This window comes from Streptomyces phaeoluteigriseus, assembly GCF_001896135.2.
In the GTDB taxonomy this organism is placed as follows: Bacteria; Actinomycetota; Actinomycetes; order Streptomycetales; family Streptomycetaceae; genus Streptomyces; species Streptomyces phaeoluteigriseus.
On record NZ_MPOH02000019.1, the window covers coordinates 890,992 to 944,500 of the forward strand.

Annotated in this window: 46 protein-coding genes, 1 tRNA gene and 7 pseudogenes (1 of these 54 cut by a window edge); 21 read left to right on the top strand and 33 right to left on the bottom strand. The window is 71.9% G+C overall.

Going from position 1 to position 53,509, the window contains the following annotated elements; genetic code table 11:
- A pseudogene (bagB, locus tag BM536_RS33725) lies at window positions 1–130 on the top strand (ATPase BagB); its annotated part reaches 1,196 nt to the left of the window's first position; the annotation flags it as partial.
- Window positions 131–158: 28 nt separating this feature from the next.
- On the opposite strand, the gene wblA reads toward bagB, so the two are convergent.
- Window positions 159–497, bottom strand: a complete 339-nt coding sequence (wblA, locus tag BM536_RS33730; RefSeq protein WP_190046553.1) for a transcriptional regulator WblA — start codon at window positions 495–497, stop codon at window positions 159–161.
- A 407-nt stretch (window positions 498–904) separates the two neighbouring features.
- Here wblA and BM536_RS33740 point away from each other — a divergent pair, with 407 nt between their 5' ends.
- Complete coding sequence (locus BM536_RS33740; protein ID WP_073492661.1) at window positions 905–3,211, top strand: transglycosylase domain-containing protein; 2,307 nt, start codon at window positions 905–907, stop codon at window positions 3,209–3,211.
- A gap of 242 nt (window positions 3,212–3,453) precedes the next feature.
- Here BM536_RS33740 and BM536_RS33745 read toward each other — a convergent pair whose 3' ends face one another.
- Window positions 3,454–3,918: a GatB/YqeY domain-containing protein gene (locus tag BM536_RS33745; RefSeq protein WP_073492660.1), complete on the bottom strand. Its 465-nt coding sequence runs from the start codon at window positions 3,916–3,918 to the stop codon at window positions 3,454–3,456.
- A gap of 142 nt (window positions 3,919–4,060) precedes the next feature.
- Between BM536_RS33745 and BM536_RS33750 the strand changes: the two are divergent.
- The 3 genes and pseudogenes from BM536_RS33750 (at window position 4,061) to BM536_RS33760 (ending at window position 6,006) form a co-directional block, all read left to right on the top strand.
- Window positions 4,061–4,986, top strand: a pseudogene (locus tag BM536_RS33750) (metallophosphoesterase).
- Between the two features lie 119 nt (window positions 4,987–5,105).
- Window positions 5,106–5,876, top strand: coding sequence for a Pr6Pr family membrane protein (locus BM536_RS33755; protein ID WP_073492657.1), 771 nt, complete (start codon window positions 5,106–5,108; stop codon window positions 5,874–5,876).
- Between the two features lie 56 nt (window positions 5,877–5,932).
- Window positions 5,933–6,006, top strand: a tRNA-Pro gene (locus BM536_RS33760).
- A gap of 83 nt (window positions 6,007–6,089) precedes the next feature.
- On the opposite strand, the pseudogene BM536_RS33765 reads toward BM536_RS33760, so the two are convergent.
- A pseudogene (locus BM536_RS33765) lies at window positions 6,090–6,638 on the bottom strand (tyrosine-type recombinase/integrase); the annotation flags it as partial.
- A 98-nt stretch (window positions 6,639–6,736) separates the two neighbouring features.
- Between BM536_RS33765 and BM536_RS33770 the strand changes: the two are divergent.
- Window positions 6,737–7,024 carry a DUF4190 domain-containing protein gene (locus BM536_RS33770; RefSeq protein WP_073492655.1) on the top strand — a complete coding sequence of 96 codons (288 nt, stop codon included), beginning with the start codon at window positions 6,737–6,739 and terminating at the stop codon, window positions 7,022–7,024.
- Window positions 7,025–7,174: 150 nt separating this feature from the next.
- Here BM536_RS33770 and BM536_RS33775 read toward each other — a convergent pair whose 3' ends face one another.
- Window positions 7,175–7,321, bottom strand: coding sequence for a hypothetical protein (locus BM536_RS33775; RefSeq protein ID WP_211362995.1), 147 nt, complete (start codon window positions 7,319–7,321; stop codon window positions 7,175–7,177).
- Between the two features lie 360 nt (window positions 7,322–7,681).
- Here BM536_RS33775 and BM536_RS40945 point away from each other — a divergent pair, with 360 nt between their 5' ends.
- On the top strand, window positions 7,682–7,972 hold the full coding sequence (locus BM536_RS40945) for a hypothetical protein (protein ID WP_158086565.1): 291 nt from the start codon (window positions 7,682–7,684) through the stop codon (window positions 7,970–7,972).
- Between the two features lie 288 nt (window positions 7,973–8,260).
- A complete protein-coding gene (locus BM536_RS33780; protein WP_073492651.1) occupies window positions 8,261–8,551 on the top strand; it encodes a zinc-ribbon domain-containing protein in 291 nt (96 codons plus the stop codon).
- A gap of 18 nt (window positions 8,552–8,569) precedes the next feature.
- Here BM536_RS33780 and BM536_RS33785 read toward each other — a convergent pair whose 3' ends face one another.
- Both BM536_RS33785 and BM536_RS33790 read right to left on the bottom strand, forming a co-directional pair.
- The gene (locus tag BM536_RS33785) at window positions 8,570–9,301 is read right to left on the bottom strand and encodes a TIGR03943 family putative permease subunit (protein WP_073492649.1); all 732 of its coding nucleotides are present in this window, start codon (window positions 9,299–9,301) and stop codon (window positions 8,570–8,572) included.
- On the bottom strand, window positions 9,298–10,398 hold the full coding sequence (locus BM536_RS33790) for a permease (protein ID WP_073492647.1): 1,101 nt from the start codon (window positions 10,396–10,398) through the stop codon (window positions 9,298–9,300). The genes BM536_RS33785 and BM536_RS33790 overlap by 4 nt, the downstream gene beginning before the upstream one ends.
- Window positions 10,399–10,553: 155 nt before the next feature.
- Here BM536_RS33790 and BM536_RS43430 point away from each other — a divergent pair.
- Window positions 10,554–10,782 (top strand): annotated as a pseudogene (locus BM536_RS43430) (potassium transporter TrkA); the annotation flags it as partial.
- 306 nt (window positions 10,783–11,088) lie between these two features.
- Here the strand turns inward: BM536_RS43430 and BM536_RS33800 are convergent.
- A complete protein-coding gene (locus BM536_RS33800; RefSeq protein WP_073495807.1) occupies window positions 11,089–12,921 on the bottom strand; it encodes a S9 family peptidase in 1,833 nt (610 codons plus the stop codon).
- A gap of 135 nt (window positions 12,922–13,056) precedes the next feature.
- Between BM536_RS33800 and BM536_RS33805 the strand changes: the two genes are divergently transcribed.
- Entirely contained in the window at window positions 13,057–13,953 is an 897-nt protein-coding gene (locus BM536_RS33805) for an SURF1 family protein (RefSeq protein ID WP_094103856.1), read from the top strand.
- Here BM536_RS33805 and BM536_RS44485 read toward each other — a convergent pair.
- The 5 genes from BM536_RS44485 to BM536_RS33825 form a co-directional block, all read right to left on the bottom strand.
- Complete coding sequence (locus BM536_RS44485; protein WP_342748859.1) at window positions 13,914–14,225, bottom strand: hypothetical protein; 312 nt, start codon at window positions 14,223–14,225, stop codon at window positions 13,914–13,916. The two genes, BM536_RS33805 and BM536_RS44485, sit on opposite strands and share 40 nt — an antisense overlap.
- A complete protein-coding gene (locus BM536_RS44490) occupies window positions 14,222–14,797 on the bottom strand; it encodes a hypothetical protein (RefSeq protein ID WP_342748860.1) in 576 nt (191 codons plus the stop codon). The genes BM536_RS44485 and BM536_RS44490 overlap by 4 nt, the downstream gene beginning before the upstream one ends.
- A 319-nt stretch (window positions 14,798–15,116) precedes the next feature.
- The gene (locus BM536_RS33815; protein WP_425444707.1) at window positions 15,117–15,785 is read right to left on the bottom strand and encodes a SigE family RNA polymerase sigma factor; all 669 of its coding nucleotides are present in this window, start codon (window positions 15,783–15,785) and stop codon (window positions 15,117–15,119) included.
- A gap of 469 nt (window positions 15,786–16,254) precedes the next feature.
- Window positions 16,255–17,307, bottom strand: a complete 1,053-nt coding sequence (locus BM536_RS33820) for an aspartate-semialdehyde dehydrogenase (protein ID WP_073495811.1) — start codon at window positions 17,305–17,307, stop codon at window positions 16,255–16,257.
- Window positions 17,304–18,581: an aspartate kinase gene (locus BM536_RS33825; protein WP_073495812.1), complete on the bottom strand. Its 1,278-nt coding sequence runs from the start codon at window positions 18,579–18,581 to the stop codon at window positions 17,304–17,306. Before BM536_RS33825 ends, BM536_RS33820 begins: the two co-directional genes overlap by 4 nt.
- 206 nt (window positions 18,582–18,787) lie before the next feature.
- Here BM536_RS33825 and BM536_RS33830 point away from each other — a divergent pair, with 206 nt between their 5' ends.
- Window positions 18,788–19,468, top strand: a complete 681-nt coding sequence (locus tag BM536_RS33830; protein ID WP_073495814.1) for a response regulator transcription factor — start codon at window positions 18,788–18,790, stop codon at window positions 19,466–19,468.
- Between the two features lie 28 nt (window positions 19,469–19,496).
- Window positions 19,497–20,858: a HAMP domain-containing sensor histidine kinase gene (locus BM536_RS33835; protein WP_073495815.1), complete on the top strand. Its 1,362-nt coding sequence runs from the start codon at window positions 19,497–19,499 to the stop codon at window positions 20,856–20,858.
- A gap of 24 nt (window positions 20,859–20,882) precedes the next feature.
- On the opposite strand, the gene BM536_RS33840 is transcribed toward BM536_RS33835, so the two are convergent.
- The 4 genes from BM536_RS33840 to BM536_RS33855 form a co-directional block, all read right to left on the bottom strand.
- Window positions 20,883–21,380 (bottom strand): SgcJ/EcaC family oxidoreductase, encoded by a 498-nt coding sequence (locus BM536_RS33840; protein ID WP_073495817.1) that lies wholly within the window; start codon window positions 21,378–21,380, stop codon window positions 20,883–20,885.
- Window positions 21,381–21,724: 344 nt separating this feature from the next.
- Window positions 21,725–22,384: a DUF5063 domain-containing protein gene (locus tag BM536_RS33845; RefSeq protein WP_073495819.1), complete on the bottom strand. Its 660-nt coding sequence runs from the start codon at window positions 22,382–22,384 to the stop codon at window positions 21,725–21,727.
- Window positions 22,377–22,976: a recombination mediator RecR gene (recR, locus tag BM536_RS33850; RefSeq protein WP_073495838.1), complete on the bottom strand. Its 600-nt coding sequence runs from the start codon at window positions 22,974–22,976 to the stop codon at window positions 22,377–22,379. Before recR ends, BM536_RS33845 begins: the two co-directional genes overlap by 8 nt.
- Window positions 22,977–23,141: 165 nt before the next feature.
- Window positions 23,142–23,489 carry a YbaB/EbfC family nucleoid-associated protein gene (locus BM536_RS33855; RefSeq protein WP_073495821.1) on the bottom strand — a complete coding sequence of 116 codons (348 nt, stop codon included), beginning with the start codon at window positions 23,487–23,489 and terminating at the stop codon, window positions 23,142–23,144.
- 364 nt (window positions 23,490–23,853) lie between these two features.
- Between BM536_RS33855 and BM536_RS33860 the strand changes: the two genes are divergently transcribed.
- Window positions 23,854–24,612 carry an SLATT domain-containing protein gene (locus BM536_RS33860; protein ID WP_094103857.1) on the top strand — a complete coding sequence of 253 codons (759 nt, stop codon included), beginning with the start codon at window positions 23,854–23,856 and terminating at the stop codon, window positions 24,610–24,612.
- A gap of 159 nt (window positions 24,613–24,771) precedes the next feature.
- Here BM536_RS33860 and BM536_RS33865 read toward each other — a convergent pair whose 3' ends face one another.
- From BM536_RS33865 to BM536_RS33875, 3 genes are all read right to left on the bottom strand, one after another.
- On the bottom strand, window positions 24,772–26,502 hold the full coding sequence (locus tag BM536_RS33865) for a serine/threonine-protein kinase (protein ID WP_094103858.1): 1,731 nt from the start codon (window positions 26,500–26,502) through the stop codon (window positions 24,772–24,774).
- A gap of 78 nt (window positions 26,503–26,580) precedes the next feature.
- Complete coding sequence (locus BM536_RS33870) at window positions 26,581–27,069, bottom strand: MarR family winged helix-turn-helix transcriptional regulator (RefSeq protein ID WP_073495823.1); 489 nt, start codon at window positions 27,067–27,069, stop codon at window positions 26,581–26,583.
- Window positions 27,066–27,686, bottom strand: a complete 621-nt coding sequence (locus BM536_RS33875) for a type 1 glutamine amidotransferase family protein (RefSeq protein ID WP_073495825.1) — start codon at window positions 27,684–27,686, stop codon at window positions 27,066–27,068. Before BM536_RS33875 ends, BM536_RS33870 begins: the two co-directional genes overlap by 4 nt.
- A 275-nt stretch (window positions 27,687–27,961) precedes the next feature.
- Between BM536_RS33875 and BM536_RS33880 the strand changes: the two genes are divergently transcribed.
- From BM536_RS33880 to BM536_RS33895, 4 genes and pseudogenes are all read left to right on the top strand, one after another.
- Window positions 27,962–29,338, top strand: a complete 1,377-nt coding sequence (locus tag BM536_RS33880; RefSeq protein ID WP_073495827.1) for an aspartate aminotransferase family protein — start codon at window positions 27,962–27,964, stop codon at window positions 29,336–29,338.
- Window positions 29,339–29,646: 308 nt separating this feature from the next.
- Window positions 29,647–30,348: a GntR family transcriptional regulator gene (locus BM536_RS33885; protein WP_073495829.1), complete on the top strand. Its 702-nt coding sequence runs from the start codon at window positions 29,647–29,649 to the stop codon at window positions 30,346–30,348.
- Window positions 30,345–32,827: pseudogene (locus BM536_RS33890) on the top strand (glycosyltransferase). The gene BM536_RS33885 and the pseudogene BM536_RS33890 overlap by 4 nt, the downstream one beginning before the upstream one ends.
- A gap of 78 nt (window positions 32,828–32,905) precedes the next feature.
- Entirely contained in the window at window positions 32,906–33,556 is a 651-nt protein-coding gene (locus tag BM536_RS33895) for a phospholipase D-like domain-containing protein (protein ID WP_073495831.1), read from the top strand.
- Between the two features lie 18 nt (window positions 33,557–33,574).
- Here the strand turns inward: BM536_RS33895 and BM536_RS33900 are convergent, their stop codons facing one another.
- Together BM536_RS33900 and BM536_RS33905 are read right to left on the bottom strand one after the other, a co-directional pair.
- Entirely contained in the window at window positions 33,575–33,868 is a 294-nt protein-coding gene (locus tag BM536_RS33900; RefSeq protein WP_073495832.1) for a DUF3303 family protein, read from the bottom strand.
- A gap of 329 nt (window positions 33,869–34,197) precedes the next feature.
- Window positions 34,198–35,481, bottom strand: coding sequence for an adenylosuccinate synthase (locus BM536_RS33905; RefSeq protein WP_073495834.1), 1,284 nt, complete (start codon window positions 35,479–35,481; stop codon window positions 34,198–34,200).
- 242 nt (window positions 35,482–35,723) lie between these two features.
- On the opposite strand from BM536_RS33905, the gene BM536_RS33910 reads away from it, so the two are divergent.
- Window positions 35,724–36,560 carry a diacylglycerol kinase family protein gene (locus tag BM536_RS33910; RefSeq protein ID WP_073495836.1) on the top strand — a complete coding sequence of 279 codons (837 nt, stop codon included), beginning with the start codon at window positions 35,724–35,726 and terminating at the stop codon, window positions 36,558–36,560.
- 404 nt (window positions 36,561–36,964) lie between these two features.
- Here the strand turns inward: BM536_RS33910 and BM536_RS33915 are convergent, their stop codons facing one another.
- Window positions 36,965–37,537: a GbsR/MarR family transcriptional regulator gene (locus tag BM536_RS33915; protein ID WP_073498390.1), complete on the bottom strand. Its 573-nt coding sequence runs from the start codon at window positions 37,535–37,537 to the stop codon at window positions 36,965–36,967.
- A 73-nt stretch (window positions 37,538–37,610) separates the two neighbouring features.
- Between BM536_RS33915 and BM536_RS33920 the strand changes: the two are divergent.
- Both BM536_RS33920 and BM536_RS33925 read left to right on the top strand, forming a co-directional pair.
- Window positions 37,611–38,566, top strand: a pseudogene (locus tag BM536_RS33920) (ABC transporter ATP-binding protein).
- Window positions 38,563–40,143: an ABC transporter permease gene (locus BM536_RS33925; RefSeq protein ID WP_094103859.1), complete on the top strand. Its 1,581-nt coding sequence runs from the start codon at window positions 38,563–38,565 to the stop codon at window positions 40,141–40,143. The pseudogene BM536_RS33920 and the gene BM536_RS33925 overlap by 4 nt, the downstream one beginning before the upstream one ends.
- A gap of 24 nt (window positions 40,144–40,167) precedes the next feature.
- On the opposite strand, the gene BM536_RS33930 is transcribed toward BM536_RS33925, so the two are convergent.
- From BM536_RS33930 to BM536_RS33965, 8 genes and pseudogenes are all read right to left on the bottom strand, one after another.
- Entirely contained in the window at window positions 40,168–41,388 is a 1,221-nt protein-coding gene (locus BM536_RS33930; protein WP_073498392.1) for a cytochrome P450, read from the bottom strand.
- Window positions 41,389–41,530: 142 nt separating this feature from the next.
- Window positions 41,531–42,196, bottom strand: a complete 666-nt coding sequence (locus BM536_RS33935) for a response regulator (protein WP_073498393.1) — start codon at window positions 42,194–42,196, stop codon at window positions 41,531–41,533.
- Window positions 42,193–43,551: a sensor histidine kinase gene (locus BM536_RS33940; protein WP_073498397.1), complete on the bottom strand. Its 1,359-nt coding sequence runs from the start codon at window positions 43,549–43,551 to the stop codon at window positions 42,193–42,195. The genes BM536_RS33935 and BM536_RS33940 overlap by 4 nt, the downstream gene beginning before the upstream one ends.
- 343 nt (window positions 43,552–43,894) lie before the next feature.
- Complete coding sequence (locus BM536_RS33945; RefSeq protein WP_073498395.1) at window positions 43,895–44,569, bottom strand: response regulator; 675 nt, start codon at window positions 44,567–44,569, stop codon at window positions 43,895–43,897.
- Window positions 44,566–45,972 carry a sensor histidine kinase gene (locus tag BM536_RS33950; protein ID WP_079275221.1) on the bottom strand — a complete coding sequence of 469 codons (1,407 nt, stop codon included), beginning with the start codon at window positions 45,970–45,972 and terminating at the stop codon, window positions 44,566–44,568. Before BM536_RS33950 ends, BM536_RS33945 begins: the two co-directional genes overlap by 4 nt.
- A 10-nt stretch (window positions 45,973–45,982) precedes the next feature.
- Entirely contained in the window at window positions 45,983–47,230 is a 1,248-nt protein-coding gene (locus tag BM536_RS33955) for an acyltransferase family protein (RefSeq protein ID WP_094103860.1), read from the bottom strand.
- Window positions 47,223–48,272: an alpha/beta hydrolase gene (locus BM536_RS33960; protein WP_245873907.1), complete on the bottom strand. Its 1,050-nt coding sequence runs from the start codon at window positions 48,270–48,272 to the stop codon at window positions 47,223–47,225. The genes BM536_RS33955 and BM536_RS33960 overlap by 8 nt, the downstream gene beginning before the upstream one ends.
- Before the next feature lie 290 nt (window positions 48,273–48,562).
- Window positions 48,563–49,470 (bottom strand): annotated as a pseudogene (locus tag BM536_RS33965) (alpha/beta hydrolase).
- A gap of 208 nt (window positions 49,471–49,678) precedes the next feature.
- On the opposite strand from BM536_RS33965, the gene BM536_RS33970 reads away from it, so the two are divergent.
- Window positions 49,679–50,287 carry a TetR/AcrR family transcriptional regulator gene (locus BM536_RS33970; protein WP_073499971.1) on the top strand — a complete coding sequence of 203 codons (609 nt, stop codon included), beginning with the start codon at window positions 49,679–49,681 and terminating at the stop codon, window positions 50,285–50,287.
- Window positions 50,288–50,704: 417 nt separating this feature from the next.
- Here BM536_RS33970 and kynU read toward each other — a convergent pair whose 3' ends face one another.
- The 3 genes from kynU to BM536_RS33985 all read right to left on the bottom strand — a co-directional run bounded on the left by kynU (window position 50,705) and on the right by BM536_RS33985 (window position 53,357).
- On the bottom strand, window positions 50,705–51,892 hold the full coding sequence (gene kynU, locus BM536_RS33975; RefSeq protein ID WP_073499970.1) for a kynureninase: 1,188 nt from the start codon (window positions 51,890–51,892) through the stop codon (window positions 50,705–50,707).
- The gene (locus BM536_RS33980; RefSeq protein WP_073499968.1) at window positions 51,885–52,715 is read right to left on the bottom strand and encodes a tryptophan 2,3-dioxygenase family protein; all 831 of its coding nucleotides are present in this window, start codon (window positions 52,713–52,715) and stop codon (window positions 51,885–51,887) included. Before BM536_RS33980 ends, kynU begins: the two co-directional genes overlap by 8 nt.
- Window positions 52,716–52,943: 228 nt before the next feature.
- Window positions 52,944–53,357 (bottom strand): DUF3151 domain-containing protein, encoded by a 414-nt coding sequence (locus BM536_RS33985; RefSeq protein ID WP_094103862.1) that lies wholly within the window; start codon window positions 53,355–53,357, stop codon window positions 52,944–52,946.
- Window positions 53,358–53,509 lie beyond the last annotated feature (152 nt).

Sequence of the window (53,509 nt, forward strand, 5' to 3'; positions counted from 1 at the left end):
GGACCGCTTCACCTCGCTGCATCCCGAGGTGGCCGTGGCCGAAGTGGCCGCGTTGCCCGGCGACGTACACGACCTGGCGGGGTTGCGGGACATCGGCAACCGGCTCGCGGCCAACCGGCCGGAGCTGCCCGCGCGGAGGCCTGAGGGGACGGACCCCCTCAGCTCACCGCCGCGTAGTTCTCGTACACCTGATCGTCGTCGAGCGGCACGATGCCCGCTCCGCGCTCGTACTCCGAGCGCGCGGTCTCCAGCAGCCGGCGCCAGGAGGTCACGGTCGGCCGCCTGCGCAGCAGTGCGCGGCGCTCGCGCTCCGTCATGCCTCCCCACACGCCGAACTCGACGCGGTTGTCGAGCGCGTCGGCCAGGCACTCGGTCCGCACCGGGCATCCGGTGCACACCGCCTTGGCCCTGTTCTGCGCTGCTCCCTGAACAAACAGTTCATCCGGATCGGTAGTGCGGCAGGCGGCCTGCGCACTCCAGTCGGTTACCCAGCCCATACCGGCGCCGTCCTCTCCCGAATCGAGGCTCCCCCACGGCGGCAGCGGCATATTCACCGCCGCCAGTTGAGGACGTTACGGAAGGTGGGCACAGCGCAACACCCCCTTCGGGCCCAATCTTGAATGGCCCGAACGGACTATGCGTAAGCGGCAGATCACCCGGGGGAGTGAGCCTGCGACATGTGCGACCATCCCGGCAATTCGGGACGGTTTCCTTGAGTCGCAACGGACGCCGGGTGACACACAAGGCGGATTCGGACACGCTCTCACCAAGAAAGTGAGGAACCTCCGGAACGATTCGGGGTCGCCGGACGTATTGATACGTAGTCCTGCTGCTGTGACAGTTGAGAGCAGCTTAGGCCAAGGCATTGACGCGTGTCCGGCGAATGAGAACGTAGGCTGCCCTCATGCCAAAGAAGAGCTCCGGCGGTGGTCTGACGGCGACCCAGCAGGCCGCCAAGTTCCTCGGTGTCAGTGTGCTCGCGGGAGCCGTGCTGGCCGGCATCGCGCTGCCCGCGGTCGGTGCACTGGGCCTGGCGGCGAAGGGTTCCGTGGAGTCCTTCGACGAACTCCCGGCCAACCTGAAGACGCCGCCACTGAGCCAGCGCACCACGATCCTCGACGCCGAAGGCGACCAGATCGCCACGGTCTACTCCCGTGACCGCACGGTCGTCGACCTCAAGAACATCTCGCCGTACATGCAGAAGGCGATCGTCGCGATCGAGGACTCGCGCTTCTACCAGCACGGCGCGGTGGACCTCAAGGGCGTCCTGCGCGCCCTGAACAAGAACGCGCAGAGCGGCGGTGTCTCCGAGGGCGCCTCGACGCTCACGCAGCAGTACGTGAAGAACGTCTTCGTCGAGGAGGCCGGTGACGACCCGACGAAGGTCGCCCAGGCCACCCAGCAGACCATCGGCCGAAAGATCCGCGAACTGAAGTACGCGATCCAGGTCGAGGAGGAGCTGGGCAAGAAGAAGATCCTCGAGAACTACCTGAACATCACCTTCTTCGGCCAGCAGGCCTACGGCGTCGAGGCCGCCTCCCAGCGGTACTTCTCCAAGCACGCCAAGGACCTGACCCTCGCCGAGTCGGCCCTGCTGGCCGGCATCGTCCAGTCACCCAGCCGGTACGACCCCGTCAACGACGAGGCCGAGGCCGTCAAGCGCCGTAACGTCGTACTGGAGCGCATGGCCGAGGTCGGCGACGTCTCGCGGGCCGAGGCGGACAAGGCCAAGGAGGCCCCGCTGGGCCTCAAGGTCACCCAGCCGAAGAACGGCTGCATCACGGCCGTGCAGGGCGCCAGCTTCTTCTGCAAGTACGTCGAGCGGGTCTTCCTCAGCGACCCCGTCTTCGGCAAGACGAAGGAAGAGCGCGCCAAGCTCTGGAACCGGGGCGGCCTGACCATCCGGACGACGCTCGACCCACAGGCCCAGGCGTCCGTGCAGGACTCGCTCAAGGACCACGTCTACAAGTCGGACAAGGTGGCCGCGGCCGCCACGCTCGTCGAGCCCGGCACCGGCAAGATCCTCGGCATGGGCCAGTCGAAGCCCTACGGCTACGGCAAGAACGAGACCGAGTACAACTTCTCGGTCGACGCCTCGATGGGCGGGTCGAACTTCGGCTTCCCGACCGGTTCGACGTTCAAGCCGTTCGTGGCCGCGGCCGCGCTGGAGCAGGGCAAGCCGCCGACGCAGTCGTACCCCGCGCCGTACAAGATGCCGTACCCGCAGCAGGTGCAGACGTGCAGCGGGAAGCCCTGGGTCAACACCAACAACGAGACGCTCGAGAACGAGGCGGAGTCCGAGGTCGGGCCGTACGCGCTGCGGGAGGCCATGGAGCTGTCGGTCAACACCTACTTCGTGCAGATGCTCGGCGACATCGGCATGTGCCCCGTGGTGAAGATGACCGACGCCCTCGGCGTCGTCCAGGGCAACGGCGAGAAGGTGCCCGAGGTGCCGTCCTCGATGACCCTCGGTTCGACCGGCCTCTCGCCGCTGACGATGGCGAGCGCGTACGCCGCCTTCGCCAGCCGCGGCATGTACTGCACGCCGGTCGCCATCGAGTCGATCACCCAGACCGTCGGCGGCTCGAAGAAGTCGCTGGAGGTCCCGAAGTCGACCTGCTCGCGCGCGATGAGCGAGAAGACCGCGGACAGCATCAACACCCTGCTGAGCGGAGTGGTCGACTCCGGTACGGGCCAGCAGGCCGGCCTCTCGGGAGGCCGCGCGAACGCCGGTAAGACGGGTACGACGGACGAGCGCAAGAACGCCTGGTTCGTCGGCTACACGCCGAACCTGTCGGGCGCGGTCTGGGTCGGCAGCGCCTCCCAGAAGGTCAAGATGACCAACATCTCCATCGGCGGCACCTACCACGCCCAGGTCTACGGCGGTGACACCCCCGGCCCGATCTGGCGGGACGCCATGACCGGCGCGCTGGAGGGCAAGGAGGCTCCCTCCTTCAACCTCATCAGCATCCCGAGCGGTGAGAAGGACCCCAAGGAGGACGACCGCGACGACAGCGGCCGCGGCAACGACGGCGGCAGCAGTGACGGCGGGAGCAACGACGACGGGAGCAACGGCGACGAGGGCTTCATCGGCGGCCTCGTCGACGACGGCACGACGGGCGACACCAGCGGCGGCATCACCCTCCCGGACAACCTGTTCCAGGGGCAGGGCAACGGGGGCGGCGGCAATGGCGGTGGGGGGCGGGGCTGAGGCCCTGTCCCCGGACACCGGCTCGCGCCTACGCCTCCAGGCAACGGTCCCGTTCCTGCAGGCAACGGCCCCCGTCTCCCTTACGAGGGGGACGGGGGCCGTTTCCGTTGCTGCTGGACGCAGGGACCGTATGCCTCGGCTTTGCAGCCGGTCCGGTCGGCCCGGTCGGCGTGGATCCGGTCGGCCCGGTCGGTCCCGGCAACCCGGGTCCATTCCCGGCAGCCCGGGTCCGCTCGGGCCCGTCAGCCCGCGAGGGACTTCTTGACCACGGCGGCCACGCGGCCGCCCTCCGCCAGGCCCGCCACCTTCGGGTTCACGATCTTCATGACGGCGCCCATCGCCCGCGGCCCCTCGGCACCGGCCGCCCTCGCCTCCGCGACGGCCTGGGCGACGATGGCCTCCAGCTCGTCGTCGCCGAGCTGCTTGGGCAGGTAGGTGGCGAGGATCTCGCCCTCCGCCTTCTCCCGCTCGGCCGACTCGGCGCGACCCCCCTGCGCGAAGGCGTCCGCGGCCTCGCGGCGCTTCTTCGCCTCGCGGGTGATCACCTTCTGCACCTCGTCGTCGGAGAGCTCGCGCTTGGTCTTGCCCGCGACCTCTTCCTTCGTGATCGCGGTGAGGGTCAGCCGGAGCGTCGAGGAGCGGAGCTCGTCGCGCTCCTTGATCGCAGCGTTGAGGTCTTCCTTGAGCTTCGACTTGAGCGTGGTCATGGGTTTGATTGTCGCAGGTGCGGACGGAACGACGCCCCTTCATTTAAGGGGTGGCACGTCAGGGACAACTGAGGGGCGTTTCAGGGACGTTCCAGGGACGGTGGGGGTCCTGGCCGGCGGCGGGGTCTGACACGATGGTCGTATGCGCGCGCGATATGGAGTACCTCTGTCCATCGCGGCGGCTGGCGCCGCCGGTCTGGTGTACTCGGCGGGTTTCGAAGCCCGCTCCTTCCGCCTCCGAAGGGTGACGGTCCCCGTCCTCCCCGCCGGGATGCGGCCCCTGCGCGTGTTGCAGGTCTCCGACATCCACATGGTGAGCGGCCAGCGCAAGAAGCAGCGCTGGCTGCGCTCGCTGGCGGCCTGCGTCCCGACTTCGTGATCAACACCGGCGACAACCTGTCCGACCCGGAGGGCGTCCCCGAGGTCCTCGACGCGCTCGGCCCGCTGATGGAGTTCCCCGGCGCGTACGTCTTCGGCTCCAACGACTACTACGGCCCCAAGCTGCGCAACCCCGCCCGCTACCTGTTCGAGAAGGCCCAGGGCCGGCACGGACTGAACGGCAACGCGCCCGCGGTCGGCGTCGTCCACAACCCGTGGGAGGACCTTCGCGACGGTTTCGACGGCGCGGGCTGGGTCAACCTCACGAACACGCGCGGCACGCTGAAGGTCGAGGGCGTGTCGGTGGAACTGACGGGACTGGACGACCCGCACATCAAACGGGACCGGTACGAACAGGTGGCCGGCGGCCCCTCGGAGACGGCGGACTTCTCGATGGGCGTCGTACACGCGCCGTACCTCCGCGTCCTGGACTCGTACACGGCGGACGGCTACCCCCTGATCCTGGCCGGCCACACCCACGGCGGCCAGCTGTGCATCCCCTTCTACGGCGCCCTCGTCACCAACTGCGACCTGGACACGGACCGGGTGAAGGGCCTGTCCACGCACACGGCGGACGATCACACGGCGTACCTGCACGTGTCGGCGGGGTGCGGCACGAACCGCTACACGCCGGTGCGGTTCGCGTGCCCGCCAGAGGTGACGTTGTTGACGTTGGTGGGGAGGGAGTAGGGGGCGAGGGCTGGGCCTGCGGGGCGCTGGGCTGGGCCGATGAGTACATGATCGGTGGTCCATCCCCCGAATGGACCACCCGTATCGCCCCTTTTGCCCCCTGTCCGTAGCGTGAGGGCATGACCGCCCCGATACCCAGGGACATCCCGGACCTGCCGGCGATCCCGCGGACCCACGCGCTCCTGCCCTCCTTCGTCCCCGCCTCCGCGGTGGTGACGCCGGTACGCCGCCCGCTGACAGGTGTGCTCCGCCTGCTCATCGCGGGGACGGCGGCGGGGGCGGTGACACTCGCGCTGCTGCTCGGCAGCCCACCTCGTGTGCTGAGCCACTTCTCGGTGCAGAGCACGATCCTGCTGGCCCTGGTCACCCTCGTGTCAGCCCGCCGCGCCTGGACGGCCCGCCGCCCCCTCCCCTCCGCCCTGACGGGCGCGGCACTGCTCTACGCCGTGATCAACGGGCTGGTGTACCACCTGCTGCTGGCGGACGCGGCGACCCCGTTCTCGGTGACGGGCGCCACCAGCGCCCCGACGGGCTGGCACGCGGTCGCCCACCACCTCCTGCACACGGTGATCCCCGCGGCGGCCCTCCTGGACTGGCTGCTGCTGACGGCCCCGGGCCACCTCCACCTGCGCCAGGCGGCGACCTGGCTGGTCTATCCCCTGACCTACCTGGCCTTCTTCCTCACCCGCGCCACACTGATCAACACCGGCGCTCCCGACCGCTACTTCTACCCGTTCCTCGACGCCGCGGCCCACGGCTACAAGCACATCCTGGCCAACGCGCTCCTCCTCGGCCTCTCCATCTTCGCCCTGGCCGTCCTCCTGGTCGCCCTCGACCACGCCCGCCCGAACCCCGTCCCCCACCGCACCAAAACCGGATTTCGTCTCTAGCCAGCGGTGGGCTAAAGTAAACGACGTCGCCGCGACAAGCAGTACAGCAGCGACATCGGGGTGTAGCGCAGCTTGGTAGCGCGCTTCGTTCGGGACGAAGAGGTCGTGGGTTCAAATCCCGCCACCCCGACGCTGGTCAGAGGGCCTGGTGTGCAAGTGACGCCAGGCCCTCTGTCATGCTCGGGGGCCAAACAGAGGGCCAGACGAAGTTGATCAGGCCGCCGTGCCTCCCTCTTCCTGCTCCTCCACCTCCTCTCCTTCCTGATCATCGTCCATGGCCTCGGCGCCCTTCATGATCACGGGCCGGAGCTGTTTGCGATAGACCGCCTCGGTCGTCGCCTGGCTGCTGTGACCGACCAGCAGAGCGATCGTCTCCAGAGGGATGCCATGGTCGGAGAGCAGGGACACGAAGCTGTGCCGAAGCTCCCGCGGCGTCCACTCGTCGGCATTGGTCCCGTCGACGTCCTTGGGCGCCTGGCGGTAGGCGCGGCGGACGTTGGCCGCGTCGAGCGGCTTGCCCACGGCCGAGGAGAAGACGAGACCCTGTTCCTCCCACTTCTCGTCGGCGGCGAGCCGATCCCAACCCTGATCTTCGAACTGCTGCCAGAGGGCTTCGACGCCGCGTGCCGGCAGGGCGAGGGTGCGCCGGGACTTCCGGGTCTTGGTGTCTCCGGTCCGCCGGACCGAGCGCCAGACGGCGATGTGGGGAGGCTGCGGCGGGTCCATCTCGGGGCGGCCCTTGAGGAAGACCTGACGACCCGTCGACATGGGAACGGCAGGGAGGGGCATTCGAACAACCAAGCCAAATGCAACGAGTGCGGGGCCCCTTCGGTCCGTGCCACCGACACAGGGAGTGTGCAATGTCGAGTTATGGCAGCTCTTCTGCCGCGTCCTCCAGCTCGCGCACCAACGGTCTGGCGATCGCAAGTCTTTCCTGCGGCATCATCGGCCTGTTCATCCTGAACATCGTTCTGGGACCCCTGGCCATCATCTTCGGCGCCGTCGCCCGACGCCAGGCAGCGGTCAAGAACGGGGCCGGCATGGCAAAGGCCGGAATCATCCTCGGCATCGTCGACGTGGTGCTGTGGCTCGTGCTCCTGGCCGTCGCCGCCAGCAATGGCGGGTTCAGCTGGTACGTGGGCGGCTGACAACCACAGTCAAGCGCAACTTGCGGGTGGGCACCTGACCGGGCGTCGGGTGCCCACCCGCATGTCCACCCAGACGAGCGCGCGCTACGTCAGCGTCCGATGGAGAACGGTGGCGTCGTCATGAACCTTTCCCCGTGGCCAGCAACGGCCTTAGAGGTCGTCGGCTTCGGCATGACGCACCCGACGGATCAGCTCATCGACATCGGTCGAGGAAATGAGAGCCAAAGTCTCCTGCCACCACGTGCCGAGTTCGAAGCGGTCGACGAGGCGCGTCGCACCGTCGCTCAGCAGCGTCACGGAGGACAGAGGAGGTGGCTCGCCGAGAAGTGGAACTCCGGCCAACCGCACCGCGTTCGCCGCCGGTTCGCCCACGACCAGGGCGACCGCGCACGACGCGTCCGACCTCGGTGGGTACCCCCAGAACTCCAGTTCGCCGGCTACCTGGACCGCCGCCGCGAGCGGACGCCCTCCGGCCAGGTCTGTACGCGGACGGACGTAGTTCTACGACGTCCCCGGCGGCCCTCCGGATCACCCCGAGCCGGACAGGTGGCCTGCGGCGCCGAAGCCTCGCCAGCCCCGCAATCAGGCACCCGCGCCCGCCACGGTGCCAGTGCCATTCCAGTGCCAGTGCCCGTGCCAGTGCCTGTGCCTGTGCCTGTGCCCGCCACAGCCTCCGCGCCCGCTCCGGTGCCCGCGCAGGCCGAGGCGGAAGCGGAAGCGGAGAAATCGGCCCCGCTCGCCGACGCGACCCGCAGGTCCTCGCCGTACTCGCCACCCTGCGGCGAATCGACCCCCGGCTTGCCGTCTTCGGGCAGGAAGCCGCGCGACTGGCCCTGGCCATCTCCGAGTGGCTCGCGAACGGGCATCGACGCGATCCAGATCGCCAAACTGCTCACCGCCGGGCTCCCGGACCGTTTCCTCGCCCGTCCGGCGAGCATCCTCGCCTAGCGCCTGCGCGAGACGCCCCTGCCCGCCCCACCACGGCCGCCGGTGCCCGTCGCGGGACGTCCGGTCCTCCTCCGTTCCAGGACTGCGACGGCTGCTACCGGCCCTTCCGCGCCCAGCACCCCGGCCGCTGCCGCGACTGCCGATCAGCCAACGATCTTCGCGCCGCAGGATGATGATCGGTCCGGCACTTGCCTTCGGTGGGGTAGGCGGATGGCATGGTGTGTGGTGCCAGACGCTGCTTCCCCGCACTGTGGGAGGGAGGCACCGAACCGGGAAAGGACCGGCGACATGATCATCTTCGGGACCAAGGGATATCTGTACCAGCTCGCGATACTGACGCTGGTGTGCGGGAGCTGCGGTAATCCGTCCGCGCACACGTTGAGGAAGCGCGTCACGAAGTTCACGCTGTTCTTCGTGCCGCTGTTCCCGATCTCCACCAAGTACGGCACCCAGTGCACGTTCTGCGGCGCGGAGCAGAAGCTGGTGAAGGAGCAGGCCGACCACCTGGTGGCGCAGGCCGCGGGCGGTCAGGCCGGGCAGGCGTACGGGCAGCCGCAGCAGCAGCCGTACCAGTCCTGAGTGCTCGGTTCCGCCGCCTCAGGTGTTCCACGTCTCGTCGTACGGATCCTTCGGGGGCGGTACCGGCCTCGCGCCGGTGACCTCGATGAACGGGATCGGGCCGTCGTTGACGGGGTCCTTCACGCGGTGCGGGGTGTAGGTGCCGGTGATCTCCAGCCAGGTGTCCGGCTGGAGTACCGGAGGGATCCGGCCGGTCAGGCCCACCTTGACCGGCTGGGCGTCCGCCGCGCAGCAGTTGAGCGCCATGCGGACCAGGTACGGGGTGCCGTCGCGGTCCAGCGCCAGGAAGCCGGTGAGCCGGATGCGGCGGCCGGTGAGCGTACGGCCGTCGTCGTAGACCGCGCGGCCCGCGTAGTCGACCACGCTGAGGCGGAGGTCGCCCGCGGCCGGGAGCGCCGGGTACGCCAGGGGCTCCTGGAGCGACGTACCGGTGCGGGTGGCGCTGTACGAGCCGAGGGCCGGCGGGGCCACCAGGATCAGGGCGAGGAGGGGGAGGACGAGGAGCCAGGAGACGCGGGGTTCGGGGTGGGCGGGAGCCGCGCTGGGGGTGGTAGCGGTTTCTCCGTGGCTCGTCGCGCGCCATTCGTACCAGGCCGTCGCCAGTGCCGTCGCGATGAGGACCGCGCCCGCCGCCAGGAGCAGGGGTTGCAGGCCCGCCTTCACGTACCGCAGATAGAGGTCGGTCGTGCCCGCGTGCAGCAGGCTCGCGCCGAGGAGGAACAGGACCGCTGACTGGGCCTGACGGTTCACAGGAACACCGCCCCGGTCAGGACCGCTCCGCCGATCGCCAGCACGAAGGTGGCGGGCGCGAAGCGGAAGGCGAAGCCACGGCCGAACGTACCCGCCTGCATCGCGAACAGTTTCAGGTCGATCATCGGACCGACCACCAGGAACGCCAGCCGGGCCGTCAGCGAGAACTGGGTCAGCGACGCCGCCACGAACGCGTCCGCCTCCGAACAGATCGACAGGACCACCGCCAGCACCGCCAGCGCCAGCACCGCCACCACCGGGTTGTCGGCCGCCGCTCGCAGCCAGTGCTCCGGGGCCACCGCCTTCAGCGTCGCCGCCGCCATCGCGCCCACCACCAGGAACCCGCCCGCGTGCATCACGTCATGCCGGGTCGAGTCCCAGAACGCCTCGCCCTTGCTCTGGCTCTCGTGCCGCCCGTGGGCCGGTGGACGCATCCAGTCCGTGCGCCCCAGGCGGTGCCACAGCCAGCCCATCGCGCACGCCACCAGCAGACTCGCCACGAAGCGGGCCAGGACCATCTCCGGGTTGCGCGGGAACGCCACCGCCGTCGCCGTCAGCACGATCGGGTTGATCGCCGGGGCCGAGAGAAGGAACGCGAGCGCCGCCGCGGGAGTCACACCACGGCGCACCAGCGCACCCGCGACCGGTACGGACGCGCACTCGCAGCCCGGCAGGACCGCGCCTGCCAGGCCGGCCACCGGGACCACCAGCGCGGGGTGGCGGGGCAGGGCGCGGGCGAAGAAGGACGGGGGGACGTACACCGCGATCGCCGCCGACAGCAGGACACCCAGGACGAGGAACGGCAGCGCCTGGATCATCACCGCCACGAACACCGTCGTCCACGTCTGCATCACCGGGGCGGCGAGGGCGCGGCGCAACGGTGACTGCAGCAGCACCATGAGGAGCAGGAGGAGGGTGAGGGCCAGGGGGGAGGTCAGACGGCGGGGGGTGGGGGCCGCCGGCCCATCGCCCCCGGTCGGCGTGCCCGGCCCGGTCGGCGTGCCCGGCCCGGTCGGGGAGCCCGGCCCGGTCGGCGTGTCCGGCCTGTTCCGGGCCTTTTCGGTTGTGGCCACGGGTGGGGCACCTCCGGGTTCCATGGGTCTCCCTCCCCGCTCATACGGGCCTGCGGCTCGGCCCGTTCAGGTCTCGTATGGAACCATCCCGTGGAACCACCCCTCCCGCTGAGGCAGTCTTTCCCCTCGTGGCTGGTCTACCGAATCAGAGTCCGGCGCCGGGCGAGTCCGGCGCACACATGGTGGTGTGCGGCGACGACGGGCTCGCGCACCGGCTGGCCGCGGAGCTGCGTGGCGTGTACGAGGAACAGGTCACGCTCGTCGTACCGCCCTCCGAACGGACGGTACGGCCGCCGGTCGTGGGGCGGGCCCGTGCGGTGTCCGCCGCGCTGCTCGACCGGGTGGTGAGCGCGGCCGTCGAATCGGGCTGCCGCCGGGAACGGGGGCGGGGCGGGGGCGGCCTCCGGGTTCGGGGACGGGGGGTAGTTCTTCTCGCCCCCGCCGCCCCTACCCGTCCCATCCCCAGGGGCTTCGCCCCTTCGACCCCGCCAGGGGCTCCGCCCCTGGACCCGGGCCGCCGTGTGCCAAGACCGAGTCCAACACCCCCGCGGGCCCGCCCCGCATCCCGGCGGGGACTGCGTCCCCTTGTCGGCCCTGAACGGGCCTCGCCCCCAAACGCCCGCCGGACGGGCCGGGTGGGCAGGGGCAAGGCACTCCGACCGCAAGCGACCTACGCCCGCGCGCCCCCCAACCAGCCCCGCACACGCCTCGTCCTCAAGCGCCCGACGGGTCGGAGGGGAGGTGTTGCTTTGCGAAGTTCAGTTCCAGGGCTACCTGTTTGATGCGTTCGTCCACTACCAGGGAGCCGTGGCCCGCGTCGTAACGGTAGACCTCGTGGAGGGCTCCTCTTGCTTGCAGGCGGGTCACGTAGTTGTCGATCTGGCGGATGGGGCAGCGGGGGTCGTTGACGCCGGCCGAGATGTAGACGGGGGCCTTCACCTCGTCGACGTAGGTGAGAGGGGAGGATGCCTCGAAGCGGTCCGGGACCTCTTCGGGGGTGCCGCCCAGGAGGGTGCGGTCCATGGCCTTCAGGGCTTCCATCTCGTCGTCGTAGGCCGCGACGTAGTCGGCGACCGGGACCGCCGCGATGCCCAGGGCCCACGCCTCGGGCTGGGTGCCCAGGCCGAGGAGGGTGAGGTAGCCGCCCCAGGAGCCGCCGGTGAGGATCAGGCGGTCGGGGTCGGCGAGGCCCGAGGTGACCGCCCATTCGCGGACGGCGGCGATGTCCTCCAGCTCGATCAGGCCCACCCGGTGCTTCAGGGCGTCCGTCCAGGCGCGGCCGTAGCCGGTGGAGCCGCGGTAGTTCACGCGGACGACCGCGTAGCCGTGGTCGACCCAGGCCGCGGGGCCGGCCGCGAAGGAGTCGCTGTCGTGCCAGGTGGGGCCGCCGTGGATGTCGAACACGGTGGGGAGCGGGCCCGTCGCGCCCGCCGGCTTCTGGACCAGGGCGTGGATGCGACCGCCGGGGCCCTCCACCCACACGTCCTCCACCGGCACCGAGCCGGGGGACTTCATGCCGGGCGGGTCGAGGACCGGCTCGCCCGTCGTCGAGCGGACGGTGGGCGGCTCGGCCGCCGAGGACCACAGGTACTCGACGCTGCCGTCGGGGCGGGCCGTCGCGCTGGAGACCGTGCCCGGCGGGGTCGGTACGCGCACGAGTTCCCGGCTCGTCAGGTCGTAGCGGAACAGTTCGCTGCGGGCCTCGAAGCCGTGCGAGACGAGGAGCCCGGAGCCGTCCGGGTACCACTCCGCGCCCACGTCGCCCGGCAGGTCGAGGGCCAGGTCGGTCTGCTCGCCGGTCGCCACGTCCCAGACCAGCGGCTCCCAGCGGCCCCGGCGCTGGTGGCCGATGAGCAGGCGGGTGTCGCCGTCGACGGGGGCGAAGCCCAGCACCTCCAGGCCCAGCTCCCGCGTGCCGCCCTCGGTGTCGTCCAGCTCGGCCACCGTGGAGCCGTCGGGGCGCAGGACGCGCAGCGCGGAGTGCATCGCGTCGCCGTGCTCGGTGTGCTCGATCACGATCAGCGTGCCGTCGTGGGACAGGTCGCCGACGCCCGCCGACTCGCGGTGGCGGTACAGCTCCACCGGTGCCTCGCCGAACCGCGCCACATGGATCGTCGTACCGTCCTCGTCCGTCGAGCGGCCCACCACGGCCGTACGGCCGTCTCTGCCCAGGGCCAGGCCCGCCGGGTAGGAGGGGTCGAGGCCCGGGGTCGCCAGTTCGTCCTCGCCGCCCGTGAAGGGCTGGCGGCGCCAGACACCGAACTCGTCGCCGTCCTTGTCGTCGAACCACCAGATCCAGGCGCCGTCCGGGGAGAGCACGCCGTCCGTCGTGCCGTTGGCCCGGTTCGTCACCTGGCGCTGTTCGCCGGTGGACCGGTCCCAGGCGTACAGCTCGTACGTCCCTGTCGCGTTCGACACGAACAGGGCGTGGTCCGGAGCGTCCTGCGCCCAGTCGGGCAGCGACACCCGGGGTGCCCTGAAACGCTTCTCCCAGTCCGGCATGTCCTCGTACCGCTGCGGCGCGGCGGACCCGTTGCTCTCAGTCATGGCCCCATAGTGCCCGCCTCCGCCGACATCGGAGCACCACGGCCCCCAGCCTGTGGACAACCCTCGCCCTGTGGAGAACTTCTTCACCCACCCCCAGGGGCCCACCGCCGTGTTGCGCCCCGTACCGTTGTCGGCGTGTACCGGTTTCTGCTGACGCCCCGCTGGTGGGGGATCAACGTCTTCGTACTGCTGGCCATCCCCTTCTGTGTGTACATGGGGTCCTGGCAGCTGAGCCGGTTCGAGGCGCGCGTGGACGACCAGCGCACCGCCGAGGCGCAGGCCGACTCGGCCCGTACGGAGGCGCCGCGCCCGCTGGCGGAGATGCTGCCCGTGGACAAGGCCACGTCCGGCAAGCGGGTCACCGCGAGCGGGCGGTACGGCGAGCAGTTGCTGGTCCCGGACCGCGAGCTGGACGGTCGGCGGGGTTTCTACGTGCTGACGCTGCTGCGCACCGACGGCGGCAAGACCCTGCCCGTGGTGCGCGGCTGGCTGCCCGGTACGGCCGATGCCGCCAAGGCCCCGGCCCCGCCGGCCGGCGAGGTCGGTGTCATCGGCGCACTCCAGGCGTCCGAGACGCCCGGGGACAACGGGGTGAGCGCGCAGGGCGGCCTGCCCCGCGGCCAGACCGGCGCGATCAGCACGGCCTCGCTGGTCAACCTCGTCGACGACGACCTGTACGACGCCTGGGTCACCCTCGACACCGCCGACTCGGGGATGACGGCGGTGCCCGCGAGTGCGCCGAGCGGCACCGGGCTGGACCTGAAGGCGTTCCAGAACCTCGGCTACACCGGTGAGTGGTTCGTGTTCGCCGGCTTCGTGGTGTTCATGTGGTTCCGGCTGTTGCGCCGCGAGATCGAGTTCGCGCGGGACGCGGAGCTGGGGATCGTCGAGCCCGACGCCCTCGCGTCACCGGCCTCCGCGTCACCGGCCTCCGCGTCACCGGCCTCCGCGTCACCGGCCTCCGGGTCGGCCGCTGCCTCGGCCGCGGCCGATCAGGACACCGACGTGGAAGCCAGCACGCCCGTCCGGTAGACCGTTCCGGCGCACGCGTTCGACACCGTCGCGCTCGCCGTCGGGGAGCCGCCCTCCGCGGTGTACGTCACCAGGACACTGCCGTCGACCGTGCCATCCTCGGTGAACGTCTGCGGGGACGTGCCGGTGGCTCCGCCGGTCGTGCCGGTCGTGGTGCCGGTCTGCTCGCTCGGGGAGGGGGCCGGGGAGGAGGAGGGGCCGCCGGTGTCGCCGCCGTTGCTGGTGCCGCCGGTGGTGGGGCAGGTCTCGGAGGGGACCCAGGCGAACTTCACGTCGTAGGCCGAGCCCGGGGCGAGGACAGCTGGGAGACGTAGAGGGAGGGGTCGGGCAGGCCCGCCGCCGCGTCGCCGGAGGTGTGCTCGACGAGGCTGATCTTCGCGGGGTCGGCGGCGCCCTGGGGACTGGGCGTCACGGACACGCTCCCGCCGACGGCGCAGCCGCGGTCGGAGACATTGACGACGCGGAAGGTGCCGTAGACGATGCCGGCCGAGTCGGGGACCTCGACGGCGGCGCTGGACTCGCCGAGCTGGGACGTGGTGCAGGCGGGGGCGTCGGCCGGGGAGGTGGTGGCGGGGCCGGTGCCGGCGGCGGAGCCGGTCGCGCTGCCGGAGTCCTTCTGGCCGGCGGCGTTCTCGGTGCTGTTCGCGTCCGGGCGGCCGGTGGTGCCGGCGGGGCCGCCGACCTCGCCGGAGGAGTCGCCGTCGGGGCCCTTGTCCGCATCGGTGCCGCCCTGGGCCTGGGAGGCCTGGCCGGCGATGGAGGGGTTGGCGTCGGAGCCGCCGGAGTTGGAGACGTGCAGCAGGGCGGGGACGGCGGTGCCGACGAAGAGGGCCGCGGCGGCCATCCCGACGGCGGCCTGGCGCTTGCGGGCCGGCGGGCGGGGACGGCCCGCCGGAGGTGGTCCAGCGCCCCGTCGACCGGCTCCATCTCCTGGACCGCCTGGTGCAGCATCCGGCGCAGTGCCAGCTCGTCCGAGTCGAGCCCTTCGGGGCTCTGGTCGTCGAGGTGGTCGTTCACAGTTCCGTTCCCAGCGTGTGGTTGCTTCGGCTCTTGCTTGTACGGCAGCGGCAGCGGCGTCGGCGGCGCCGCCGTCGGGTCGTGCGACGCGTACGGCTCGTGCCGCTCGCGTGCGTCCCCTCCGTCGGGTTCCTCGCCTCGCGCGCTCACGCCGCCGCTCCCATGGCGACGCGCAGGGCGGCGATGCCGCGCGAACCGTAGGCCTTGACCGAGCCGATCGAGACGCCGAGCGTCTCCGCGACCTGGGCCTCGGTCATGTCGGCGAAGTAGCGCAGGACGAGGACCTCGCGCTGGCGGCGCTGGAGGCCCTTCATCGCCTGGATGAGGGAGTCGCGCTCCAGCAGGTCGTAGGCGCCCTCCTCCGCGCTGGCCATGTCCGGCATCGGCTTGGAGAGCAGCTTCAGGCCGAGGATGCGGCGGCGCAGGGCGGAACGGGAGAGGTTGACGACGGTCTGGCGGAGGTAGGCAAGGGTCTTCTCCGGGTCGCGGACGCGTTTGCGCGCGGAGTGGACGCGGATGAAGGCCTCCTGGACGACGTCCTCGCAGGAGGCGGTGTCGTCGAGGAGGAGGGCGGCGAGACCGAGGAGCGAGCGGTAGTGGGCCCGGTAGGTCTCGGTCAGGTGGTCGACGGTGGTGCCGGCGGCGGCCACCTCGTCGGTGTCACGCTGGCTGGGTACGCGGGCGGGCCGCGCTGCGGGCATGGGCGCGATCACCGGCATGCCGCCGGGCGCGCCGGGCATGCGGGGTCGGAGGGCGCCGCGGGGCGGCCGTAGGGCCGTGCCGCGGGTCGCCGGGAAGTCGAGTACCTCTGCCACGCCTGTTGGACACGCTCACCCCCCTCGGGGTTGTACGTGCCGGCCGTGAGTTTCGCGCCGGACGACGGAAGGTCCGCCCGCGCCTGTGTCCCGGACGCCTGTCTCGCACCCGCCGGCAGCCGCCCGGACGGCGTCTCCCATGCCCTCATGTGTCCCGCTCTTCCCCTGTATGCCATCTGAACGGGCGTCCCCACGCCCCGATCCGGCGTCCCCGTACGCCGTGATCACCCGACCGCGCACCCGCGAAGGGGTGACCGCAAAGACGCTCCCCGCGCTCCGCGTGGTTGCGGAGGGCGGGGAGGAATCCTCGGGTGAATCTTCGAACCTTGTAAGTGTCCGCTACAAGTGGTTGCGGCCGTCGACCGTCTCACACCTCTGTGCAATAGATCCTACAAACGCGGTGGCGTCTGGCCAGGGAATTTACGGTCACCGGTCCCTGCCCCGCCAAGGGCCGCACCCGCCGCGGTCGTCACCGGTACTCCGCCGCCAGCAGTTCGGCGATCTGAGCGGTGTTCAGCGCGGCTCCCTTGCGCAGGTTGTCCCCGCACACGAAGAGTTCGAGCGCCGTGGGGTCGTCGAGGGCCCTGCGCACCCGGCCGACCCAGGTGGGGTCGGTACCCACGACGTCGGCGGGCGTGGGGAACTCCCCCGCGGCCGGGTTGTCGAAGAGCACGACGCCGGGGGCGGTGGCGAGGATCTCGCGGGCGCCGTCGACCGTCACCTCGTCCTGGAAACGGGCGTGGACGGTGAGGGAGTGCACGGTGATCACCGGTACGCGTACGCAGGTCACGGCGACGGGCAGCTTCGGCAGGCCGAGGATCTTGCGGGACTCGTCCCGCACCTTCATCTCCTCCGACGACCAGCCGTCCTCGCGCAACGAGCCGGCCCACGGCACGACGTTCAGCGCGACCGGCTCCGGGAAGGGTCCCGTCCGGTCGCCGACGGCCCGCCGTACGTCACCGGGGCTGGTCCCCAGTTCCGTACCGGCGACCATCGACAGTTGCCGGCGCAGCGTCTCCACTCCGGCCCGGCCCGCCCCGCTGACCGCCTGGTACGACGAGACGACCAGCTCGCGCAGGCCGAACTCGGCGTGCAGCGCGCCCAGCGCGACGATCATCGACAGGGTGGTGCAGTTCGGGTTGGAGACGATCCCGCGCGGCCTGTTGCGCACCGCGTGCGCGTTGACCTCGGGGACGACGAGGGGCACGTCCGGGTCCATCCGGAAGGCGCCGGAGTTGTCCACGACGACCGCGCCCCGGGCGGCGGCGACCGGCGCCCACCGCTCGGCGACCTCGTCCGGCACGTCGAACATCGCGACGTCGACGCCGTCGAAGGCCTCCTCGGTGAGTGCCACCACCTCGATCTGCTCGCCGCGCACGGCCAGCTTGCGGCCGGCCGAGCGCGGTGAGGCGATCAGTCGGATCTCGCCCCAGACGTCGGCGCGCTGGGACAGGATCTGCAGCATGACCGTGCCGACCGCTCCGGTCGCACCCACGACCGCGAGCGTCGGTCGTCGGGTCATCGCCCGGTGCCTCCGTAGACGACGGCCTCGTCGCTGTCGGAGTCGAGCCCGAAGGCGGTGTGCACGGCGCGCACGGCCTCCGGCACGTCGTCGGCGCGGGTGACCACCGAGATGCGGATCTCGGAGGTCGAGATCAGTTCGATGTTGACGCCCGCGTCGGACAGCGCCTTGAAGAAGTCGGCGGTGACGCCCGGGTTGGTCTTCATGCCGGCGCCGACGAGGGAGATCTTGCCGATCTGGTCGTCGTAGCGCAGCGAGTCGAAGCCGATGCCGGCCTTGTTCTTCTCCAGGGCGTCGAGCGCCTTGCGGCCCTCGGACTTCGGCAGCGTGAAGGAGATGTCCGTGAGACCGGTGGAGGCCGCGGACACGTTCTGCACGATCATGTCGAGGTTGATCTGGGCGTCGGCGATCGTGCGGAAGATCGTGGCCGCCTCGCCCGGCTTGTCCGGCACGCCGACGACCGTGACCTTGGCCTCGGAGGTGTCGTGCGCGACACCGGAGATGATGGCCTGCTCCACCTGCTTGTCCCCTTGCTCGATCGACTCGCTGCTGACCCACGTGCCCGGAAGTCCGCTGAAGGACGAACGGACGTGGATCGGGATGTTGTACCGGCGGGCGTACTCCACACAGCGGTGGAGCAGCACCTTCGACCCGGACGAGGCCAGTTCGAGCATGTCCTCGAAGGAGATCCAGTCGATCTTCCGGGCCTTCTTCACCACGCGCGGGTCGGCGGTGAAGACGCCGTCGACGTCGGTGTAGATCTCGCACACCTCGGCGTCGAGAGCGGCCGCGAGAGCCACGGCGGTGGTGTCGGAGCCACCGCGCCCCAGCGTGGTGATGTCCTTGGTGTCCTGGCTGACGCCCTGGAACCCGGCGACGATGGCGATGTTGCCCTCGTCGAGCGAGTCACGGATCCGGCCCGGCGTGACATCGATGATCCGGGCTTTGTTGTGGACCGAGTCGGTGATGACACCTGCCTGGCTGCCGGTGAAGCTCTGGGCCGAGTGGCCCAGGTTCTTGATCGCCATGGCCAGCAGGGCCATGGAGATCCGCTCTCCGGCGGTCAGCAGCATGTCGAGCTCGCGCCCGGCAGGGATCGGGGATACCTGCTCGGCGAGATCGATCAGCTCGTCCGTCGTGTCGCCCATCGCGGAAACCACGGCCACCACCTGGTGGCCGTTCTTCTTGGCTTCCACGATCCGCTTGGCGACACGCTTGATGCCCTCGGCATCGGCTACGGAGGAGCCTCCGTACTTCTGCACGACAAGGCCCACGTGCGCTCCTCGCTCAGTTTGTCTCTTTCCGCACATACGCCCTTGTACTGCGGTCGGCTCAGTCTAACGAGCAGCCGAAATCCGCCCCCGGGATGCCGCATGGTGAGACTCCCGGAGGCGGTCCGGACACGTCGTCCAGGGCAGACCCTGCCCACTGGCGCCGAAGTGAAAGCTGTGAATTAAGTTTCAAGCACTATCGTGCGGCTGTGCGTGTACTCCTGGTGGAAGACGACGAGCCGGTCGCCGAGTCCCTGCGGCGCGGCCTGAAGCGGTACGGCTTCGAGGTCGAGTGGGTCACCACCGGCACCGCCGCCCTCTCCCACCCCGGCCCCTACGACGTCGTCCTCCTCGACCTCGGGCTGCCCGACACCGACGGCCTCGACGTCTGCAGGGCCCTGCGCGGGCGCGGCGACGTGCCGATCATCGTGATCAGCGCCCGCAGCGACGAGACGGACCGGGTGGTCGGCCTGGAGCTGGGCGCCGACGACTACGTGTCCAAGCCGTTCGGTGTGCGCGAGGTCATCGCACGGATACGGGCCGTCATGCGGCGCGCCCGGCCCCTTGCGGCCGGGGCGGCCGGCCCCGACCGGTACGGCGCCCGCCTGACGATCGACCGCAAGGGGGCCCGCGTCCACCTGGACGGCGAGGAGGTCGCGCTCACGCCGAAGGAGTACGACCTGCTGGCCTTCCTCACCGAGGAGCCGGGCGCGCTGATGTCGCGCGAGCAGATCATGGAGGCGGTCTGGGACGCGAACTGGTTCGGCCCGACCAAGACACTGGACGTGCACGTGGCGGCGCTGCGGCGCAAGTTCACCGGGGTGATCACCCTGGAGGCGGTGCGCGGGGTCGGCTTCCGCCTGGAGATCACCGGCGGCAGCGCGTCATGATCCGTGCGATCACCGGCGGCAGCGCGTCATGATCCGTCAGCTCATCCGCAGCTACGTCCTGCTCGTCGCCGTCGGCCTCGGCCTGTTCACGGTGCCGGTGGCCTTCACGCTCACCGCCCAGCTGCGCGACGACACGGAGCTGTCCGTGGGGCGCGAGGCCACGACCATGGCGCTGCTGCTGGGCAACGGCGACACCGCGTCCTGCCAGGCCCTGGAGGAGATGGCCGGGGCCTACGCCGCGGAGACGCACGACCATGTGCAGGTCACCGCCACCGCCCGGTGCGTCACCCAACTCCCCCGGCCGCACCGGGACGCGGCCCTCACCGACGCCCTGGAACGGGGCGAACGGACCACCGACTGGGGCTCCGACTTCATCTGGGGCAGCGACCTCGTCATCACCGTCCCGGCGCACGAGGGCGGACGGTCCGTAGGCGCCGTACGGATCGTGTACTCCACCGACAACCTCACCGACCGCCTGTGGACGATCTGGGGCTTCCGGGCCGGACTCGCGGTGGCCGTCCTCGCGGTCGCCGCGCTGATCGGCGCGGTGGTCGCCCGGCGGCTCACCGCCCCGCTGCGCCAGCTCAACGACATGGCGAGCAGACTCAGCGACGGCGACCTGACGGCCCGCGCCCCCGTCACCGGCCCCCAGGAGACACAGACACTGGCCCGCACCCTCAACCAGGCCGGTGAGCGCCTCGACACCCTGGTCGCCTCGCAGCGGATCTTCGTCGCGGACGCCTCCCACCAGCTCCGTACGCCGCTCACCGCGCTCCGGCTGTCGCTGGACAACATCGCCGACGGCGTCGACGACGAGTTCGTCCGCGAGGACGTGGAACAGGCGACCGCCGAGGTGGTGCGGATGAGCCGGCTGGTCAACGGGCTGCTGGTGCTGGCCCGTGCCGAGGCCAAGGTGGCGGCCGCGGAGCCGTTGCCGCTGCGGGACATCGTCACCGAGCGCCTGTCGGTGTGGAGGCCGGCCGCCGACGAGCGCGGAGTCACCATCGCGCTCGGGGGGAGTGCCGACGACCGGCCGCTCGTGCTGGCCACCACCGGTCATCTCGACCAGGTGCTGGACAACGTGCTCTCGAACGCCCTGGAGGTGTCACCGGACGGCGCGACGATCACCGTCCGGACCGAGGCCCGCGGCAGCACGGTGCTGCTGGAGGTCCTCGACGAGGGTCCTGGCATGTCCGACGCGGAGAAGTCCCGCGCCTTCGACCGCTTCTGGCGCGGCCAGGGCCTGACCGGGCGCTCCGGCTCCGGCCTCGGCCTCGCCGTCGTCAGGCAACTGCTGACGGACGACGGCGGCACGGTGACCCTGGCCGACGCGCCGGGCGGCGGCCTGTGCGTCCGGATCACCCTGCGGGCGGGGCAGCGTACGGGCTGAAGGCGGGCCGACCGCCCGGCGCCGTCACTGCTCCGGCATCGCCGAGGAGTGGTGGTTGACGATCTTCCAGGTCCCGTCGCGCTTCTCGTACTCGTACGTGTAGCGGGCCTCGACGACGCGCTTCTCGCCGGTGTCGGGGTCGGTGAGGGTGAACGCGTAGACACCGGTGTCGATCGCGGAGTCGTCGTCGAGGACGTTGACGATCGTCCGGACCTTCTCGCCGACCGGCTTGTTCGCCAGGAAGTGCTCGAAGTAGTCGACGATGCCGGCGCGGTCGGTGCGGACCTCGTTGGAGACGGTGGGCAGCAGGACCGCGTTCTCGGCGTACAGGTCGGCCACCTCGTCCGGGTCACCGGTCCGCAGCGCGGCGTTCCAGGTGTCGAAGAGGGACGCGATCTGCTTCTTCGCGGGCTTGGGGGACCTCTCGGGGCCGGCCGCACCGACTCCGACCGTCACCGTGGCGGCGGTGACGACGGCGGTGGCGGTGACGAGGGCGGCGCGTATGCGGGTCTTGCGAGTCAACGCAACTCCTGTGCGGGAAGGGCCTGTTGGGATGACCCAAGACTCGCGTCCGGCCGGTTAGGGCCCGTGCAGCCGTCGTACAGGGGATGTGCAACGGCCGTCCAATTCGTCGACTCGATGAGGGGCCGCTCGACGAGCCGCTGCCGACGAGCCCGTGCTCGATGAGGGCCTCGCGCCGACTTCGACGAATTGGACGGCCACGGCGGCGACGGAGAGGTTGAAGAGGAAGAGGAAGAGGAACCACAGGACGGGGCGGGAGGAGAACGGCGAACGGGGGTGTGGGCGGTTACACCCCCGCGGTGGCCCCGGCCGGCCCGCCGCGGCCGGGAAAAGCCGCCGAAGCCCTACCTGACCTGGCCCGATCCCAGGTGGCCGCCGATCTCCTCGGCCATCACCCGGCCCGCCTCGAACTCCAGGGTGTCGTCGCCGTCGCCCTGGTCGGTGTCCAGGCCGTCCAGTTCCTCCAGGGGCTGGTTCAGGCGGACGTGCGCCAGGACCGAGTGGAGGGCGCGCAGGGTCGCCGAGGCCGTGGTGCCCCAGTTGGAGAAGTAGGAGAACTGCCACCACCACAGCGCCTCCGAGGTGCGGCCGGCCCGGTAGTGGACCATGCCGTGGCGGAGGTCGGCGATGACGTCGGCGAGGTCGTCGGAGATGCGGGCCGGGACGGGTGCCTTGCGTGGCTCGTAGGGGTCGAAGACCTCGGAGTAGACATCGACCGGCTCCAGGAGACGGGCGAGGTTCTCGCGCAGTTCGTCCGCGTCCGGCTCGAAACCGGGGTCGGGCTCGTAGCGCTCGTCGGGGACGATGTCCTCGTGCGCGCCGAGGCGGCCACCGGCCAGCAGCAGCTGGGAGACCTCCAGCAGGAGGAAGGGGACGGCGGAGTCCGGCTCGTCGCCCTTGGCGACCTCGGAGACGGCGACCAGGAAACTCTCGATCTGGTCGGCGATCTGGACCGCGAAGTCGTCCGGGTTCTGCTCGGTCGCGTGCAGCTTGGCGTCAGACATCTAGGAGTCGTCTCCCCTCGAAGGCGCGGCCGAGTGTGACCTCGTCCGCGTATTCCAGGTCGCCACCCACCGGGAGGCCGCTGGCCAGGCGGGTGACCTTCAGGCCCATGGGCTTGATCATGCGAGCGAGGTACGTGGCCGTCGCCTCGCCCTCGAGATTCGGGTCCGTGGCGAGGATCAGCTCGGTGACCACGCCGTCCGCCAGGCGGGCCAGCAGCTCCCGGACACGGAGGTCGTCCGGGCCGACGCCCTCGATGGGGCTGATCGCCCCGCCCAGCACGTGGTACTTGCCGCGGAACTCACGGGTGCGCTCGACGGCGACCACGTCCTTCGGCTCCTCGACCACGCAGATGACGGAAAGGTCGCGGCGCGGATCACGGCAGATGTTGCACAGCTCCTCCTGCGCCACATTGCCGCAGGTCGCGCAGAAGCGGACCTTCGCCTTGACCTCCATCAGGCACTGCGCGAGACGCCGCACGTCCGTCGGCTCCGCCTGGAGGATGTGGAAGGCGATCCGCTGCGCGCTCTTGGGACCGACGCCGGGGAGCCGCCCCAGTTCGTCGATGAGGTCCTGGACCACGCCTTCGTACAACGGACTGCCGTCCTTCCTGGGTTTCTTGCAGTACGTACGGTAGTTGGCCGCCACCCGTCCTAGGAAGGCGGTGTGAGCGTCGCGCGGGCGACGAACTTCGCGACGGCCGGGCTCGGACGGTGTCGGGCAGGGCCTGAACGGGGGCGGGACGGTGGCGGAACCGGGTCAGAAGGGCAGTCCCGGGATGCCACTGCCGCCACCGCCGAGGCCCTGCGCGAGCGGGCCGAGCTTCTGCTGCTGGAGGTTCTGCGCGTTCTCGTTCGCCGCCTGGACGGCCGCGACGACCAGGTCGGCAAGGGTCTCGGTGTCCTCGGGGTCCACCGCCTTCGGGTCGATCTTCAGGGCACGCAGCTCGCCGGCGCCCGTCACCGTGGCCCGCACCAGGCCGCCACCGGCCTGACCGTCGACCTCCGTGTTCGCCAGCTCCTCCTGGGCGCGGGCCAGGTCCTGCTGCATCTTCTGGGCCTGCTGCAGCAGCTGCTGCATGTTGGGCTGGCCACCACCGGGAATCACGATCAGCTCCTCTTCCGGGCCTCGGTCGTGCGGGTTTTTCCCGCTCGGCACGAGCCTACGTGGTCTGTGCGGGTGTCGCCCCAGCACTCTTTCGAGTGAGTCTCGGGTGTGGCCTATACCTGATCAAGGCCAACTTCCGGGCGGAAAAGTGGCGAAACCTTCCTCTTCGCCACCCATTGGGAGGTAGGAAAGGGTCCGGCGCATCAGCATCGGTCGCATGGATGGGCATCTGTCGTATCGGCATGCACCGGCGTACATCGCCTGCATCAGGTGTTACGCCGGATGATCGGCCGTTGTCGGTCGGCGTCAGTCGGCATCAGTCCGCAACAGTCGGTATTGGTCGGGATCACTTAGGGAGTGCCGGGTGGGTCAGCAGCCGGAGAGGCAGCCCGAGGGTCCGCCCCAGGACGGGCGGGGCGAGGGCGCGGCCGGGCTGCGGCCGGGCGATCTGACCGGGCGGGCCTTCCCGCTCGGGGACTGGGGCGAGCCCGCCGAGCGGCTCGACGAGCTGTACCGGTGGGTCGAACGGGGGGCGCTGGAGACAGCCGCCTGGTACCTCGCCGACCGGGTGTGGAAGCGGCGGGGGGCACGGGTACTGCGCGGCGGTGCCGCGGCGGGGGCGGTGGCCGGGGCGGCCCTGCCACTGCTCGATCTCACCGGGGCGGTGAGCGGGGTCGCGCCCTGGGGGTATCTGGCGCTGCTGTCGGCGGTGGCGTGCCTTGCCGTCGACCGGTTCTTCGGCGTGACCGCCGGTTGGATAAGGGACGTGGCCACGGCGCAGGCGGTGCAGCGGCGGTTGCAGGTGCTCCAGTTCGACTGGGCCTCGGAGAGCGTCCGGGAGGTTCTGGGGCCGGCGGAGGGCACCGCCAGTGAGGCGGCTGAGCGGTGTCTGTCGGTGTTGCGGCGGTTCTCGGAGGATGTGACGGAGCTGGTGCGGGTGGAGACGGTGGACTGGATGGTGGCGTTTCGGACGGGGGCGGCGCCCATGGGGTTGCAGGGCGTCGCCGCCTCCGGCGGTGGCGGGCGGGGGGACGGGGGTGCGGGGTCCGGGCGGTTCGCTCTGCCGCCGGGGGGTGCGGGACGGCCGAACATGCCTCGGCAGCGTCCGCCCGAGCCTCGGTGAGCCGGGGGCACCCCCGCCGCCCTTACCTTCCCTGAGGCTGGACCCCAGGCCCCCCGGCGGCGCTCCACGCCTCGTCCTCAAGCTCCCTCGGAGGGGCTCCGGCCGGGCTGGAGGATGCCGGGCGGCGCTGACGGGTTCGCCCTCGGCGCCCCCCGGGTCTCAGCTTCGGCTGTACGTCAGTTTCTCGCCGGTCGTCGGGTTGAGGCGTTGCAGCCGGCCGTCCGGGAGGAGGGTCACCTCCGTGGCCGCGCCTGGGGAGCAGGAGGAGAGCGGCTCGCCCGTGGTGACTTCTGACGGGCCCAGGGTCAGCGGGGCCTCGGGGGTCGGCGCCTCCGTCAGCGTGGCCGCGAACTCGCAGTGGTAGGCCTCGCCGTCCGCCACCAGACGCAGGACCGTGTCGCCGACCTCGCCCTGGGTGAGGGTCAGGCGGCGGGTGTCAGCGGTGTTGATCGTGGTGGTCCAGGTGCCCAGGTAGTCCCCGGGGATGCTGCCCTGCTGTGAGGGGGACGGGGAGGAAGAGGGAGACGGGGGCGGGGAGGAGGACTCGCCTCCGGACTCCGACGGGGGCGCCGAGGCCGACCTCGTCGGGTCCGGGTTCGCACCGGACACGTTGCCGTCGCCGTTCATGAACGCGTACACCGCGCCGCCCGCGCCCAGCGCGACCACCGCGGCGACCGCTAGCAGCAGCACCGTGGAACGGCCGCTGCGGCGGGGAGCCGGCTCCGGGTCGTAGGGGTCGTAGGGGTCGTACGCCATCGCGTCGGCCGCGTACGGGTTGTGCGGGACGGGTACAGGGGCCGCGGCCGGGACCGGCGTCGGCCGCTGGGGAGGGGCGGCCGGGTACTGCTGGGGGTAGCCGTACGCCGGGTGGGGTGCCGCGAGGGTGGGGACGTGGTCGGGCGGGCCGGAGTGCTGCGGGGCGACCTCAGGGACGGCTCCTTCTGGGTCCTCCGTCTCCAGGAGCCGTACGGCGTGCCGGCCGAGCTGGGCGACGAGGGTGCCCGGCAGCCACGGGTCGCGGGAGCGTCCGTCGGCGACCGTGTCCTCGGCGCCGGTGCGCTCCAGGATCCACTCCAGCGTCGGGCGGGCCGCCGGGTCCTTGCGCAGACAGGCGCGGACCAGGTCGGCGAGGCCCTCGGGCACGCGCGTGAGGTCGGGTTCCTCCTCGGCTATGCGGAACAGCAGCGCGTGGGCGCCCTGCTGTTCGGCGGAGCCGAAGGGGAGGACGCCGGTGGCGGCGTAGGCGAGGACGGAGCCCAGGCAGAAGATGTCGCAGGCCGGCGTGATGCGGTCGCCGCGCACCTGCTCGGGGGCCATGAAGCCGGGCGAGCCGATCACCGCGCCGGTCTGGGTGAGGCCGCCGTCGCCGAGATAGGTCAGTCCGCCGTCGCCCGTCACGGTCTCCAGGGCCCGCGCGACCCCGAAGTCGATGACGCGAGGGCCCTCGATGGTGACCATCACGTTGGACGGCTTGAGGTCGCGGTGGACGATCCCGGCCGCGTGGATGTTGGTGAGGGCGTGGGCGAGGCCGGCGGCGAGGATGCGCACCGAGCGTTCGGGCAGCGGGCCGTGGTCGTGGCCCACCACCTGCTGGAGGCTGGGCCCGGCGACATAGCCGGTGGCGACCCAGGGCACGGCGGCCTCGGTGTCGGCGTCCAGGACGGGCGCGGTCCAGAATCCGCCGACCCGCTGGGCGTTGCGCACCTCGTGGCGGAACCGGGCCCGGAACTCCTCGCGCGCGGCCAGTTCGGGGCGGACCAGCTTCACGGCGACGGTCCGTCCGCGGTCCGAGCGGGCCAGGAACACCTGTCCCATTCCGCCCTCGCCCAGCCGCCCGAGCAGCCGGTAGCCGCCGATCCGCTGCGGATCCCCCGGTCCCAGCTTCTCCATGGCAGCTCCGCCTCTCCCCCACACGTGTGATCGAGCCGAGAATAAACCGGCCATTCAGGGAGTCGAGCGGTGTGGTGTCTACGGTTCCATAACGGGCGGTTCCACAGCGGCACGCTCCTGAGCGGGCGGCTCCAGCTTTTCCAGCACCTGGGACAGGCGTTCCAGGTGCTGGACGGCCTCGGCCAGCTCCGCCTCGCCGTACACCTCGGCCAGCCGGTCGGCGAAGGCGGCGTGACCGGGGTCGATGCGGGCGATCGCGGCGCGCCCCTCCGCGGTGGGCGCAAGCAGCTTGGCGCGCCGGTGCGCCGGGTTGGGCCGGTACTCCGCGAGCCCCCTGCCGACGAGCAGGTCGGCGATGCGCTGCACGCTCTGCCGGGTGATGCCCATCGCGCGGGCGATGCCGGACACCGGGAGGGGTTCGGTGAGCACCGCGCCGAGCACCTGCCACCAGGCGGCGGTGAGTCCGGAGGGCCGGGCCAGTTCCTCCGCGACGCCGAGGAACTGGCCGTTGAGCCGGAAGACACCGAGCGCGCCGCGGCTGAGCAGGTCCTGCCGTTCCCGGCTCACAGCGCCCCGGCCTCGTCCAGGACGGCGTAGGCCTCCGGGTCGGAGTCGTGGAACAGCCGGTACCAGGCGTCCAGCACCTCACCGTCGTACACGCCCAGGAGGCGGAGGATCTCGCGGGCGAAGGCGACGGGCTCGGTGGGTCCGGCGGTGATCAGTTCCCCGTCGGTGACGGCGTCGGTGTCGACGTAGTGGGCGCCGCCCGCGTATCCGGTGGCGGCGAGGTAGAAGGAGACGGCGCTGGTGTGGGCGCGGTCGTCGAGCAGGCCCACGCGGGCGAGTCCGGCGGTGGCACCGCAGATCGCGGCGACGGGTGTGCCCGCGGCCAGGAACTCCCCCGCCGAGCGGGCGAAGGGCGCGAGATCGTCGGACGTGTCCCACAGGTCGGCGCCCGGCAGGATCAGCAGCGCGGCGTCCTCCGGACGTACGTCCGCCAGGGCCGTGTCGGGCTGGACGCGCAGGCCGCCGAGGCTGGTCACCGGGCGCGTCGACGCGCCGACCGTGCGGATCTCGTACCCGGCGCGGGCCAGGTGGGCGGTGGCGTGGCCGGTCTCCCAGTCGGCGAGGGTGTCGTAGACGGCGAGGTACACGGGCTTGCGGGGGGCGGTGCCGGTACTCATGGGTCCTCCTTGACCGTGAAGCCTTATGACAACATCCTGTCTAATTGCCAGTATGCTGTCAATAGCTTTCGCCCTCTTACCCTTCGCCCCCGCTGCCATCCCCGCCGCCTCAGGCCTCTCAGGGCGTCCTCGCCGTCCTCGCCGCATCCGACCCGTCCTCGCCGTCCTCGCCGGGTCCGCCCCGCTCACGCCCGACAACCTGTCGCGGAATCCGCCCGTCCACGGAACAGGACGCCGATACCGCTTCCGCATCGCGGACATTTACGCTCACCGGCATGACCCCTCAGACCGACCCCCAGACCGGCGCCGCGGTGAAGGCCGCGGACCGCGCGCACGTCTTCCACTCCTGGTCCGCGCAGGAACTCATCGACCCGCTCGCCGTGGCCGGCGCCGAGGGGTCGTACTTCTGGGACTACGGCGGCAAGCGCTACCTCGACCTCACCAGCGGGCTCGTCTACACGAACATCGGCTACCAGCACCCCAAGGTCGTCGCCGCGATCCAGGAACAGGCCGCACACCTGACCACCTTCGCGCCCGCCTTCGCCGTCGAGGCCCGCTCCGAGGCGGCCCGGCTGATCGCCGAGCGCACTCCCGGCGACCTCGACAAGATCTTCTTCACCAACGGTGGCGCCGACGCCGTGGAGCACGCGGTGCGCATGGCACGGCTGCACACCGGGCGTCCCAAGGTCCTGTCGGCGTACCGCTCGTACCACGGCGGCACCCAGCAGGCGGTGAACCTCACCGGTGACCCGCGCCGCTGGGCCTCCGACTCGGCGAGCGCCGGGGTCGTGCACTTCTGGGCGCCGTTCCTGTACCGCTCCCGCTTCTACGCGGACACCGAGGAGCAGGAGTGCGCGCGGGCGCTGGAGCACCTGGAGACGACCATCGCCTTCGAGGGGCCCGCGACGATCGCCGCGATCATCCTGGAGACCATCCCCGGCACGGCCGGGATCATGGTCCCGCCGCCCGGCTATCTGGCCGGCGTCCGCGAGCTGTGCGACAAGTACGGGATCGTCTTCGTCCTCGACGAGGTCATGGCCGGGTTCGGGCGCACCGGCGAGTGGTTCGCGGCCGACCTGTCCGGTGTCGTGCCGGACCTGATGACCTTCGCCAAGGGTGTGAACAGCGGATACGTGCCGCTGGGCGGGGTCGCCATCTCCGGCGCGATCGCGGAGACCTTCGGAAAGCGGCCGTACCCCGGTGGCCTCACCTACTCCGGGCACCCGCTCGCCTGCGCCGCCGCCGTCGCCACGATCAACGTGATGGCGGAGGAGGGCGTCGTCGACAACGCGAAGAACCTCGGCGCCTCCGTCGTCGGACCGGGGCTGCGGGAGCTGGCCGAGCGCCACCCGAGCGTCGGCGAGGTGCGCGGCGTCGGCATGTTCTGGGCGCTGGAGCTGGTGAAGGACCGCGAGACGCGCGAGCCGCTGGTGCCGTACAACGCCGCCGGTGAGGCGAACGCGCCGATGGCCGCGTTCGGGGCCGCCGCCAAGAAGGCCGGGGTGTGGCCCTTCGTCAACATGAACCGCACCCACTTCGTGCCGCCGTGCAACGCGAGCGAGGCGGAGCTGAAGGAGGGCCTCGCGGCGCTGGACACGGCGCTGTCGGTGGCGGACGAGTACACCGGACAGCCGGGCGGGCACACCGGATAGCCGCACGTGCACAACGGACGGCCGGGCGGGCACACCGGATAGCCGCACGTCCACGACGGACAGCCGAGCGGGGCACAGCGGATAGCCGAGCGGGCGCAACGGGCGGCCGGGCGGGCACAACGGACGGCCTAGCGCGGGCGCCGGACGGCCGAGCGCACACCGTACGGCCGCGGTTGTTCGTACAAGTCCTTGAATTCGTCGAACGCGTAAGGTGGCGTGCTCGTACATACCGACGAGCACGCCGTCCGCCGACGGCGCTCACGCCGTCGACCGGCGTACGTGACGAGGACGAGGGAGACGCCCCGACCATGCCCGGCAGCAGCGGCAGCGGCGCCGTGACCCGCAGCACCCTGCGGCAGCAGATCGCCGACGCCCTTCGCGACGAGGTGCTGGCGGGACGGCTCCAGCCGGGCCAGGAGTTCACGGTCAAGGAGATAGCCGACCAGTACGGCGTCTCCGCGACCCCCGTCCGCGAGGCGCTGGTCGACCTGTCGGCGCAGGGGCTGCTGGAGGCCGACCACCACCGCGGCTTCCGGGTGCACGAGTACTCCGTGGCGGACTTCCGGGGCATGGTGGAGGCGCGCAGCCTGGTCATCGAGGGCATGTTCCTCGCCCTGGACGAGGGCAGGCAGCGCTTCCAGAACCTGGCGGACCCGCGGATCGCGGCGGCCGTCGCGGGGGTGCGCCGACGAGGCGAGGAGGCCCAGCGGGCCGCCGCCGCCGGTGACCTCACCGTACTGATCGGCTACGACCTGCGGTTCTGGCGCGAGTTGAGCACCCTGTTCGGCAACCCCTATCTCGCCGACTTCCTGAACCGGCTGCGGGTGCAGAGCTGGGTGTGTCTGGTGCAGCACCTGCGTCGGCTGACCGACCTGCGCGGCCACCTGTGGTCCGGCCACACCGAACTGGTCGACGCCCTGTACCAGCGCGACACCACCACCGCCCGCACGATCCTCGACGCGTACAACACCCACTCCGTCGCGCTGATCGAGCGGCTCGCGGCCGGATGAGCGGGACGGACACCTCCGAGGACTCCCACCAGGTCCCCGGGTCCCGCGCAACCACCGCGTCCCCGGCGGTCCCCGACCTCTCCGTCGTCGTGCCCGCCTACAACGAGGAACGCCGGCTCGGCCCCACCCTCGACGCGCTCACCCGCCAACTGTCCGCGGCCGGGGACCGGTGGGGCAGCTGGGAGATCGTGATCTCCGACGACGGCTCCACCGACGCCACCCGCGAGATCGTCACCCGGCGCCGCGACCCCCGGCTGCGGCTGATCACCAGCCCCCGCAACCGCGGCAAGGGCCACGCCCTGCGGCTCGGCGTGGGCGCCAGCCGGGGGCGCCGCGTACTGATCACCGACGCCGATCTCGCCGTACCCGTCGGCGAGTTGAAGCGGCTCGACACGGTGCTCGCGGAGGGCAACGCGGCGGCGGTCGGTTCCCGGGCCGTGCCGGGGGCGACGCTCGGCGACCGCCGGCACCCGGTGCGCGAACTCCTCGCCGGCGGGGGCAACCTGCTCATCCGCGGAACGGCGGTGCGCGGGATACGCGACACCCAGTGCGGGTTCAAGCTGTTCGACGGCGAGAAGGTCCGGGCGGCGTTCGCCGTCTCCCGGCTGGACGGCTGGGCCATCGACGTGGAAGTCCTGCGCCACTTCCAGCGGGCGGGCTGGCCGGTCGCCGAGGTCCCGGTGCACTGGTCGCACCGGCCCGGCTCCAAGATCCGCCCGCTGGACTACCTCCGCTTCCCGCGCGACCTCATCCGCCTGCGCCTCCCGGTCCCGAGGCCCGCCGACGCCGTCGCCGCCGCCCTGTTCCTCGCCATGGCCGTCGCGCTCTACGCCGGCCGCTTCTTCGACCCGGCCCACCGCTACCTCACCGACTCCCTCCAGGACCAGAACCAGTGGGAGTGGTTCTTCGCGGTGACCGCCGACAACCTCGTCCACCTGCGGAACCCGCTGTTCAGCGACCTCCAGGGCGTCCCGGACGGCGTGAACCTGATGGCGAACACCGCCATGTTCGGCGTGTCCGTGCCACTCACCCCGGTCACACTCCTGTGGGGCCCGGCCGTCGCCCTCAGCCTCGCGACGACACTGGGCCTCGCGGCCACCGCGGCGGCCTGGTACCGGCTGATGCTGCGCCGGCTCGTGCCGCAGCGCGGGGCCGCCTTCGCCGGGGCCGCGCTGGCCGCCTTCGCGCCGCCCATGGTCAGCCACGCCAACGCCCACCCCAACTTCGTCGTCCTGTTCATGATCCCCGCGATCATCGAACGGTGCCTGCGGCTGTGCGCGGGCACCCGGGTCACCCGCGACGCGGTGATCCTCGGCCTGATGACCGCCTACCAGGTCTTCCTCGGTGAGGAGGCCCTGCTGCTGGCCGCGCTGGGGATGCTCCTGTTCGCCGCCGCCCACTCCGCCGCACACCCCCGCGTGGCCGCGCGGCCGCACGCCCCCTGCTGCGCGGCCTGGCGATCGCCGCGGCCGTCTGCCTGACCCTGGTGGTCTACCCGCTGGCCTGGCAGTTCTCCGGACCGCAGAGCTACACCCACCTCGACCACGGCCCCGGCGCCGCCAACAGCCTGCGCGCCCTGCTGACCTTCGCCGAGCGCTCCCTCCTCGCGGGCGACGCCGACCGCGCCGCCGCCCTCTCCCTCAACCCGACCGAGCAGAACGCCTTCTACGGCTGGCCCCTGCTCCTCCTCGCCCTCGCGATCACCGTCGGCCTGTGGCGTCGGCCCGTCGTCAGGGCGCTCGCGGCCACCGCCGCCGCCGCGGCCGTCCTCTCCCTGGGCCCGCGCATCCACGTCCCGCTGACCGGCGTCGAGATCCCCGGCCCCTGGGCGCCGCTGGCCGGCCTCCCGCTGCTGGAGTCCGTCATCGTCAGCCGGGTCGCGCTGATCTGCGCGCCCGTCCTCGGCATGCTGCTCGCCCTCGCGATCGGCCGGCTGGCGCAAGCCCGCTCCCGGGGCAGGCGGTACGCCGGTCTCCTCGTCGTCTGCCTGGCCCTGCTCCCCCTGATCCCGGCCCCGCTGCGGTCCGAGCCGCGCGCCGAGGTGCCCGCCTTCTTCACCGACGGCGCCTGGAAGGCGTACGTCCGCCCCGGCGAGTCCCTGGTGCCGGTGCCGCTGCCCGAACCCGCCGCCGCCGAGGCCCTGCACTGGCAGACCACCGCCGGCCTCGGCTTCCGGATGCCGGGCGGCTACTTCAACCGGCCCTACGGCGACGGCGACCGCAGCGGTGTCTACGGCGTCCCGCTGAACTGGACGGCGAGCCTGCTGAAGGACGTACGGGAGACGGGCGTCGCCCAGGTGATCGACGCCCGCGCGCGCGAGGAGGCCCGACGCGACCTCGCGTACTGGCGCGCGGGCGCGCTGGTGCTCGTCCCGCAGCCGCACGACGGGCCGCTCCGGGCCACCGTGGACAGGCTCGTGGGCCGCCCCGGTACGTGGGTGGCCGGAGTGTGGGTATGGGACCTGCACGAAGGGAGCTGACGCGGGACGCACCGACTACCCTTCCCAGTCCGGGCATGGAAGCAATGACCACGCGACACCCTGAGTGAGGAGCTCTCTTTGGCCTGTGACCTGTGGCTGGTGCCGCTCGTCGACGTGTTGTGCCACACCCCCGACAATCCCTTCGCCGAGGAACTCGCGCAGTACAACAAGGTGCTCGCCGAGTCGGGACTCCCACCCGTGCCGGTGTACCAGTACATGCCGGGCCTGTCCGGAGACGTCGCCCCCGTGGCCGGCTTCGACTACGACGCCCTGCACTTCCTGCGTCGCGCCTACCTGCTCCAGGTGTGCGGACTGCCGGTGACCCCGGTGGACGACCTGGGCGGCGACTACGAGCAGCTCCTGGAGATGTTCGAGTCCACCGCGCAGCAGTCCCACCTGGTCTGGCACTACGACCACGCGGGCGCCTACGTCCCGGTGGACTTCCCGCAGCCCCTGTCCAACGACGAACTCCTCGCCGGCGGCGGCCCGCTGGGCTCGGCCCAGTCCCTGCTGCGGGAACTGGAGTACGTCGCCCCGTCCATCGGCATCGATCCGGCCAATCCGCCGGCCGCGCCACATCCCCCGGCCGCCCCGACGAAGTTGGAGGAACCGGCCGTGGCACCGCCGTACGACCCGAGCCCGTTCGCCCGCGAACGGCATGTCTGGCTCGGGTTGCACGCGGCGGCCACCAGAAGCCTGGCGCAGGGGTCGATGATCGTGTTCAGCTGATCCGTCGACGGCCCGGCGTCAGCGGCCCAGTTGGGCGAGACCCTTCTGCACGTCGTCGATGTTCATCACCGGCGTGTAGGTGATCTCCGCGCCGAGGTTGAGGAAGAACGGCTCGCTGATCACCGGCATCTGGGAGCTGTCCTGCATGTCGAAGACCATGTAGGCGGTGCGCTTCCCCTGGTCGGACGTGAAGTAGGCCGCCTCGGGCTTGAGCTGTTCCATCGACTCCTGGATCAGTTTCCCCAGGGTGCCGCTGCGGATGGCCTCGTTGGCCTTCTCCGTGTCCATCCGTGCCTTGAGCAGTACGCGCATCGCACTCACCTTCTTCTGGTCGACGCGCGGGGGGTGTGTTCCACGTTTCAGGCTATGCCTGTTCGCGGCATATCTCCCGGCGAGACCGAGGGGGAACGGTGAGACCGACGGGGCCGGTCGGACGGCTCAGACCGGTCGGACGGCTCAGACCGACGGGACCGGTCAGACCGGTCCCACCGGTGAGACCGACGGCCGCCTTCCGCGTGAACGGAAGGCGGCCGGCGCGATCTCCTGCGGTCCCTCAAGTGCCTCGGAGGCGGGGGCCTCAGATGCTCAAATGCCTCGGAGGCGGGGGCCTCAGATGCTCAAGTGCCTCGGAGGCGGGGGCCTCAGATGAACGAGTTGATCTGGATCGTCTCGTCCCGGCCCGGACCCACGCCGATCGCGGAGATCGGGGCGCCGGACATCTCCTCCAGCGCCTTGACGTAGTCCTGGGCGTTCTTCGGCAGATCCTCGAAGGTCTTGGCCTTCGTGATGTCCTCGGACCAGCCCGGCAGGGTCTCGTAGATCGGCTTCGCGTGGTGGAAGTCGCTCTGCGAGTACGGGAGTTCCTCGACGCGCTTGCCGTCGATCTCGTACGCCACGCAGACCGGGATCTGCTCCCAGCCGGTCAGGACGTCGAGCTTGGTGAGGAAGAAGTCGGTCAGGCCGTTCACGCGGGTCGCGTAGCGGGCGATGACCGCGTCGAACCAGCCGCAGCGACGGTCGCGGCCGGTGGTGACGCCCACCTCGCCGCCGATGCGGCGCAGCGCCTCGCCGTCCTCGTCGAACAGCTCCGTCGGGAACGGTCCGGCGCCGACACGGGTCGTGTAGGCCTTGAGGATGCCGATGACCCGGCTGATCTTCGTCGGGCCCACGCCGGCGCCGGTGCAGGCGCCGCCCGCGGTCGGGTTCGACGAGGTGACGAAGGGGTACGTGCCGTGGTCGATGTCCAGCAGCGTGCCCTGGCCGCCCTCGAAGAGGACCACCTTGTCGTTCTCCAGGGCCTGGTTGATCACCAGGACCGTGTCGGCGACGTACGGCCGCAGCTTCTCGGCGTAGGCCAGCAGCTCCTCGACGACCTGGTCGACCGCGATGGCGCGGCGGTTGTAGAGCTTGGTGAGCAGCTGGTTCTTGACGTCGAGCGCCGCCTCGACCTTCTGCAGCAGGATCGACTCGTCGTACAGGTCCTGTACGCGGATGCCGACCCGGTTGATCTTGTCGGCGTAGGTCGGGCCGATGCCCCGTCCCGTGGTGCCGATCTTCCGCTTTCCGAGGAAGCGTTCCGTCACCTTGTCGACAGTCACGTTGTAGGGCGTGATGATGTGCGCGTTGCCGCTGAGGAGCAGCTTCGACGTGTCGACGCCTCGCTCGTTCAGACCGCTCAGCTCGGAGAGCAGGACCGACGGATCGACGACGACTCCGTTTCCGATGACGGGCGTACATCCGGGCGACAGGATTCCGGAAGGGAGGAGATGCAGTGCGTACTTCTGGTCGCCCACGACGACCGTGTGGCCGGCGTTGTTGCCACCCTGGTAACGCACTACATAATCCACCGAGCCGCCGAGCAGGTCGGTGGCCTTTCCCTTGCCCTCGTCACCCCACTGAGCACCGAGCAGCACAAGTGCGGGCACGCGCGTACACCCCTTCCGGGTGGGGCATGTCCAGGGTCAGGGGCGTACGCGGAGGCTCTCACCACCGCGTGCACCACGACCGTCGTCGGTCGCGGTACAGCGACCGTCTTCGGTCGCCGAACGACCGTCGCCGGTCGCACACCGTCGGACCCGGATGCCCCGGAATAGACGAAGCCCCTGGCGCAATAGCGCAAGGGGCTCTTGCACAAAGATGCTACCCGAGGAAGCGAGGCAGGACCGAGGTGGCGACTTTCGCGACGCCGGACCAGCTGCTGGTGATCATCGATCCGGTCGCCCGGAGGACGGACGGCGAGTCCGTACGGATCGCGAAAGACGTGCTCAGCGCGGGTGCGGCCACGAAAGTGTGCCTCCCGGAGGATGCGGGGGAATTTGCCCGCGTCCTCGCGCGCCGGGGCTCGCGGCGGCCCGTCGTGATCGGTGACGACCGTGCGCTCCTGCGCGCGGTGGCCCTGCTGCACCGGCAGCGCGAGCTGGCCGAATGCGTGCTGTCGATGGTGCCCGTGGGCAGCGCCCTGAGCGTCGCGCAGGCCCTGGGGGTGCCCCTGGGGGCCGTGGCGGCGGCGCGGGCCGTCCTGGACGGCACAGAGCGCCGCCTGGACCTGCTCGTCGACGACAGCGACGGGGTCGTTCTGGGCACACTGCGGATCCCGCCACTGTCCGGCCAGGACGGACAGCGGGACGCGGACGGGATACGGCCGTGGCTGCGGACCTGCCAGTCCCTCGTGCGGACGCTGGTGCCGTCCCGGCCGGCCCCGGCCCCGGCGGCACCCGGCCCCACGCGGCTGCGGGTCGAGGTCGACGGGGTGACGCTGGTCGACCTGGACCAGCCCGTGGAGGCCGTGTCGGTGACCCCGGACGCCTCCGGCACGGCGGTGGTGCGGGTCCGGCCGGTGTCGGTGGGCGCGGAGGCGTCCCCGCTGGAGGCCCGGGGCCGCACGGTGACCGTGTCCGGGGCGGACTTCCGCTACCGGGCCGACGCGGCGGTGGCGGGGCCGGTACGGCGACGGACGTGGGTGGTGCGGGAGGGAGCACTGGGGCTGGTGCTACCGGGGCGGTGAGGTCGGGGGTCGGTGATCTGGGGGCCGTGGGGTCCGTCTGGGTGCCCTGGGGGGCCGGACGGTCCGGGTGCCCTGTGGCCGGACGGTCCGGGTGCCCTGGGGCCGGGCGGTCCGGCGGGGCGGGGGCTGGGCGGTTCCGGGAGGCCTGGCAGTTCCGGAGGGTCTGGGGGCCCGGGGCCAGCTGGTCACGTAGCCGGGGTGTCGGAGCGTACGGGTCCACGTAGTGGCTGGGCATGCCGTCAGGATCGGCGTTGCGCCACGACGAGTGCGGGACCGGCCCGGCGGCCTACGAGGCGTACCTCCGGGCGTCTGGTGGACCGGTACGCCCTCCGGAACCCGCCGTCGGAGACGAGGCGCGTCGGCGGTCGGCGCGGTGAAGGCGGCCGGGTCGTGCGTGGCCAGGATCAGCCGGGTGACGTCGTCGCGGACCGAGGAGCGCCGACGGGTTCCGGCTGGTCCTGGGAGCCCTTGCCGAAGACCTGCTCACGGTGCACCCGCCACCGCTCCATCATGGCCGTGATCTCGCCCTCGATGAACTCGAAGAAGGCGAGCGTCTCGGCCATCCGGCTGCCCGCGGGGGTGTCGGCGCCCAGGCTGGCGACGCCCTCGCGCAGGGCGCCCTCCCACCGCTTGAGGACCGTCTCGCGGTTGGTGAGTGCCTCGTACCACTGATCGCTGTGCACCCGGTAGCGCTCCCGGCGCGAACCGGGTTCCCGCTCGCGGGCCACCATGTGCTGCTGCGACAGGTACCGGACGGCGCCGGAGACGGCCGCGGGGCTGATCCGCAGCTGCTCGCCCAGCTCGGCCGAGGTCATCGCGCCCGAGTCGGAGGACAGGAGCGCAGCGAAGACCCGCGCGGCCATGCGCTGCATGCCCGCCTCCACCAGCTGCGCGGCGAAGGACTCGACGAACCGCGACACGGCCTCCGCGTCCCGCCCGCCCTGGGCCCTGCCCCCCGCACCGGCTGCTTCGCTCATGGTCACATCCTAACGATCCTTTCCAGGCTTCCTTAACTTCACAAGTTTCTGAACTGAGCGTACGTTCTGAAGCATGACGAAGGCCATCACGGTGTCCGGACTGCACAAGTCCTTCGGCCGCACCCACGCACTGGACGGGCTGGACCTGGAGGTCGAGACGGGCGAGGTGCACGGCTTCCTCGGCCCCAACGGCTCCGGCAAGTCCACCACCATCCGCGTCCTCCTCGGCCTGCTGCGGGCCGACTCCGGCGCCGCGCAGATCCTCGGCCGCGACCCCTGGCGGGACGCGGTGGAGGTGCACCGCCGCATCGCGTACGTCCCCGGCGACGTGACCCTGTGGCGCAACCTCACCGGCGGTGAGGTCATCGACCTCTTCGGCCGGCTGCACGAGGGGGGCCGCGCGAAACGCGTCGGCAGGGTGGTGGCGGGCGACGGGCGGGCGGCCTGGACGACCGGCGCCGCGCCGAACTGGTCGAACGCTTCGAACTGGACCCCACCAAGAAGGGCCACACCTACTCCAAGGGCAACCGGCAGAAGGTCGCCCTGGTCGCCGCGTTCGCCTCGGACGTCGACCTGCTCATCCTGGACGAGCCGACCTCGGGCCTGGACCCGCTGATGGAGGCGGTCTTCCAGCGGTGCGTGCAGGAGGAGCGCGACCGGGGCCGTACGGTCCTGCTGTCCTCGCACATCCTCAGCGAGGTCGAGGAGCTGTGCGACCGGGTCAGCATCATCCGCCAGGGCCGCACGGTCGAGACCGGCTCACTGGCCGACCTGCGCCACCTCACCCGTACCAGCGTCACCGCCGAACTCGCCGGTGAGCCCGACGGTCTGGCCCGTCTGCCCGGCGTCCACGACCTCGACGTACAGGGCCGCCGGGTCCGGCTCCAGGTCGACGCCGAGGGACTCGACGCCGTCCTGCGGTCGCTGAGCGAGACGGGGGTGCGGTCACTGACGTCGACGCCGCCCACGCTGGAGGAGTTGTTCCTGCGCCACTACCAGTCCGGCACCGCGCAGGAGGCGGCCCGATGAACACCCTCGCGCCCCACCTCGCGGGGACCGGAACGCTGTTGCGGTTCGCGCTGCGCCGCGACCGGGTCATGATCCCGCTCTGGGTGGGCGTCAACGCCCTGATGGTCCTCTCCATGCCGAACACCCTGAAAGGCCTGTACGGCACGGCCGGCGAGCGCGCCGACCTGATGGAGCAGATGGCGACCAACTCCTCACTGCGCGCCCTCGTCGGCCCCGTCTTCGACGACTCCCTGGGCGCCCTCACCGCCTGGCGGGTCGGCGTCTACGCCGGCGCCCTCGCGGCCGTGACCAGCATCCTCATCGTCGTACGGCACACCCGTGACGAGGAGGAGAGCGGCCGTCAGGAGCTGATCGCGTCCGGCGTGGTGGGGCGGCGTGCCTCGCTGACGTCGGCGCTGCTGACGGCTGCGGTCGCCGACGCCGTCCTGGCCCTGCTGGTCACCGCCGGACTGGCGGGGCAGGGGGTGGCCGGGGCGCTGGCCCTCGGGCTGGGGCTAGCGGCCGTGGGGATGCTCTTCGCGACCATGGCGGCGATCGTCGCGCAGCTCACCGAGAGCGCGCGGCTGGCCCGCGGGCTGACCTCGGGGGTGCTGGGCGCCGCGTTCGTGCTCCGCGCGGCGGGCGACTCGGCGACGGACGACGGCTCCTCCGCGCTGACCTGGCTGTCCCCGCTCGGCTGGCTGGAGAACCTGCGGCCCTTCGCGGACGAACGCTGGTGGGTGCTGGGGCTGTTCACGGCGGCGATCGCCGCGCAGGGCGTGGCGGCGTACGTGCTGGCGGGACGCCGGGACGTCGGCATGAGCTTCCTGCCGACCCGGCCGGGACCGGCCGCCGGCCGGCTGCGCACGGCCGGGGCACTGGCCTGGCGGCTGCAACGCGGCGGTGTCCTCGGCTGGAGCGTCGGCTTCTTCCTCGCCGGGCTCGTCTACGGCGGGATGACGGAGGGCGCGGCCGACCTGGTCGGCGACAACGAGCGGGCCCGCGAGATCTTCGAGCGGATGGGCGGCCGGTCGGCGATCACCGACGCCTTCCTCGCCGCGATGATCGGCATGCTCGGCCTGGTCGCCGCCCTCTACATCGTCGCCTCGGTCCTGCGGCCGCACGGCGAGGAGACCTCCGGCCGCGCGGAACCGGTCCTCGTCAACGCCGTCGGCCGACTACGCTGGGCCGCCGGTCATCTGGTGATCGCGTTCGGCGGCGCCGCCCTGATCATGCTGCTGGCGGGCCTCGGCTTCACCCTGGGCTACGGCAAGGAGGCCGGCCCGATCCTGGCCGGCTGCCTGGTCCAGCTCCCCGCGGTGTGGGTCGTCGGCGGCCTCGCGGTCCTCCTGTACGGCCTCGCCCCGCGGCTGGCCCCGGCAGCCTGGGGCGTGGCGGGCGCGGTCCTGCTCCTCGGCTGGATCGGTCCCGCCCTCGACGTCCCGCAGACGGTGCTGGACCTCTCCCCCTTCGGCCACCTGCCGAAGCTGCCGGGCGGCGGGATGGAGTGGCCGCCGGTGCTGGTCCTCACCGCGCTGGCGGCGGGGCTGGTGGCGGCAGGGCTCGCGGGGCTGCGCAGGCGCGACCTGACGACGTGACGGGGCCGACGGCGGGCTCGGTCTCTACCCGACCTCGACGCTGAGCCCTTCCAGCCCCCTGATCACGAAGTTCGGCTTGCGCTCGGGCTCCGCCGCCAGGCGCAGTGTGGGGGCCTTCTCCAGGAGCGCCCCCATCGACGCGGCCAGCTCGATGCGGGCGAGGGGAGCGCCGATGCAGTAGTGGATGCCCGCGCTGAAGGAGATGTGCGGGTTCTCCTTCCGGGTGAGGTCCAGGCGGTCCGGGGCGGTGAAGACGGCGGGGTCGTGGTTGGCGGAGCCGAACAGCATCGCGATCTCCGCGCCCCGCGGGATCACCGTGCCGTCGATCTCGATCTCGTCGAGGACCCAGCGCTCGAAGAGCTGGAGGGGGGTGTCATAGCGCATCAGCTCCTCCACGGCGGAAGAGACCAGGAAGTGGTCGGCGCGCAGGGCCGCCAATTGGTCCGGGTTGCGGAACAGCGCCCACCAGCCGTTGACCGTGGCGTTCACCGTGGCCTCGTGGCCCGCGTTGAGCAGAAGCACGGCCGTCGAGATCATCTCCTGCTCGGTGAGCCGGTCGCCCTCGTCGTGGGCCGCGATCAGCCCGGAGATCAGGTCGTCGCCGGGCTCCTTGCGGCGGGCCGCGATCAGCTCCAGCAGATACTCGGAGAACTCCACCGACGCGCGCACCGCCCTGCGGGCCGTCTCCTGCGACGGACTCAGCTCGTACATCCCGCAGATGTCCGCCGACCAGGGCCTGAGCGGGGCCCGCTCCGACGCCGGGATCCCCAGCATCTCGGCGATCACCGCCACCGGCAGCGGTTCCGCGACGTCCGTCAGCAGATCGCCCCCGCCGGCCGCCACCAGCCCGTCCACCAGCTCACCGGCCAGCCGCTCCACGTACGGCTTCAGCCGCTCGACCGTGCGGGGGGTGAACGCCTTCGACACCAGACGCCGGATCCGGGTGTGGTCCGGCGGCTCCAGGTCGAGCATCCCGTGGTCGTTCAGCGTGTGGAACGGCTCGTGCTCCTCCGGGGGCGCCGTCCGCCCGAAGTCCTCGTGCGTGAAACGGTGCTGGTAGGTCCGCCCCAGCCGCCGGTCCCGCAGCAACGCCGAGACGTCCGCGTGGTGCGGCACCAGCCACTGGTCGGTGGGCTCGTACCGGATCACCCGGCCCCGCTCCCGCAGCTCGGCGTAGGCCGGGTACGGGTCGGCCACGAACGCCGGGTCCCAGGGATCGAAGCGAAGGTCGTCGACTGCTGCCATGACCGGACGCTAGCCCGTCGACCCCACCTCTGACCAGGGTGACCAGGGTGCCTGGATGATCAGGGCGATCAGGGCGATCAGGGCGATCAGGGCGAGGTGATCAGGGGTGACCAGGTGCTCTCGGGCCGGCTCCGCCGCGTTCTCACCCCGGTCTCACCAACCGTGCCTCGTAGGCGAACACCGCCGCCTGGGTGCGGTCCCGCAGGCCCAGCTTCACCAGGATCCTGCTGACGTGCGTCTTGATCGTGGACTCAGCCACCACCAGCCGCCCGGCTATCTCCGCGTTGGACAGGCCCTGCGCGATGAGGACCAGGACCTCCGTCTCCCGCTCGGTCAGGTCGCCGTAGGACGCCTGGGCGCCGCGGGGCAGGCGAGGGCCGTCGCTCAGTTTGGAGAACTCGGTGATCAGGCGTCTGGTGACGGACGGGGCGAGAAGCGCCTCCCCGACGGCCACGATCCGGACGCCGTCGGCGAGTTGGCGGGCGGAGGCGTCCTTCAGCAGGAAGCCGGAGGCTCCGGCCCGCAATGCCTGGTAGACGTACTCGTCGAGGTCGAAGGTGGTGAGGACCAGCACCTTCGCCGTGCCGTCCGCGGCCACGATCTCCCGCGTCGCCTCGATGCCGTTCATCTCGGGCATCCGGATGTCCATCAGGACGACGTCGGGGGCCAGTTCACGGACGCGGTCCACCGCCTCGCGGCCGTTGACCGCCTCGCCGACCACCTCTATGTCCGGCATCGCGTTCAGCAGGACGGAGAAGCCCTCGCGCACCATCATCTGATCGTCCGCGATCAGTACCCGGATCGTCATGCCTCACCTTCGTCCACGGCGGCCATCGGCACCGGAAGGAACACCGCCACCTCGTAACCGCCGTCCTGCGTCGGGGCCGCCGTCATCTCGCCGTTCAGCATGGTCACCCGCTCCCGCATGCCCGTGATGCCGTGCCCGGCTCCCGGCGAGGGCTTCACCAGGGCGGGGTTGGGCGGCGGGCCGTTGACTATGCGCAGGCCCAGCCCGCCGAGCACATAGCCGATCTCCACGCGGGCGCTCGCACCGGGCGCGTGCCGCAGGGTGTTGCTCAGGGCCTCCTGCACGATCCGGTACGCCGACAGCTCCACGCCCTGCGGCAGTTCCCGCACCGCGCCGGTCACCACCTTCTCGGCCGGGAGGCCGGCCTCGCGCACATTGGCCAGGAGCCCGTCCAACTCGGCGAGCGTGGGCTGCGGGGTGTCCGGGGCCTCGTAGTCCTCGGCGCGGACCACGCCCAGGACCCGGCGCAGCTCGGTCAGGGCCGCGACCGCGTTCTCCCGGATCGTCGCGAACGCCTTCTCCAGCTCCGGCGGCGGGTTCTCCACCCGGTAGGGGGCGGCCTCCGCCTGGATGGCGACGACCGACATGTGGTGGGCCACCACATCGTGCAGCTCGCGGGCGATCGTGGTGCGCTCCTCCAGCAGCGTGCGCCGGGAACGCTCGTGCGCGGTCACCGTCTGCTGGGCGGTCACCTCCTCCTCGGCCTGCCGGCGGATGTGCCAGACCGTGACGGCGAGCAGGACGAGCGCGGAGAAGACCATCATCGGCGAGACGTTGGTGCTGTAGTGGCCCCAACTGAAGGCCGTCTCGGCGACGAAGCCGTAGGCCGCGGTCAGCAGCCACATCCAGGCCGCCGTGCGCGGCCGGGTGCGTATGGCCACGACCGTCAGCACCACGAGGTGGGAGACGAAGCTGCCCGGCAGCCACGGCCAGTCGCTCCATGCCGTGCCGACGGCGGCGACGAGTGTGGTCGACACCAGGGACAGCCAGAACGCGCCCGCCGGGCGGACCAGCGTCAGCAGGACCGGCGCCAGGGCCAGCAGGCCGCACATCAGGCCCGTGATGCTGCCGCCGCCGTCGGCCAGGCCGACCAGCATGGCCAGCGCGCCACCGGCCCCCACCAGCACGTGCCGGGACCAGGTCGCGTACTCGCGCTTGCGGCCCGTCAGCCGGCGGGTGAAACGGCCGTCCGGCTCACGGCGGGGCAGCGGGCGGTAGGCGAAGGCATCCTCGAACAGGTCCTCCCGCAGCCCCCGCAGGGCGCCCATGGCCGCCCGGATCTCCGGGCTGCGCGGCCGGTAGGTGGCGTACGGGTCGTCCGACGGTGTCGTGTGCGTCTGGGTCGTCTCGGTCACATCAGAACGGTAGGCCGAGACGGGGGTGGCGGTCGTCACCAGTGAGAGGGGTTCCACCAGGTCCGTCTCAAGTACTACGGGTCAGGGCTGGGGGTGAGGGATGGGGGCCGGGGCTGCTGCGAGCGAGGGCTGCGGGCCAGGGCTGCTGCGGGTGAGGGCTGCGGGTCAGGGCCCGGGGCAAGCCCACGGATCGGGCCCGACAGTGGGACAGCCCAGGCAGCAGGCCCACCGGTCGGGCCCGGACGCAGTCGCACCGATCGCGCCGGTCGCCCCGGTCGCCCCGGTCGCCCGGTCGCCCCGATCCGCCCCGACTCGCCCCGATCGCCCCGATCGCGCCGGGAGGTCAGTACCCGGAGGGTCGCACCAGGCCCGACTCGTAGGCGAACACCGCCGCCTGGGTGCGGTCCCGCAGGCCCAGCTTCACCAGGATGCGGCCCACGTGCGTCTTGACGGTCTGCTCGGCGACGACGAGGTGGCGGGCGATCTCCGCGTTGGACAGGCCCTGTGCGATGAGGGTCAGGACCTCCGTCTCGCGCTCGGTGAGGTCGCCGACGCGTTCCTTCTGCGGGGCGCGCGGGGTGCCGTCCAGCCGGGAGAACTCGGCGATCAGCTTGCGGGTGATGCCGGGCGCGAGGAGCGCGTCGCCGGCCGCCACGACCCGCACCGCCTCCGCGAGCTGATCGGCCGATGCGTCCTTGAGCAGGAACCCGGAGGCCCCGGCGCGCAGCGCCTCGTACACGTACTCGTCGAGGTCGAAGGTGGTCAGCACCAGCACCTTGATCTCGGGAGTGGCGACGGTGATGCGGCGGGTGGCCTCGATGCCGCCCAGCTCGGGCATGCGGATGTCCATCAGGACGACGTCCGGGGACAGCTCGGCGACCTGCGCGACGGCGTCGAGCCCGTCGACCGCCTGCCCGATCACCTCGATGTCCGGCCGGGCGTTGAGCAGCACGGTGAACCCCTGCCGGACCATCTGCTGGTCGTCGGCGATCAGTACGCGGATCGCGCCGCTCGTCATCTGGTCTCGTCTCCTGTCGGGGGTTGGGCCGTCGGCGGCTTCGAGCGGGGCGCGGGGAAGATCAGCTCGAGGTCGGCGGGCGGGCCGGTGTCCTCGGTGAGCGGCAGGGCGGTGCCGTCCTTCGGAAGGAACGCCAAGACCGTGAACCCGCCGTGCAGCGTCGGGTGCGCGGCGACGTGACCGCCCAGCATCACGGCCCGCTCCCGCATGCCGAGCAGCCCGTGCCCCGCGCCGGGCGAGGACCGGACCGGTCCGCGCGGACGGGAGTTGGTGACCTCCAGGGACAGACCTCGCCGATCGTGGGTCACCTCGACGCGCACCTGCGAACCCGGCGCGTGCCGCAGCGCGTTGCTCAGCGCCTCCTGCACGATCCGGTACGCCGACAGCTGCATGCCCGGCGGGTACGCCGGCGCCTTCCCCCGCACCAGGGTCACGACGTCCAACCCGGCGGCACGGGTGTTGTCGATGAGGGCGTCCAGCCGGTCGAGCGTGGGCTGCGGAGCGTCCGGGGTGGCTCCGCTGCCGGCCGCGCCGAGGCCGTAGGGGTCCTCGGGGTTCTCGGAGCGGAGCACGCCGAGGACCCTGCGCAGTTCGGTGAGCGCCTCCAGGGCGTTCTTCCGGATGCCTTCCAGGTTCTCCCGCAGTTCGTCGGAGGGGTTCTCCACCAGGTGCGGGGCCACCTGCGCCTGGATCGAGATCACCGACATGTGATGGGCGACCACGTCGTGCAGCTCGCGGGCGATGCGGTTGCGCTCCTCCAGCAGGGTGCGGCGGGCCCGCTCCTCCGCGGTGATGCCGGCCTGCTCGACGAGCTGGTGCCGGGCCTCACGGCGACCGCGCAGGGCGGCGCCGAGGAGGAGGACCGCGGCGAAGAGGCTCACCGCGAGCACACCGGTCGCCTGGTACTCCGTGCTGCCGATGACTCCTTGGACGAGCCAGGTGACGAACACCGTGACGGCCAGCGCCTCGGCGGACACCCGGCTGGGCACCCGCAGGCCGAGCAGGAGGAGCACCGTGCCCTGGGCGACCACCCCGGACGCGGTCCACGGCCACGGTTGTGCGCCCATCGACGGGTCCGAGAGCATCTCCTGCCGAGCACCCAGCGCCGCCACGACGCTCACCACGGTCGACAGCCACCAGGCCGGCACCGGCCGCCACAGGGCCAGGACCACGGCGGCCCCCTGCGCCACCGAGCAGAGCAGGCCGTACTGCGCGCCCAGGCGGTAGTTGTCCACCAGTTGGTCGGCGCCGGCGAGCGCGGTACCCGCGGCGACCAGGCAGACCAGGCCGTGCGGCAGCCAGCGCACCCACACCGAGGGCGGCAGCGGAGCCGCGCGGAGCGTCCACAGGTCGTCGCCGAGCACCCTGAGGACGCGCTTCATCCGCTCCTCGGCCCCGTTCATCCGACTCACTTTATGCACGACCGGCCTCCCGGAGTTCCGAGGTCTCCGGCAGCCGTCCGACCCGCACCACCCGCGACCCGGCCGGCCCCGTCCGCGGGCGCCGCCCGCCCCGGCTCTCGAACCCGTGGAACGCCGCCCAGCACACGGCCAGCACCGCCGCGAAGACCGGCAGCCAGAGCAGCCGGGCGGCGACCCATCCCAGGCCGTCGGGCACGGTGTGCAGGCCGGGCAGGCGGCCGGCCAGGAGGCCGGTGGCGGTGGTCGCCATCAGCGCCGTCTGATGCCACAGGAACACCGTCATCGCGGAGAGGTTCGCCAGGGCCACCGCCGCCCAGAGCACCGGTCCGCGCATCGCCCGCCGCAGCCGGTCGCGCAGCAGCAGGGCCGCGCCGCACTGGGCCAGGCCGAAGGTGACGGCCGCGAGGGTCGGCGGGTTGAGGTTGGAGACCGCCGCGCCGGGCACACCGACCATCGACGCCGGATACCCCGCCCAGGCGACCAGGACCGCCGTCGCCACCGCCCCTCCCCCGCACAGGAGCCGTCCCGCGCGCCGACGCTCCAGCTCACCGCGTGTCCAGGCCGCGCCCAGCGTGAAGGGCACGAGCCAGCCCGCCGCCAGGTTCACCCAGCCGAGCCAGGACGGGCCGCCGAGACCGAAGCGGACCAGGTCGACGTGGAGGACGACGGCCAGCGGCCACAGCGGGCTGAGCCGGGCCACCAACGGGGTCGCCGCCGTGAGCGCCGCGAACACCAGCAGGAACCACAGCGGTGACAGCGCCAGCTTCACCACCGTGTGCACGGTGGTGAAGGACGCGCCGCCGAGCAGCAGACACACCGCGGCCACCGTCCACAGGCCCGTCATGGCGGCCACCGGCACGAACAGCCGGGCCAGCCGGGCCCGCAGCCACCCGCCGTACGTCACGCCCCGCGCACGGGCCGAGGCATGGCTCCTCGTCGCCACATGGCCGCCCACCATGAAGAACACGGCGAGCGTCTGGAACACCCAGGACACCGGGGCCAGCCACGGCATGGGGCCCAGCGGGCTCGCGGCGCGAAGGGCGCCGCCGTCGGCGACGAGCGCGGTCACCAGCCAGTGGCCGAGGACGACGCCGAGGATCGCCAGGGCGCGCAGAGCGTCGACGGCCCGGTCCCGCTCGGGCGGGGTGGCCGCGTCGAGCCGGCCGGCCGCCCGCCGTATGCCGGGACGGGTCGGCAGGACGCGCCGCCGCGGGGGGCGAACCGCGGTCGTCTCAGCCATGGGTGACCTCCGAGGTCTCGCCGAGGACGATCCGGACGAGGTTGGCCAGGCAGACCGAACCCGGTCGGAAGTAGTCGCTGTGGCCGCCGTCCCCGGCGGAGAACACCCGGGCGCCGAAGGCCCGGGACACCGGATCCGTGCCGAAGCCGACCGTCGTGCCGAACAGGTCGACGTCGGTGTGCGGCACCTCCGCCACCCAGTCCTCGCCGCCCCGGGCCGCCCACACCCGCGCGCGGGTGCGCAGTTCCGCCGCCGAGTCCGCGCCCGTGCCCGGACTGCCGAGGAGGACCAGGTCGTCCACGTCCAGACCGTCGGCGGCACGTCCGCACACCACCGAGCCGTACGAGTGGCACAGGAGAGTGATCCGGGAGTCCGGGCCGGTGACGCCGCGCAACCCGCGCACGAACTCCCGCAGATCGGGAGCGGCTTCGTCGGCCCGGTCCGGGGTGATCGCGGTGGTGCTGACCGTCGCCGGAGTGGTGTAGCCGAGCCAGGCGACCACCGCGGTGCCGGAGCCAGAGCCGGTGCCGGTGCCGGAGCCAGAGCCGGTGCCGGTGCCGGTGCCGGTGCCGGTGCCGGTGCCGGTGCCGGTGTCAGTGCCGCCCCGGGCGCCGGTGCCGGTGCCGCCCCGGGCCGGTCGGGTGAGTCCGCTGTGCAGGGCGGCCGCGGCCGTACGGAAGCGCTCGTAGGTGTCCAGCGAGGTGTCCGAGCCCGGCACCAGGACGGCGATGCGGTCGGCGTGGGCCAGGTCGCCGAAGACCTCGGTCGCCCGGCCGGAACCCCGGCCGTCGAAGGCGAGGAGTCTGCGGGACGGCGTCGCGAGCGCCCGGTCGGCGGCGGCGCGATGCCGGTCTCCGTGACCGGCCGCCATACGGGCCGCCAGCTCGGCGTTGGCCCGGTTGGCCGCGTACGCGCCCTCCAGCGTCGACGCCGTCACCGGAGCGAGGTCGGCGGGGGCGGGGGCGGGGATGCGCGGCCGGACCGCGGCCGTGAGCGGAACGACGACGGCGGCGGTGACGAGGACGGCGAGAAGGGCACGCAACCAACGCCGGTCACGGCCCGTTGAGCTGTCACGGCCCGACGGGGGCTCGCGCCCCGGCCCACCACGAGCCGCACTGTCCGATCCGCGCACACTGAACGAACGCACGCCGGACCACCGTCCAGCCGACCGCCCCGCTCCGACCCCCATCGCTCCGCCCCTCCCCGACCGGTCCGCCCGGCCATCGGGCTTCACTGGTAGGGAAGTTACGGATCACCCGCCGTCACTCGCGTCCCACCGGGGAGCTGTCCTCGGAGGTAGCTCTCAGGTACTAGGGGTATGACCGGGACCCCTCACCACGCCAACTGCGCGATCTCCTCCACCACCACGGCACACGCGTCCGCCACCGGGTCGATCAGCGGGAAGTGGCCGACGTCCTCCAGCAGCGTCAGGCCCACCACCTCGCCCGCCCTGGCCGCCGCGTCCGCGTACGACTCGGCGACAGCCTCAGGGACCACGAGGTCGGTGCGGCCCTGGACCAGCGTCGTCGCGATGCCCGTCGGCAGCAGCAGCGCGGGGTCGGCGTACGGCCGTCGGTCGGCGAAGTGCGCGCTCCCACCCAGGAGTTGACGGGCCGCACCGCCGCACACGGCCAGCTTCTGAGCGATCTCGAAGTCGGCGATCGGCGCGAGGGCGACCACACCGCGCAGCGGGGGCGGCCCGTCGACGCGCCAGGGCGCGTCGGCCGGCAGGACGTGCCGGGACGCGGCCCACAGCGCGAGGTGGCCGCCCGCCGAGTGGCCGGTGAGCACCGTGCGGCGCGCGTCCGCCTGAGGCAGGGCCTCCCGGGCGAGGGCGGGCAGTGCGTCCAGCGCGGCGGCGATGTCGTCGAAGGTGTCGGGCCAGTTCCTTCAGCTCGTCGTCCGGCCCGTCCCATCCCCAACCTGACCCCGACCGCATCCCCGTCTTCATCCCCGACCGGGCCCCGCCGGTACTCCACGTTGGCCACGGCGAAACCCCGCCGTGCCAGGAAGCCCGCGAACGGCGTGATGTGCCGGCGGTCGTACGGTGCCCGCCATGCTCCTCCGTGCAGCACCACCACCAGCGGCACGGGGCCGGTCGCGCCGCGCGGGGCGTAGAAGTCGATCAGCTGGTCGGGGTGGTCGCCGTAGGCGGCGGTGGCATCGGGCTCGACCGCCGGATGCGAGAAGGCGGACTCCTCTTCAGCGGCGGCCCGGGCTGCGACGACGTCGTCCGGCATGCTCCAACCTCTCAGCGACAAAACGGAATTGGACGGGACGGTTCTGGCGGACCCGGTGGGGACTCGGCCGCTGGCGGGGACGGTATCAGGCCCGTGACGTGCGCGGACACGCGGATGTCACGCTCGGTAAGGGGTAAACGGTTCTGCTGTTTCGTTACGCTGACGTCCTGGACGGGATGTCGCCCGTACGTGCACCGAGGAGGCCGTTATGTCCGCCGAGCCCGGCACTGTGCGTCCCGGAGGCCGTACCGCACGTGTGCGTGCCGCCGTGTTGCGGGCGGCGGGGGACGTCCTGGTGGAGGAGGGGTTCGACCGGCTCGACCTCGCGGATGTCGCGCGGCGGGCGGAGGTCGGCAAGACGACCGTGTACCGGCGGTGGGGCTCCGTGACGGGGCTGGTCGCCGACCTCCTCGCCGACATGGCGGAGACGTCGTCGCCCCGCGAGGAGACGGGAGCCGCGCTGAGCGATCTGCTGGCCAACGCGGGTCTTGTGCAGCGGACGTTGGCCGATGTCAGGCAAGGCGCGTTGTTCCGTGCGGTGATCGCCGCGGCGGCCTGTGACGCGCGTACGGCGGAGGCGTTGCGGCGGTTCTACGAGGTCCGGGTGGCCGAGTGGGCGCCCTGTGTGGAACAGGGGGTCGCCCGGGGGGAGTTGCCGGTGGGCACCGATGCGGGGGCGGTGGTGCGGGCGGTTTCGGCGCCGCTGTACTACGAGTGGCTGACCGCGGGGGTGGTGCCGGACGGCCCCGCCGCGGAGCGGGCCGCGCGGGCTGCGCACGCCGCTGCCGTGGCGGGGGTCTACGTCCGTACTCCGTGACCGTGGGTCGAAGCGACCGTGGGTCGAGGCCACCGTGCGTCGTCGTGACCGTGCGTCGACGTGACCCTGCGTCTACGTCCGTACTCCGTGACCGTGGGTCGAGGGCCACCGTGGGTCGAGGGCCACCGTGCGTCGAGGTGACCGTGCGTCGATGTGACCGTCGGGGCGGGTGAGCCGCTCGCCCCGCTCGCGGATGCCGTTCTCCGCGGGTCGGGAGCCTCCCCAGCGGGACGACTGCCCGCGGCCAGGTGGCCACGACCACCCCAGGTGGCCACGACCACCCCAGACGGTCACGAGTTCCCCTAGGTACTCACGGCTCCCCCAGGTGGCCACGACTTCCCAGGCGGTCACGGCTTCCCTAGGTACTCAGGACGTCCGCAGGTGGTCACGACTTCCCCTAGGTGGTCACGGCCTCCCCTAGGTGGCCAACACCTCCCCCAGCACCCGCCCCGCCCGTTCCACGTCCCCGAATCCCACGTACAGCGGGGTGAAGCCGAAGCGGAGTACGTCCGGGCGGCGGAAGTCGCCGACGACCCCCCGTTCGATCAGGCGGCGCATCACCTCGCCCGCGGCGTCGCAGCGCAGGGCGATCTGGCTGCCGCGCTGGTCGTGGGGGAGCGGGGTGAGGGACTCCACCTTGCCGTCGGGGACGTACGCGGCGACGCACTTCAGGAAGAAGTCCGTCAGGGCCAGGGACTTGGCGCGGACGGTGTCGACGGAGACGCCGTCCCAGACCTCCAGCGCCGCCTCCAGGGCGAACATCGACAGGATGTCCGGGGTGCCCACGCGCCCGCGCAGGGCGCCCGGGGCCGGCTCGTAGGAGGGCCGCATGCCGAACGGCTCGGCATGCGAGGTCCAGCCCGGCAGCGGGGAGTCGAAGCGGTCCTGGTGGTCACGCCGTACGTACAGGTACGCCGGTGAACCCGGTCCGCCGTTCAGGTACTTGTAGGTGCAGCCGACCGCCAGGTCCACGCCGTGTTCGTCGAGGCCGACCGGCAGCGCGCCCGCACTGTGGCACAGGTCCCAGACGGCGATGGCGCCCGCCGCGTGGACGGCGGCGGTGAGGGCGGGCAGGTCGTGCAGCCGCCCGGTGCGGTAGTCGACGTGGTTGAGCAGCACCGCGGCCGTACGGTCCGACAGGGCCGCCGGCACCTCCGCCGGGGCCACCGGCCGCAACGTACGGCCGGTCAGCCGGGCCGCCGACTCGGCGATGTAGCCGTCCGTGGGGAAGGTGGTCGCATCGACGAGGATCTCGTCCCGCTCCTCCCCCACCAGCCGTACCGCGCCCACGACCGCCTTGAGGACGTTGACGCTCGTGGAGTCGCCGACGACGATCTGGCCGGGGCCCGCGCCCACCAGCGGGGCGATCCGGTCGCCGATCCGCTCGGGCGCGGTCCACCAGCCGCTCTCGTCCCAGGAGCGGATGCGCAGCTCGCCCCACTGGCGGCGGACGACGTCGTCCAGGCGTCCGGGGACGGACACGGGCAGCGCGCCCAACGAGTTGCCGTCGAGGTAGACGACCTCGTCGAGGACGAACTCCTTGCGTTTGTCGGCCAGTTCGTCGGCGGAGTCCAGCTCCCGGGCCATGAGGGGGAGGTCAGACATGGGAGCGCGCCGTCCACAGCTCGGGGAAGACGTTCTTCTGCGCGCGCTTCTCCAGCCAGGCCACCCCGGCCGAACCGCCCGTGCCCGTCTTCGCGCCCATCGCGCGGCGGGTGGCGACGAGGTGGTCGTTGCGCCATCGCCACACCAGCTCGGCGACATCGGTCAGCGCCTCGCCGAGACGGGCGAGTTCGTCGGACTCGTCACCCGCGTAGAGGGCGGTCCACACCGCCTCCACCTCCGGCGACGGCTCGTAGCGCAACGCGACGTCACGCGTGAGCGCGGCCTCCGGGACGGCGTGCCCGCGCCGGGCGAGCAGCCGCAGGACCTCGTCGTAGAGGCTCGGCTCGTGCAGCGCCTTCTCCAGCTCGGCGTGGACACGCGGGGCGCCGCGGTGCGGCACGAGCATCGACGCGGACTTGTCGCCGAGCAGGAACTCCATGCGGCGGTACATCGCGGACTGGAAGCCGGAGCCCTCGCCCAGCGCGCTGCGGTACGAGTTGAACTGGGCCGGCGTGAGCTGTCCGAGCGGCTTCCAGGACGCGTTCAGCGCCTCCAGCTCCCGTACGGAACGCTTCAGCGCGGCGACGGCCGTCGGCACGTCGTCCCGGCGCAGCGCACCGGCCGCGGTCTCCCACTCGTGGACGATGACGGTGAACCACAGCTCCATGACCTGGGTCGTGACCAGGAAGACCATCTCTCCGGGATCGTCGGAGAGGGTGTGCTGGAGGTGGGTGAGCACGTCCGCCTTGACGTAGTCCTCGTACGGCGTCGTGCCTGCGAAGTCGAGATGCGGGGTCTCGGGCTCGTGAGCCTCATGGGACATCGCTGTCTCCTGATATGTACTCCGGGTAGCGGTCCGCCCCTGCCGTTACCGACACGGGGGCCCCGGTCCCCACGTGGCATCCTCCGCAATCGTCACCCGAAAGTGCAAGGCCCGCCTGATCACATCAGGCGGGCCCGTACCCCGAAAGTACTAGCCGGGTGCCGTCCTAGCCGGGTGCCGTCCCGGGACCGGGCGACACCGGCCAGGACTAGCCAGGACCGGCCAGGACTAGCCGAGCGTCTGGGCCGCCGTCGGCGAGGAGTCCTTCAGGAACTGCGTGCAGCGCTCGTACTCCTCCTGCTCGCCGATCGATCCTGCGGCGCGGGCGAGGGCGTGCAGGGCGCGCAGGAAGCCGCGGTTCGGCTCGTGCTCCCACGGCACCGGGCCGTGGCCCTTCCAGCCGCTGCGGCGCAGGCTGTCCAGGCCGCGGTGGTATCCCGTACGGGCGTAGGCGTACGACTCCACGACGCTGCCGCGCTCGAACGCGTCGTCGGCGAGCCGGGCCCAGGCCAGGGAGGACGTGGGGTACTTGGCGGCGACGTCGGCGGGAGCCGTGCCGGCCGCGAGCAGTTCGCGGGGCTCGGGGTCGTCGGGGAGGTGGGTCGGGGACGGTCCCCCGAGAAGGTTTTCGTGAATGGACATGGGTCCAGTCTGGGGGACCCTCCGGGATTTGCGCCGACGGGGTTGCCGCGACGGCCCCCGGACTACCGCTTCGGCCCCGTCACGCCCCGAGCAGCCGTACGCCGCGGGCACCGGCGCCCGCAACCCGTGCCCCCGCCCCCGCCCCCCTGCAC

Excerpts from the sequence above, each read along its gene's own strand:
- BM536_RS33955 (WP_094103860.1), bottom strand. The coding sequence starts at position 47,230 with ATGGCTGAGACGACCGCGGTTCGCCCCCCGCGGCGGCGCGTCCTGCCG.
- BM536_RS44490 (WP_342748860.1), bottom strand. The coding sequence starts at position 14,797 with ATGGCCGCCGCGGCCCTCTTCGTCGGCACCGCCGTCCCCGCCCTGCTG.
- BM536_RS33885 (WP_073495829.1), top strand. The coding sequence starts at position 29,647 with ATGCCCGGCAGCAGCGGCAGCGGCGCCGTGACCCGCAGCACCCTGCGG.
- BM536_RS33845 (WP_073495819.1), bottom strand. The coding sequence starts at position 22,384 with ATGTCTGACGCCAAGCTGCACGCGACCGAGCAGAACCCGGACGACTTC.
- BM536_RS33980 (WP_073499968.1), bottom strand. The coding sequence starts at position 52,715 with ATGTCCCATGAGGCTCACGAGCCCGAGACCCCGCATCTCGACTTCGCA.
- BM536_RS33770 (WP_073492655.1), top strand. The coding sequence starts at position 6,737 with ATGTCGAGTTATGGCAGCTCTTCTGCCGCGTCCTCCAGCTCGCGCACC.
- BM536_RS33925 (WP_094103859.1), top strand. The coding sequence starts at position 38,563 with ATGAACACCCTCGCGCCCCACCTCGCGGGGACCGGAACGCTGTTGCGG.
- BM536_RS33780 (WP_073492651.1), top strand. The coding sequence starts at position 8,261 with ATGATCATCTTCGGGACCAAGGGATATCTGTACCAGCTCGCGATACTG.
- kynU (WP_073499970.1), bottom strand. The coding sequence starts at position 51,892 with ATGTCTGACCTCCCCCTCATGGCCCGGGAGCTGGACTCCGCCGACGAA.
- BM536_RS33790 (WP_073492647.1), bottom strand. The coding sequence starts at position 10,398 with ATGGAACCCGGAGGTGCCCCACCCGTGGCCACAACCGAAAAGGCCCGG.
- BM536_RS33985 (WP_094103862.1), bottom strand. The coding sequence starts at position 53,357 with ATGTCCATTCACGAAAACCTTCTCGGGGGACCGTCCCCGACCCACCTC.
- BM536_RS33875 (WP_073495825.1), bottom strand. The coding sequence starts at position 27,686 with ATGAGTACCGGCACCGCCCCCCGCAAGCCCGTGTACCTCGCCGTCTAC.
- BM536_RS33900 (WP_073495832.1), bottom strand. The coding sequence starts at position 33,868 with ATGCGCGTACTGCTCAAGGCACGGATGGACACGGAGAAGGCCAACGAG.
- BM536_RS33800 (WP_073495807.1), bottom strand. The coding sequence starts at position 12,921 with ATGACTGAGAGCAACGGGTCCGCCGCGCCGCAGCGGTACGAGGACATG.
- BM536_RS33970 (WP_073499971.1), top strand. The coding sequence starts at position 49,679 with ATGTCCGCCGAGCCCGGCACTGTGCGTCCCGGAGGCCGTACCGCACGT.
- BM536_RS33820 (WP_073495811.1), bottom strand. The coding sequence starts at position 17,307 with ATGACCCGACGACCGACGCTCGCGGTCGTGGGTGCGACCGGAGCGGTC.
- BM536_RS33945 (WP_073498395.1), bottom strand. The coding sequence starts at position 44,569 with ATGACGAGCGGCGCGATCCGCGTACTGATCGCCGACGACCAGCAGATG.
- BM536_RS33950 (WP_079275221.1), bottom strand. The coding sequence starts at position 45,972 with ATGAACGGGGCCGAGGAGCGGATGAAGCGCGTCCTCAGGGTGCTCGGC.
- BM536_RS33935 (WP_073498393.1), bottom strand. The coding sequence starts at position 42,196 with ATGACGATCCGGGTACTGATCGCGGACGATCAGATGATGGTGCGCGAG.
- BM536_RS33880 (WP_073495827.1), top strand. The coding sequence starts at position 27,962 with ATGACCCCTCAGACCGACCCCCAGACCGGCGCCGCGGTGAAGGCCGCG.
- BM536_RS33865 (WP_094103858.1), bottom strand. The coding sequence starts at position 26,502 with ATGGAGAAGCTGGGACCGGGGGATCCGCAGCGGATCGGCGGCTACCGG.
- BM536_RS33740 (WP_073492661.1), top strand. The coding sequence starts at position 905 with ATGCCAAAGAAGAGCTCCGGCGGTGGTCTGACGGCGACCCAGCAGGCC.
- BM536_RS33915 (WP_073498390.1), bottom strand. The coding sequence starts at position 37,537 with ATGAGCGAAGCAGCCGGTGCGGGGGGCAGGGCCCAGGGCGGGCGGGAC.
- BM536_RS33745 (WP_073492660.1), bottom strand. The coding sequence starts at position 3,918 with ATGACCACGCTCAAGTCGAAGCTCAAGGAAGACCTCAACGCTGCGATC.
- BM536_RS33930 (WP_073498392.1), bottom strand. The coding sequence starts at position 41,388 with ATGGCAGCAGTCGACGACCTTCGCTTCGATCCCTGGGACCCGGCGTTC.
- BM536_RS33835 (WP_073495815.1), top strand. The coding sequence starts at position 19,497 with ATGATCCGTCAGCTCATCCGCAGCTACGTCCTGCTCGTCGCCGTCGGC.
- wblA (WP_190046553.1), bottom strand. The coding sequence starts at position 497 with ATGGGCTGGGTAACCGACTGGAGTGCGCAGGCCGCCTGCCGCACTACC.
- BM536_RS33755 (WP_073492657.1), top strand. The coding sequence starts at position 5,106 with ATGACCGCCCCGATACCCAGGGACATCCCGGACCTGCCGGCGATCCCG.